Origin of the sequence: Mesorhizobium sp. M0698, assembly GCF_040320455.1 — a bacterium.
GTDB lineage: Bacteria > Pseudomonadota > Alphaproteobacteria > Rhizobiales > Rhizobiaceae > Mesorhizobium.
The window spans coordinates 1-57,671 of sequence record NZ_JAMYPQ010000008.1; the positions used below are offsets into that span (position 1 = coordinate 1).

The 57,671-nt window shown below is 60.0% G+C and carries 46 protein-coding genes and 1 pseudogene (1 of these 47 running past the window's edge); 27 read left to right on the forward strand and 20 right to left on the reverse strand.

Features of this window, described 5'->3' with window-relative positions; genetic code table 11:
• From NKI16_RS17575 to NKI16_RS17585, 3 genes are all read right to left on the reverse strand, one after another.
• Nucleotides 1-1,304, reverse strand: a 1,304-nt coding sequence (locus NKI16_RS17575) for a calcium-binding protein (RefSeq protein ID WP_352843334.1), incomplete at its 3' end; no start/stop codon positions are given.
• Nucleotides 1,305-1,968: 664 nt separating this feature from the next.
• Nucleotides 1,969-3,078: an acyltransferase family protein gene (locus NKI16_RS17580; protein ID WP_023675605.1), complete on the reverse strand. Its 1,110-nt coding sequence runs from the start codon at nt 3,076-3,078 to the stop codon at nt 1,969-1,971.
• A gap of 94 nt (nt 3,079-3,172) precedes the next feature.
• Nucleotides 3,173-3,994, reverse strand: a complete 822-nt coding sequence (locus tag NKI16_RS17585; protein ID WP_084640985.1) for a class I SAM-dependent methyltransferase — start codon at nt 3,992-3,994, stop codon at nt 3,173-3,175.
• Between the two features lie 425 nt (nt 3,995-4,419).
• On the opposite strand from NKI16_RS17585, the gene NKI16_RS17590 reads away from it, so the two are divergent.
• From NKI16_RS17590 to NKI16_RS17625, 8 genes are all read left to right on the forward strand, one after another.
• Nucleotides 4,420-5,130 (forward strand): AAA family ATPase, encoded by a 711-nt coding sequence (locus tag NKI16_RS17590; protein ID WP_023675607.1) that lies wholly within the window; start codon nt 4,420-4,422, stop codon nt 5,128-5,130.
• 89 nt (nt 5,131-5,219) lie between these two features.
• The gene (locus NKI16_RS17595) at nt 5,220-6,503 is read left to right on the forward strand and encodes a hypothetical protein (RefSeq protein WP_023675608.1); all 1,284 of its coding nucleotides are present in this window, start codon (nt 5,220-5,222) and stop codon (nt 6,501-6,503) included.
• Between the two features lie 292 nt (nt 6,504-6,795).
• On the forward strand, nt 6,796-7,029 hold the full coding sequence (locus NKI16_RS17600; protein ID WP_023675609.1) for a Trm112 family protein: 234 nt from the start codon (nt 6,796-6,798) through the stop codon (nt 7,027-7,029).
• A gap of 337 nt (nt 7,030-7,366) precedes the next feature.
• The gene (locus NKI16_RS17605; protein ID WP_023675610.1) at nt 7,367-8,590 is read left to right on the forward strand and encodes a glycosyltransferase family 4 protein; all 1,224 of its coding nucleotides are present in this window, start codon (nt 7,367-7,369) and stop codon (nt 8,588-8,590) included.
• Nucleotides 8,587-9,843: an O-antigen ligase family protein gene (locus NKI16_RS17610; RefSeq protein WP_023675611.1), complete on the forward strand. Its 1,257-nt coding sequence runs from the start codon at nt 8,587-8,589 to the stop codon at nt 9,841-9,843. Before NKI16_RS17605 ends, NKI16_RS17610 begins: the two co-directional genes overlap by 4 nt.
• 4 nt (nt 9,844-9,847) lie before the next feature.
• Nucleotides 9,848-11,845 carry an asparagine synthase (glutamine-hydrolyzing) gene (gene asnB, locus NKI16_RS17615; RefSeq protein ID WP_023675612.1) on the forward strand — a complete coding sequence of 666 codons (1,998 nt, stop codon included), beginning with the start codon at nt 9,848-9,850 and terminating at the stop codon, nt 11,843-11,845.
• Nucleotide 11,846: 1 nt separating this feature from the next.
• Nucleotides 11,847-14,063, forward strand: a complete 2,217-nt coding sequence (locus NKI16_RS17620; RefSeq protein ID WP_023675613.1) for a GumC family protein — start codon at nt 11,847-11,849, stop codon at nt 14,061-14,063.
• Nucleotides 14,060-15,637 carry a lipopolysaccharide biosynthesis protein gene (locus NKI16_RS17625; RefSeq protein WP_023675614.1) on the forward strand — a complete coding sequence of 526 codons (1,578 nt, stop codon included), beginning with the start codon at nt 14,060-14,062 and terminating at the stop codon, nt 15,635-15,637. The genes NKI16_RS17620 and NKI16_RS17625 overlap by 4 nt, the downstream gene beginning before the upstream one ends.
• A gap of 149 nt (nt 15,638-15,786) precedes the next feature.
• Here NKI16_RS17625 and NKI16_RS17630 read toward each other — a convergent pair whose 3' ends face one another.
• A complete protein-coding gene (locus NKI16_RS17630) occupies nt 15,787-16,899 on the reverse strand; it encodes an NAD-dependent epimerase (protein ID WP_051406099.1) in 1,113 nt (370 codons plus the stop codon).
• 245 nt (nt 16,900-17,144) lie between these two features.
• A complete protein-coding gene (locus tag NKI16_RS17635; RefSeq protein WP_023675616.1) occupies nt 17,145-17,855 on the reverse strand; it encodes a helix-turn-helix transcriptional regulator in 711 nt (236 codons plus the stop codon).
• Nucleotides 17,856-18,141: 286 nt separating this feature from the next.
• On the opposite strand from NKI16_RS17635, the gene NKI16_RS17640 reads away from it, so the two are divergent.
• Entirely contained in the window at nt 18,142-19,881 is a 1,740-nt protein-coding gene (locus NKI16_RS17640; RefSeq protein ID WP_023675617.1) for a PAS domain S-box protein, read from the forward strand.
• A 183-nt stretch (nt 19,882-20,064) separates the two neighbouring features.
• Here the strand turns inward: NKI16_RS17640 and NKI16_RS17645 are convergent, their stop codons facing one another.
• Nucleotides 20,065-20,742, reverse strand: coding sequence for a LuxR C-terminal-related transcriptional regulator (locus tag NKI16_RS17645; protein WP_023675618.1), 678 nt, complete (start codon nt 20,740-20,742; stop codon nt 20,065-20,067).
• A gap of 511 nt (nt 20,743-21,253) precedes the next feature.
• Here NKI16_RS17645 and NKI16_RS17650 point away from each other — a divergent pair.
• The 5 genes from NKI16_RS17650 to NKI16_RS17670 all read left to right on the forward strand — a co-directional run bounded on the left by NKI16_RS17650 (nt 21,254) and on the right by NKI16_RS17670 (nt 26,254).
• The gene (locus tag NKI16_RS17650) at nt 21,254-21,976 is read left to right on the forward strand and encodes a nucleotidyltransferase family protein (RefSeq protein ID WP_023675619.1); all 723 of its coding nucleotides are present in this window, start codon (nt 21,254-21,256) and stop codon (nt 21,974-21,976) included.
• A 47-nt stretch (nt 21,977-22,023) separates the two neighbouring features.
• Nucleotides 22,024-23,160, forward strand: a complete 1,137-nt coding sequence (locus tag NKI16_RS17655; protein ID WP_023675620.1) for a DegT/DnrJ/EryC1/StrS family aminotransferase — start codon at nt 22,024-22,026, stop codon at nt 23,158-23,160.
• Nucleotides 23,157-23,831: a sugar transferase gene (locus NKI16_RS17660; RefSeq protein ID WP_023675621.1), complete on the forward strand. Its 675-nt coding sequence runs from the start codon at nt 23,157-23,159 to the stop codon at nt 23,829-23,831. The genes NKI16_RS17655 and NKI16_RS17660 overlap by 4 nt, the downstream gene beginning before the upstream one ends.
• 74 nt (nt 23,832-23,905) lie before the next feature.
• On the forward strand, nt 23,906-24,910 hold the full coding sequence (locus tag NKI16_RS17665) for an SDR family NAD(P)-dependent oxidoreductase (RefSeq protein ID WP_023675622.1): 1,005 nt from the start codon (nt 23,906-23,908) through the stop codon (nt 24,908-24,910).
• A gap of 81 nt (nt 24,911-24,991) precedes the next feature.
• On the forward strand, nt 24,992-26,254 hold the full coding sequence (locus tag NKI16_RS17670; protein ID WP_023675623.1) for a polysaccharide biosynthesis/export family protein: 1,263 nt from the start codon (nt 24,992-24,994) through the stop codon (nt 26,252-26,254).
• A 24-nt stretch (nt 26,255-26,278) separates the two neighbouring features.
• Here NKI16_RS17670 and NKI16_RS17675 read toward each other — a convergent pair whose 3' ends face one another.
• Both NKI16_RS17675 and NKI16_RS17680 read right to left on the reverse strand, forming a co-directional pair.
• Complete coding sequence (locus tag NKI16_RS17675) at nt 26,279-27,577, reverse strand: HlyD family type I secretion periplasmic adaptor subunit (protein ID WP_245274645.1); 1,299 nt, start codon at nt 27,575-27,577, stop codon at nt 26,279-26,281.
• A 239-nt stretch (nt 27,578-27,816) separates the two neighbouring features.
• Complete coding sequence (locus tag NKI16_RS17680) at nt 27,817-29,568, reverse strand: type I secretion system permease/ATPase (protein WP_031211441.1); 1,752 nt, start codon at nt 29,566-29,568, stop codon at nt 27,817-27,819.
• 407 nt (nt 29,569-29,975) lie between these two features.
• Here NKI16_RS17680 and NKI16_RS17685 point away from each other — a divergent pair, with 407 nt between their 5' ends.
• Nucleotides 29,976-30,668 carry a N5-glutamine methyltransferase family protein gene (locus tag NKI16_RS17685; protein ID WP_023675627.1) on the forward strand — a complete coding sequence of 231 codons (693 nt, stop codon included), beginning with the start codon at nt 29,976-29,978 and terminating at the stop codon, nt 30,666-30,668.
• A 99-nt stretch (nt 30,669-30,767) separates the two neighbouring features.
• Here NKI16_RS17685 and NKI16_RS17690 read toward each other — a convergent pair whose 3' ends face one another.
• From NKI16_RS17690 to NKI16_RS17725, 8 genes are all read right to left on the reverse strand, one after another.
• Nucleotides 30,768-31,034 (reverse strand): acyl carrier protein, encoded by a 267-nt coding sequence (locus tag NKI16_RS17690; RefSeq protein WP_023675628.1) that lies wholly within the window; start codon nt 31,032-31,034, stop codon nt 30,768-30,770.
• A 56-nt stretch (nt 31,035-31,090) separates the two neighbouring features.
• A complete protein-coding gene (locus tag NKI16_RS17695; RefSeq protein ID WP_023675629.1) occupies nt 31,091-32,647 on the reverse strand; it encodes a class I adenylate-forming enzyme family protein in 1,557 nt (518 codons plus the stop codon).
• A complete protein-coding gene (gene asnB, locus NKI16_RS17700) occupies nt 32,644-34,665 on the reverse strand; it encodes an asparagine synthase (glutamine-hydrolyzing) (RefSeq protein ID WP_023675630.1) in 2,022 nt (673 codons plus the stop codon). The genes NKI16_RS17695 and asnB (NKI16_RS17700) overlap by 4 nt, the downstream gene beginning before the upstream one ends.
• Before the next feature lie 3 nt (nt 34,666-34,668).
• A complete protein-coding gene (gene nadE, locus NKI16_RS17705; protein ID WP_023675631.1) occupies nt 34,669-35,652 on the reverse strand; it encodes an NAD(+) synthase in 984 nt (327 codons plus the stop codon).
• Nucleotides 35,649-38,387: a non-ribosomal peptide synthetase gene (locus NKI16_RS17710; protein WP_023675632.1), complete on the reverse strand. Its 2,739-nt coding sequence runs from the start codon at nt 38,385-38,387 to the stop codon at nt 35,649-35,651. The genes nadE and NKI16_RS17710 overlap by 4 nt, the downstream gene beginning before the upstream one ends.
• A 253-nt stretch (nt 38,388-38,640) precedes the next feature.
• Nucleotides 38,641-38,889: a hypothetical protein gene (locus NKI16_RS17715; RefSeq protein WP_156937305.1), complete on the reverse strand. Its 249-nt coding sequence runs from the start codon at nt 38,887-38,889 to the stop codon at nt 38,641-38,643.
• A gap of 486 nt (nt 38,890-39,375) precedes the next feature.
• Nucleotides 39,376-40,275 (reverse strand): proline iminopeptidase-family hydrolase, encoded by a 900-nt coding sequence (locus NKI16_RS17720; RefSeq protein ID WP_023675634.1) that lies wholly within the window; start codon nt 40,273-40,275, stop codon nt 39,376-39,378.
• A gap of 173 nt (nt 40,276-40,448) precedes the next feature.
• Nucleotides 40,449-41,174: a LuxR family transcriptional regulator gene (locus NKI16_RS17725; RefSeq protein WP_245274646.1), complete on the reverse strand. Its 726-nt coding sequence runs from the start codon at nt 41,172-41,174 to the stop codon at nt 40,449-40,451.
• 299 nt (nt 41,175-41,473) lie between these two features.
• Between NKI16_RS17725 and NKI16_RS17730 the strand changes: the two genes are divergently transcribed.
• The 6 genes and pseudogenes from NKI16_RS17730 to NKI16_RS17755 form a co-directional block, all read left to right on the forward strand.
• A complete protein-coding gene (locus tag NKI16_RS17730; RefSeq protein ID WP_023675636.1) occupies nt 41,474-43,147 on the forward strand; it encodes an ABC transporter substrate-binding protein in 1,674 nt (557 codons plus the stop codon).
• A gap of 107 nt (nt 43,148-43,254) precedes the next feature.
• On the forward strand, nt 43,255-44,283 hold the full coding sequence (locus tag NKI16_RS17735; protein WP_031211444.1) for an ABC transporter permease: 1,029 nt from the start codon (nt 43,255-43,257) through the stop codon (nt 44,281-44,283).
• Nucleotides 44,283-45,257, forward strand: a complete 975-nt coding sequence (locus tag NKI16_RS17740) for an ABC transporter permease (RefSeq protein ID WP_023675638.1) — start codon at nt 44,283-44,285, stop codon at nt 45,255-45,257. The genes NKI16_RS17735 and NKI16_RS17740 overlap by 1 nt, the downstream gene beginning before the upstream one ends.
• Nucleotides 45,247-46,272, forward strand: coding sequence for an ABC transporter ATP-binding protein (locus NKI16_RS17745; RefSeq protein WP_352623094.1), 1,026 nt, complete (start codon nt 45,247-45,249; stop codon nt 46,270-46,272). The genes NKI16_RS17740 and NKI16_RS17745 overlap by 11 nt, the downstream gene beginning before the upstream one ends.
• On the forward strand, nt 46,269-47,261 hold the full coding sequence (locus NKI16_RS17750) for an ABC transporter ATP-binding protein (protein ID WP_031211448.1): 993 nt from the start codon (nt 46,269-46,271) through the stop codon (nt 47,259-47,261). Before NKI16_RS17745 ends, NKI16_RS17750 begins: the two co-directional genes overlap by 4 nt.
• A 110-nt stretch (nt 47,262-47,371) precedes the next feature.
• Nucleotides 47,372-47,665 (forward strand): annotated as a pseudogene (locus NKI16_RS17755) (branched-chain amino acid ABC transporter permease); the annotation flags it as partial.
• Between the two features lie 19 nt (nt 47,666-47,684).
• Here NKI16_RS17755 and NKI16_RS17760 read toward each other — a convergent pair.
• The 4 genes from NKI16_RS17760 to NKI16_RS17775 are packed head-to-tail and all read right to left on the reverse strand — an operon-like array spanning nt 47,685 to nt 51,714.
• Nucleotides 47,685-48,860 (reverse strand): ABC transporter ATP-binding protein, encoded by a 1,176-nt coding sequence (locus NKI16_RS17760; RefSeq protein WP_352923555.1) that lies wholly within the window; start codon nt 48,858-48,860, stop codon nt 47,685-47,687.
• Nucleotides 48,853-49,995, reverse strand: coding sequence for an extracellular solute-binding protein (locus tag NKI16_RS17765; protein ID WP_023675643.1), 1,143 nt, complete (start codon nt 49,993-49,995; stop codon nt 48,853-48,855). Before NKI16_RS17765 ends, NKI16_RS17760 begins: the two co-directional genes overlap by 8 nt.
• Before the next feature lie 22 nt (nt 49,996-50,017).
• Nucleotides 50,018-50,839, reverse strand: a complete 822-nt coding sequence (locus NKI16_RS17770; protein ID WP_023675644.1) for an ABC transporter permease — start codon at nt 50,837-50,839, stop codon at nt 50,018-50,020.
• The gene (locus tag NKI16_RS17775) at nt 50,836-51,714 is read right to left on the reverse strand and encodes an ABC transporter permease (protein ID WP_023675645.1); all 879 of its coding nucleotides are present in this window, start codon (nt 51,712-51,714) and stop codon (nt 50,836-50,838) included. Before NKI16_RS17775 ends, NKI16_RS17770 begins: the two co-directional genes overlap by 4 nt.
• Nucleotides 51,715-51,963: 249 nt before the next feature.
• On the opposite strand from NKI16_RS17775, the gene NKI16_RS17780 reads away from it, so the two are divergent.
• From NKI16_RS17780 to NKI16_RS17805, 6 genes are all read left to right on the forward strand, one after another.
• Nucleotides 51,964-52,890, forward strand: coding sequence for an ArsR/SmtB family transcription factor (locus NKI16_RS17780; RefSeq protein ID WP_352455343.1), 927 nt, complete (start codon nt 51,964-51,966; stop codon nt 52,888-52,890).
• A gap of 184 nt (nt 52,891-53,074) precedes the next feature.
• On the forward strand, nt 53,075-54,586 hold the full coding sequence (arfA, locus tag NKI16_RS17785) for an arabinosylfuranosidase ArfA (RefSeq protein ID WP_352923558.1): 1,512 nt from the start codon (nt 53,075-53,077) through the stop codon (nt 54,584-54,586).
• Nucleotides 54,587-54,635: 49 nt separating this feature from the next.
• Nucleotides 54,636-55,727: an ABC transporter ATP-binding protein gene (locus NKI16_RS17790; protein WP_023677147.1), complete on the forward strand. Its 1,092-nt coding sequence runs from the start codon at nt 54,636-54,638 to the stop codon at nt 55,725-55,727.
• Nucleotides 55,728-55,746: 19 nt separating this feature from the next.
• Nucleotides 55,747-56,664, forward strand: coding sequence for a carbohydrate ABC transporter permease (locus NKI16_RS17795; protein ID WP_051406145.1), 918 nt, complete (start codon nt 55,747-55,749; stop codon nt 56,662-56,664).
• Nucleotides 56,661-57,509, forward strand: a complete 849-nt coding sequence (locus tag NKI16_RS17800) for a carbohydrate ABC transporter permease (RefSeq protein ID WP_031211878.1) — start codon at nt 56,661-56,663, stop codon at nt 57,507-57,509. Before NKI16_RS17795 ends, NKI16_RS17800 begins: the two co-directional genes overlap by 4 nt.
• 94 nt (nt 57,510-57,603) lie before the next feature.
• Nucleotides 57,604-57,671 carry the start of an ABC transporter substrate-binding protein gene (locus tag NKI16_RS17805; protein WP_352923561.1) on the forward strand. 1,252 nt of this gene lie beyond the right edge of the window, so 68 of the gene's 1,320 nt are visible here — the first part of the coding sequence; its start codon is at nt 57,604-57,606; its stop codon lies off the right edge, out of view.

Consider the following 57,671-nt stretch of genomic DNA (forward strand, 5'->3'; position numbering starts at 1 on the left):
GCGCCGGAGGCGGCGGTAGTAGTCGAACTGCCGTCGCTGGCGAGGAGGGGCGACAGCGCGGTCTTGCCATGACTGCCATCGCTGGTGGTAGCGCCGGAGGCGGCGGTAGTAGTCGAACTGCCGTCGCTGGCGAGGAGGGGCGACAGCGCGGTCTTGCCATGACTGCCATCGCTGGCGGTAGCGCCGGAGGCGGCGGTAGTAATCGAACCGCCGTTGCCGGCGAGGAGATGCGAAAGCGTGGTCTTGCCATGATTGCTATCGCCGGTGGTGGCTTCGGAAGGGGCGGTGGCAGTCGAGGTGCTGCCGCCGGTGATGGTCTCGGCCGGGGCTGTGGCGGTCGAGGTGCCGCCGCTGGAGGTGGCTTCGGAAGGGGCGGTGGCGGTCGAGGTGCCGCCGCTGGAGGTGGCTTCGGAAGGGGCGGTGGCGGTCGAGGTGCTGCCGCCGGTGGTGGCTTCGGAAGGAGCGGTGACAGTCGCGGTGCTATCGCCGGTGGTGGCCTCGGAAGGGACCGTCGCCGTAGAAATGGGATCGGTGGCCGCAGCTTCGGAAGGAGCAGTCCCGGCGGTGCTGAGATTGTGTTGCCGGAAAACGGCCTGCAGTTCCGGGGAGCTCTCAAGCGCGGTGTCGCCTCGCTGTGAACCCCAGGCGTACGCGTACTCGAAGGCGGGTGACGGAACCAGCTTGGCCCAGTGGTCCATCATGGTTTCCATCTGGGCGGCGGTGGGCACGACATATTTGCCACCCATGTCGGTGTTATAGTCGCCACCGCCAAACGTCTGGTAGCCTGGAATGATCTTGCTCGTCGGGATGCCCGATGCCTGAGCGGCGGCAACGAATTTATCGATCATGTTATAGTCGACCGCGCCATCCGTGCGGACAGGATAGACATCCACGCCGTAGTAATCGATACCGGTATTGGCGGGATTGTACGTGTTCGAAAAATCCGGATTCGCGGACGTCCCCAAGCTCATCATCGTGATGTAGGTCTTGGCGTCCGGCACATTGGCGTGAATCCAGTCGGATTCTGCCTTCAGATTCGCGGCGGAGGCGTAGGTGCCCCATTGGCCGGTGGGATCCGGCTCGTCGACAAGGAAGAATCCGAACAGCTTCGGATTGCCGATGAAAGGCGTGATCTTGTCGATAAAGGACGACGTCGCTCCGTCGGTTTCGTTGAGGTAGACCAAGCCCTTCATACCGTCCGGCAGCGCATTGAGTTGGTCAACAGATGAAACGTCGGCCAGATTGAATCCGGCTTGCGAAATTTCCGTGCCCGATCCACCTGACGTGTAATGCAGAGTTGTCATCCAATATTCCTTTTTCTGTTTCGACCGTGCCTACTTACAGACGGCGTATATTAGCGCCAAATCACATACCGACACCCTCTGACAGAAATATTGAGGTTTGAAGTAGGATTGAGCGTTGGAGGGGCGCTCCCTTCGAACTCGTTTCCGCAACGGTATCGACGACCAGCCAAGGATGGTTCTATTCGGGATAAGACTCGGCTAACTTGATCCGACCGTGTGGAGCTTGGCTCGAATGGCGCGGTCGAGAAGCCGTCCGACGCAGGACGGCCGGGAAATCTGAAAACCAGACCAAAAACAAAACCCGCCTAGCGGCGGGTCGTCAGTGCGAATCTGCACCGTACCCAAATTACTAGCATAGCTGCCGGCACAAAGCAAGAACAAAATGTGACACAATCGACGAAGCTGCCGATCTAGACGGCGCTTCTCCGAAATGCGAATGCGCCTCGCAGCCGGCATTGCCGCAACAGCGGTGCCGTGCAACATCGGCGGCTTGGAAGGAACCCCGGTGCTGTCTCGCCTGATCGCCGGCCTGCTGCTCGCCTGCGGATTGACCCACAGATCATGTATTCGCTTGCGCAGGCGTCGTGGGGCTACCCAGTTGCCTTTTCCGCGAGGCGACGGTTGGACTCAAACATCTTCTGCGGCATCCACCGAAAGCTCCTGATCATGACGTTCGCGCGGAAGAGGTTGGCCGGATTGGCCGCGAGGCTGGTGCAAGGCGATATATCCCAGACACCAGGGCGCGGACGAGCGGCTTGCGTACCGGCGTCTCGATGAAGCGCCAGACGATAAAAGAGGCAAGGAGGACCCCGGCCAACACGACGAAGAATGCGGCGTTCTTGCCGACATGAGGCGCCAGCGCGTTAAGCGAAATGTAGCCGATATACTGGTGCAAAAGATACAGCGGATAAGTCAACCCTCCGAGCATCATGATAGCCTTGGATGGAGCAATCACGGAGCGGAGCAATATCGCGCCAGCGAAGACTCCGTAGACCACTATATTGGCAGCGAGGAGGGCCGGATACGAAATGGCTGCGCCAAAGTGCTCCTGCATCCAGTTATGAGAGAACATTGCGGTCTGGCAAGACACCAGGAACGCGACGGCAAGAAACAGGAACGCAGCCGGTGAACGGCCCCTTGCAACGATGTCTTCCGCGAGGATGCCGGCGGCAAACAAAGGCGCATAGTTTGTAATGAAGAGAATGCGTATCACCGGGTTCCCAAAGAAGAACTCGTTGGTTGCCGAAATTGCGAGCCAGATGGCCGCGATGGGTATTTTCCAGCGCTGAAAGGCGCCGGCAAAGATCAGCACTGCAACCCAGCCGTAAAACAGGATCTCGAGCATGATCGACCAGTAGACGCCATCCATGGACGGCCTGCCGAAGAGGCGGGCGAACATGGAAAGATTGGCTACATAGGTTGGAACATCGGTCGGAAAACGCTGATCTTTGGCGACGACGAGAACAACAAACGTCGCGGTCATGCAGACGAGGAATCCGGGATAAAGCCGGGCGAAGCGGGCGACCGCGAATTCCTGCCAGGTTCGACCTTCGGCCGACCACGCGATGACGAAACCGCTGATCAGGAAAAACAGATTGACGCCGAGATAGCCGTAGATGGCGTAAGGTGCTGCGGCAGGATATTCCACGTCGAGATTGCCCGCGATCGCGCCGCCAAAAAGATAGTGAAAGAGCACGACCGCGAGGGCTGCAGCTAGGCGCAGCAGGTCGAGTGATGGCATGCGCGCCGGAATGGCCTTGCCTGCCGGTTCCACAGCTACCTCCCGCAGCCGTTTCAGCTTTTGACAACCATCAGCGGCCTGATCCGCAATACCAGTGCTAACGCGAAGACTGCAAACCGGCGGCAGGTCAAGCCTTTACCTTCTCAAGTACGAACAGCTGCTCGCAGGACAGGAACCGCAGGACGCTAAAAGAGCGTACCAGCTTGAGCCCCGCCGCCGCGAAATCCTGTCGTGCAACGGTGAGATTGACGGGATGAGGCGCCGACATCCTTCCGGTGATCAACTTCCGCAGCCTTAGCCGTATTCTCTGGAGGCGGGTGCCAAGGCCGTAGGATACGATCAGGCGACGGCTGGCAACGCGCGCGAGCTCAATGATAATGTCGCGCCTGAGATGTGGCGGGATAAGGTGAATGAGGCGAAGGCAGACCACCGTATCAAAGCTTTCGTCGGCGAACGGCAGCTGCGTCACGTCACATCGGATGAATCCCCGAAATCCGGATTGACCTTCATATGCTGATTTAGCCAAGGCCATCATTTCCATTGAAATGTCTGCAGCCAGCACCCGACAATTATGCTGGCCCAGCACGCCGGCCAGCTTCCCGGTTCCGCATGGGATATCGAGCACCTGAGATGGAGGCGGGCTGCACCTCTCCAGCGCCTTGGCGATGCAGCGTTGCTCCCGTCGCGCAATGACGTATGACGCAACGGTGGACAGCTTCAACCGGCCTGCATAGCCGTTCAGGTACCAGCTCGCAAAACTCGGATCTTGATATCTCTGTTTTGTCGGGAGCTCATAGGCCGCGACTGCCGCGACCTTGGCGTTGTAATTGGCAGGTATAGCCGTATTTGCCGCTGCCGTCTGATGTGGCTCGAGGTTCTCGCTCATATGCCTGCTTTCATACGATTTCTCCTGCAGATGAGATCGAAGATTTTTGTCCGACACGTTCATTGGATAGCCGACCAAGCTGCCCTATTGGCGATAGAGGGGATAAACGGCCAGTTGGCTGCGTCCATCACAGAGAAGGTTTCCAGAAGGCTGGGTGTCTCGCATCCCTCGAACGGATGAGACATGCCGAACTCATGACTGCCGCGCCCGCGCGGAAGTGTGCTGGGGAATAGGGCTACTGCACACCCCTTTCGGAGACGGAACGGTAAACGGACGGTAGGCAATCCGGAAGGATAGTCACCGAAACGCACTCCTTCCGTTCACGATTTTGGCGTCCGTCGATATCCTAACGTGACCACACCGTCATTCATACGGATGGCGCGGATTCCTGGCTCGTCGGCTAGACATCCCAGGAAGAGATGGGCGTTCGCTTCAGCAAATGGACATGACGTCACTGCCAGTAGGCTTCCCTCAGTCTGGATTGAAAGATGATCTTGGAGCTATTTGGGCCGTCCGGTGCTGGTAAGACGACGTTAGCGTCCGAGCTGGTGCACGTTTTGCGAGCTCAGGGCTACTGTGTTGTTTTGCAGACCGGTGACCGCCGACATCCGGTTAGGAGGGCCGCCTTCAAACTGGTCTCCGGCTTGCATTCAAAGTGGATCGGACAGCGTTCTCTCGGTGCAGAAGTGCTTAAGATTCTTCCACCCAAGAATGAGCTGTGGGCGGCTCGCCTGAACTGGCATCTTGAAGCTCTTCTTCAAGCTTGGCGCGCGGCAATAGCGTCCAATGACACGATCTCAATTTTTGACCAGGGTATGGTGCAATTCGTATGTTCACTGGTTTTGTTCAGCGGCGTAACGGATCGTGAAAGGGTGTCGCGCGCGCTCGAGCTTCTACCCAAACCGGATCTGCTTGTCCGATTGCAGGCGCCAAGGGAAATTCTAGAGGTCCGTCTGAAGGAACGCCGGCGTAACCTCGGTATCATTCAGAAGTTCCTCGAAGTCGATCTGCAGAGCAGTCTTGATCATATTGACCACGTTAATCTCATTGGGGAACAACTTGGATCGTTTCCCGTGCCAACAACTTGCGTCGAAAGTTTAGATTCGAACGGGCTCACAGCCGCCACAGAAATGATAGCGCGTGGAGTAATCGACAAGTTCGGCGCGGCGCGGGCGAAATTTAAAAGAGTTGAAGCTTAGAGAGATGCGGTTTTGAAGCGTCGATAAGAAGATATCCAATAATATGGAAAATCGAATTATTGAAAAGGAACCGCGCGAGTTGACATGACATGCGCTTTTCTCGCTACCAGACTGCCTTGGCGTTGACGTTAGCTGCTGTCAGCGCGATATCCATAGTTATCCACGGGGCGGTGAGTGGAGAAGACGTCGCATCAACAAAGTTCGTCGCGCCGGTAGCCATGGACCTGCCGGATTACCTGCACGCCGCGAAGGATGCGGCATTTGGCACAACTTTCACCCGAATAACCAAACCCGGAATCCTCGGCGCCGGCATCGCATGCGGGAGCAAATATTGCAGCCACCGCTATTCGAGCGCCCAGGCCTGGAATGCGGATCAGAGCCTTCTTGTCATCAGCAACGGCTGCGGCGGCTTATGCTTCCTGGATGGGCGCACCTACGCCCCGCTTTTTCGCCGTGATCGATCGACCGAATGCGAATGGCATCCTCACGATCCCGACCTGATGATCTGCGTCGGTGGTCGGAAAATCTCGACCTGGGCGCCACGCACCAATCATGAGGAGGTCCTGTTTGTTTCGACTGACAGTAGCAATCTCCAGTTCGGGCCATACAAAGGTAATCCAAGCCGAGATGGCAGCCGTATTGCCGTACGCGCGGTTCGCCGGGACGGCAAAGCGGTCGTCTTTGCCTACGATCTCAAACAGCGGCGGAAATTTCCGGAAATCAATCTCGCACAGCTTGTCGGGGCCAACGGCGCCTGCTCAATCTCGCCGCTGGGCGTCAACATCTTATGCATTCAGAACCTGAAAGACGACACTGAACAGACGTTCATCTTTTCTGTTGACGGCGTTCTGCGCCAGAAATGGACTGAGCATCATCGGCCTGGCCATGGCGACATGACCGTCGATGCCGACGGCAGCGAAATCTATGTGGGGATCAGTAAGTCCGATCCAGACATATTCCAGGTGATCAAGCGAAGGCTGTCAGATGGGAAAGTCACCTCGCTCATGAGATATGGTGAAGCACAGCATGCATCGCTCAGGTCGCTGGACAGGCCCGGTTGGGTGTTCCTTACCTATTCGGGCAATCCGGACGAAGTATCGAAATATCCGGCTTGGGCGCCGTATGCGCGGGAAGTCATCGCGTTGCGCATCGACGGCAGCGGAGAGGTCCGGCGCATTGTGCAGACGAAGAACGTTCCATTCGACTACTGGAGTGAGACCCACGCCTCGCCGTCCCCGGACGGTTCACAGGTGATCTGGTCAAGCAATTGGGGAGTACCCGGCGGCCCGGTTTACGATTTCGTCGCCCGTATTGACTGGCCGGAAGGATCAGACACTGGCTCGAGAGCATTAGCCGCGAGCGGTCTTCAATAACAAAACCTTCCGGTCGCCTATGGCGATATGGCCGATCGTGCTTGCTCCATTCACGCTTTTAACGCCTCACGTTCAACTTCGCCGCCATACGGCTCCGTTCGATGTCGATTCATTCAAACGGACGACGACAGTGGCCAAGCCTGCACCTAGCGTGATTGTGCAGTTTGCAAGGCTTATGACACTTGCCGGAATCCTACGAATTACAGCGATGACGTCGGGTGACGGCTTGTATCGCCAAGGGCGCTCGCGCCGGAGCTCACTGTTGATGTCACGGCCGAGAAAGGAATAGCAGATGGATACGGATAAGCGAGCCGAAGAGAATGCCTCTTTCAACCCTGAGTTGTTAGAATGGTTGGTATGCCCAATGACCAAGGGCTCACTTGCCTGGGATTCGGATCGCGATGAACTCGTTTCGAAGAGCGCAGGACTTGCCTATCCGGTTCGCGACGGCATTCCAATCCTGCTAGCCTCGGAGGCACGGACGATCACCTCCCGCGTGGTCAAACTTCGCGCATCCAGACGATGATGGGAGCCGCGCTAAAGTAGGCGGCTTTCCGACGACAGCCAGCAATGACAGGAAAGTGTGCCGCGGAGCGCGAGCCGTTTGTCTGCGGACCACTCTGCGCTCGGCACCCGGGCAGTGCCGACCTCTTTGATGCAACGCGCGGCGACCTGAACCGGCTGGGTACGGCGGCCCGCTGCCGGGACAGGGTTTGCGTCATTTAAACAGACGAGGACAGTGGCAAGACCTGCCCCTACCGTGACCTGGGCGAGATGGGTAGCGAAACCAACACCATGAAAGCAAATTCAAGGGCCGGCCACTTCGCGCGATCGGGCTACAGCGAACGGTCAGGAGACGCAGGATGAATCCGCATCTGGTGTGTGTCGGAGGCGAGGATCATGCCCTGCGAATTCCGTTCTTGATGTCGCTGCGAGAGAAGGGATTCCGTGTTACTGCGGTGTCGAGCGGCGGTGAAGCCGCATTCCTGCGGCATGGCATTCCGCATCGCAGCTACGGTTTCGACCGATTTTCCAGCAGCAGCGGAGAATGGGCCGCCATCAGAACCATTCGAAAGCTGATGGCGGAACTCCGGCCGGACATTATCCAAAGCTTCGACACCAAGCCCAACCTGGTGACGCCACTTGCGGTGCGCGGAAGCGTTCCAGTCGTGCGCACTATCAACGGTCTGGGCTGGACGTTCTCGTCCCTGGAACCGCGCGCCCTTGCCCTGCGCCCAATCTTTTGCGGACTGCAATGGCTTTCGTCGTTATGGACGGCGGCTACGGTGTTCCAGAATCGGGACGATCAGGCATTCTTTGAACGCTACCGACTGATCGGACGCGGCAGCGGACGAGTGATCCGCAGTTCTGGAATCGACGTCGATGCGTTCGCCATGGCAAGGCATCTTGCCCCGTCGGCGATGAAAATGCGCGAAGAGCTTGGGCTCCAATCCGCCGAGATCGTAATTTTTGTCGGCCGGCTAACGCGCCAGAAAGGCATCCCGACACTCCTCAAGGCAGTCCCTCGCATCCTGTCGGAAAGGCCCAATGCCCGTTTCGTGCTTGTCGGCCCATTGGAATCCGAGGGCCCATTTGCAGTGGACAAGGCTGAGATCGATCGACATGTGCCGCATGTCATCGCCTTGGGTCCACGACGCGACGTTCCTGCCCTTCTTGGCATGGCCGATCTGTTCGCCTTTCCAACACAATACCGAGAAGGGATTCCGCGCGTCCTGCTGGAGGCAGGGCTCGCGGGATTGCCTATCGTCGCCTCGATGATGCCTGGTTGCAATGAGGTGGTCGAGGACGGATGGAACGGCCATCTCGTCCCCCCGCACGATGCGAACGGCCTTGCCTCTCGAATTATAGAGGTCCTGTCCGACCGCCGGAAAGGACGGACCATGGGCGCTCGCTCTGTCGAGCTCGTCCGGACGCAGTTCTCGCTGCCCTGGGTGGTCGAGCAATATTGCGATCTCTACGACAATGTCCTTAGTGCCAAATCCCAGGGCGGCTTCGCTCGACCGGCATCGCCGGTGTTGCTTGAAGAGCCTGCTGCAAACCGCGGATCGGGTGGAGCGCGCCGATGATCCGGGACGCGATCCTGGCCTGCGGCGTGGCCATGTCGTATGCGGCGCAGCTCTCAGTTCCGGGCTTGCCCTTCGGCTATGGCGAATTGTTTCTCGCGCTTTGGATCATGCTGTCGATCGGGCGGGTGCTCGCCGGCGGTCACTTGGTAGTCAGGCCCGCCCTGATCCGTGTTGCGGGCTTCTGGCTGATCATCACGCTCGCTCTGGGTATTGGCACCATCGTTGGCTACCTGACCACGGTACTGTATCTGTCGGTGGTGATGCACGATGGGGTAGCCTACCTGCTGCTGATCTGCGTCACCTGCCTGGCCGCCGCGGAGCCCGACGCGGATCGCCGTCTGCGCAGTGCTGCCTGGTGGGTGGTCGCGATTGCGAATGCATGCTTTATTGTTCAGCTGGCACTTGGATGGGGTTGGATCCACCAATCCGGCGTCGATCCCTGGTACTGGGATCGCTTCCGAGGCTGGTCCGAGAACCCCAACCAGCTCGCGCTCTATTGCGCACTCCTTGGTCCGCTCGCCTTGCATCTTGCGACGACTACAAGCAAGCCGTGGGCGAGGTTGGCCGGGCTCAGCAGCCTTATCCTGATCATCTATGTCGGAAGGCTGACGAAGAGTGATACCTATCTTTACACGACGGTCCTGGTCGGCCTGATATTTCTTGGGCTGCGGGTTCGGACATGGCTCGCAGCCGGTGACGGCAAGGTCAGCCTGTCCCGGCAAGTTACCCTCCTGCTGATGATTGGCTTCCTTCCGTTGGCCATGTCGATGACGCCTTACATCGTCACGGAGGTGGGCAGCGTCGAACAGTTCGCCTTGAGTCTTACCAAGGACAAGGGCGGCGAAGCGACCGCCGAAACCGCTGCACTTCGAATCCATCTCTGGGGAGATGCATTGGGCAAGGGCCTAACGTCAGGATCCCTGGGCCTTGGTCCTGGCCCGCATCTGGAGCGCCCGCCCATTTCCTACAGCCAATTTCTGCCCCGGCCTTTCGAGGCTCACAACACGATTCTCGATCTGTACACTCAAGGTGGTTTGGTTGCGGTCCTGGCCCTGGCCTGGATTGTCGGCGCGGCGGCTTTATGCGCATGGCGTGCGAAGCTCGATGCCCTGTTCGTGCTGGTGGTGTCGATCGTCATCTTCGGAATGCCACATCTGATCATCCGCCATCCAATCGTGTGGTTTGCGCTTACCATTTGCCTTGTTGCCGGAACGCCGCGAACGATTTCGGCAACCTCTAGCGACCTGAGGTGATGGCATGTGTGGGATTACCGGAATTCTCCTTGCACCCGATGCCGCCAACATCAAACCGCTCAGGGCAATTGGCCAGATGACGACGGCCCTTCGTCATCGTGGGCCTGATGGCGAAGGCTTCTGGATCAATCGCGAAGCCGGCATTGCCTTCGGCCACCGACGTTTGGCTATAGTCGACCTATCGGAAGCAGGACGCCAGCCGATGCATTCGGCAAGTGGCCGATATGCCATTACCTTCAACGGCGAGATCTACAATTTCCGCGATCTGCGCCGCGAGCTTGAAGACGCTGGCCATCGGTTCCGTGGCGCCAGCGATACCGAAGTGATGCTGTGCGCAATCGAGAGCTGGGGTCTCGACACCGCACTCACGCGCTTCGCTGGCATGTTCGCATTTGGATTGTGGGATCTAAAGACCAGGACCCTCCATCTCGCCCGCGACCGAATGGGCAAGAAGCCGCTCTATGTTGCTGCAACGCGCGATGCGCTCGTTTTTGCCTCCGAGTTGAAGGCAATCCATCGTTTTCCAGGTTTCTGTCAGGAGCTCGATCTCGACGCGGCCGCGACAATGCTTTCGAAAGGATGGGTACCGGGAAACTGTTGCATCTGGCGAGGCGTGTTCAAGCTACCTCCGGGCTCGGTCCTGTCTGTGACGGCGGCGGATTTTGCCGAGGCGCGCAGCGCCGCATCCCTTTCGCAACGCGCCCGACACTGGTGGTCGCTGTCTGAAATCGCCGCGAACGGTCGACAGAATCCAATCGCCGGTACCGACGAAGAACTGACCGATGGACTCGACGATCTGCTTCGACTTGCCGTCCGGGAACGCATGATAGCCGATGTGCCGCTGGGTGCCTTTCTGTCTGGTGGCCTCGACAGCTCCACGGTTGTGGCGCTGATGCAGGCCCAATCGCCAAAACCGGTGCGCACATTCACGATCGCTTTCGGAGAAGGCGGGTTTGATGAGGCTCCCCACGCGGCGGAGGTCGCGCGGCACCTGGGCACCGATCATACTGAACTCCACCTTTCAGCAGCCGCTGCGCGTGAAGTCATTCCGGAACTGCCGCGGATCTGGGATGAGCCGTTCGCCGATGAATCGCAGATACCGACTTTGCTCGTGGCGCGGCTCGCTCGCCAGCACGTTACGGTGGCGCTATCAGGCGACGGTGGCGATGAATGCTTCGCCGGTTACGCTCGTCATTTCATGGCTGCGCGGTTGAAACGACAGCATGCGCTGCCGTCGCCGCTGCGTCACGCGCTTGCTGCAGGGGTCGGATTGCTGGCCCGTGCAGCGCGTCACGATTTCGTCGGCAAGCTGCCGCTTTCGGCGAGTGGACGGCACGCGCTGCGGAGCGACCGGCTGCATCGCCTCGCTCGGCTGCTCGCTGCGCCAGATGAGGACGAATTGCATCGACGGCTGACCGGAGCATCGACCGGGAGCCTCGCACTCCACACGCCGCCCACATCAATTCAAGGGTCCCCCCGGCTTGATGGCCTGCTGTCCCGTCTCTTGTACGACGACATGGCCGGTTACCTGCCCGACGATATATTGGTGAAGTTGGACCGCGCCAGCATGGCCAATAGCCTCGAAGGCCGGTGCCCGCTTCTCGACCATCGGGTTGTCGAATTCGCCTGGCGGCTGCCGGCACATGCGAAGGTCCGCAATGGCAAAGGCAAGTGGCTTCTTCGTCAGCTGCTTAGCCGCTATGTTCCGCAACGGCTGATCGACCGGCCGAAGCAGGGTTTCGATGTTCCCATAGCAGTCTGGCTGAGCGGCCCGTTGCGCATCTGGGCCAGCGATCTAGTCGCCGATATACGCCTCTCCGGAGATGGGATCTTCGACTTTGCGAAGGTCGAAACCTGCTGGCGCGACCATCTTGACGGAAGACAGGATCATTCTCGCGATTTGTGGCCCGCGTTGATGTTCCAGGCCTGGCGCAACGAGGCCGGGCGGTCCGCCGGGCCGGCAACGGGCATGTCCACAGCGCTCGAACTGACAGGAGTATGAGATGGAAGGTTCCATAGTCAGCCGAATTCACCTTCCGCGCGCCACTGAAATGCACGTGCCGACGCGCGAGATCAATCCGCGCATGAGGCCATTCCTGCGCGAACAGGTCGACGCGCAGACCCCCTTCCATCAACTCCTCATTACCATCGCGAGGAGAAAATGGTTCCTGCTTGCAATGGTGATTTTGGGCGGAGTGTTGGCTGGGCTTGCGGGTTTTGTGCGTCCTGTCCTGTTCGAGGCGACCGCACAGGTGATTGTCGATGCTCCTGGCAGGAACGCGGCTCCCGGAGGTGCGGATTCTGCTCAGGAGATGCTGGATGCGAGCATTGATGACCACTTAACCATGCTCTCTTCGCAGGGGCATCTGCGTCGCCTGGTGGCAGCCCTACGCGAGACAAAGATCGGCAACATTGCTGAGCAAGGTGATGTCGGAAATTCCCGCGCCGCCCCGGTAGGCGGCAACCTGCAGAACATACGCACCTTCGCAGCTGGTCTGCTAGAAAGGATTTGGCCGCAGGGCAGGCCGGAGGCGGCCGATGCAGCCGAACTCAAGGCATTGCGGAAGGGCATGAGGGTTGGACAGGAACTGAGATCAAGGGTGATCACCGTCGGCTTCACCGACGACGATCCGGCGCGAGCCGCCCTGGTGGCCAATACGTTCGTCCAAGTATACATCGACGATCTCGCACAGAAGCGCAGGGCGTCAGACAGGCTGGAACTCGCCTCGATCGTCGCCAGCCTGCCGGTCGTACAAAGCGACTTGGCGAAAGCGACCGACCGCCTGGAAAAGTATCGACTGAGCCATGGCGCGGTCGATCAGGGTGCGGCGGATAACGCTGCCAAGGAGACAGCCGAACTTAGTCAGCAGATATCCTTGTCGAAAGCGGATCTCTCAGCGACGGAATCTCGCCTTCAGCACATCGAGGCTTTGCGAGAGGAAGGAGCATCGGTGGCGGCGCTCGCCGAAGCGATCGGGTCTCCGGTATTGGCCGACATGGCGGCCCGCCAAGCCAACGACAATGCGGATGTGGGCCTTAGCACTGCGATCAACGGCGAGATCGAACAAGGCACTGCTCGCATTGCGGCGGAGGGGAACATCTACCGTGCCCAGATCGCTGCTCTGGAGGGCCGTAAGAATGTGCTCGATGCGGTGGTGGCCGACACAGCCGGCCGGCTTTCCGGCTTGCGTGCGCTCGAGCCGCAGGTCAGCATCCTGACGCAGCGATACAACCAGCTTCTCACCCAACAACAGGATCTGGTGCAGCGCATCGCAACTCCCTTGCCCGGGGTCTCGATCCTTTCAGCGGCATGGCCGCCAACGAATCCAAAAACCCTGCCGCCCATCTTTCTTATTCCGCCCGGCATGATCGTGTTTGGCCTCATTGGCGGGGTCTTCGTCTTGGTCCGCAGCCGTCTCAATCAGACCTTGCGCGGCGGGGCCGAAGCTGAAGCCGCGCTCGGGGTCCCGTGCCTGGGGCTGATACCGGAAGCGCCCACATTACACGCGAAACGACTACAGCAGCTGGTTCTCGGCCAGCAAAACTGCAGCTACAGCCGAGCCGTCACTTCTCTCCTTGTCACCGTGGCTCTCAACAAAGCGAGAGGCCGTGCGTCGCACGTCATCCTCGTCACGTCCAGCGTCCGGCATGATGGCAAGACCGAGCTCGCATGGAGCCTCGCCTTGGCAGCTACCCGACTTGGGGGACGAGTGCTTTTTCTCGATCTTGACGGCACGGGCGCCCGCCTCACGAACGAGTTTCTGAACGAATTCGGTGCGTTCAAGCCGCATAAATCCTTTGGAGACTATATGAGCGACCGTTGTCCGCTGCACGACGCGGTCACGGGAATGCCTGAAATTGGAATTGACTTCATGGCACTCGCACCATCAGAGGATCTGCTGCCGCAACTGTCCATGATCGACGGGTCCCTGGTCACAGATGAGCTGCGCTCGATGTACAGCATCGTCATCATAAATGGACCGCTGGGACTTGGAGGACCTGAGGCCAGGCTACTGACGGGCTGGGCTGACGCAGTTCTTTTTGCTGTTCGCTGGGCCAGGACGCGTCGCAGCATCGCGCGTGGTGTTCTGCAGTTGCTGACGGAGGACGAGACGGCTCAGGTCCCCGTAGGCAGCGTTCTCACGCAGGTCAATCTTAGGAAACACGCCGGCTACCGGTTTGGGGACAGCGCGGATCTCTTGCTCGAGAGAACATCATGAATGTCACATGCGGGATTCCGCGTAACGACCGCCACGGCATTCGACCTGTCGAGCGGAAGATAATATCGACGATCTCGCAGTCCGGAGCAGGGTCCGCGGCCAAAGGCGATCAAGGCGATGAAATGCGCGACGCCGGCGCAAAAGACATCGACGATTTCAGCGATCCGAAGCTCGCCCGCTTCCCTGCGGCCTCCGTTGCTCCAACGAATATGGTTTTGCCGCACAAGGAGGACACGGGCCGGGGTCTCGGCTATGCCAGCATCTTCGCTCTTTTGGTCTATATCGGGGGTGCGGGCTTGACCAGCTTGGCGCAGTTATTGATTGCGCGCATCGTTGGCTCCACCAGCTATGGCATCTACTCCTATGTTCTGGCCTGGACCTCGGTGCTTGCCTATCTTGCAACGCTTGGTTTCCACGTATCCTTGTTGCGTTTCGTCTCCGCCTACAGTGCCAAAGGGCGGCTTGACCTGGTACACGGCGTAATCAGGTTTGCTCTGCAGAGGTCGCTGGCGGCGGCGACACTATTCGGCATCGTTGGCGCCGCCTTGATCTTTTTCTTTTCAGATCCTTCTCACAAGGAGCTTCAAATCAGCCAGCTGCTAGGCATGGCAGCAGTGCCTTTGGTCACGGCCTACGCTTTGGGCGCAACACTTGTTCGTGCTTTCGGCGGCGGTGTCTCGGCCCTCCTGCCGGAACGCATAGTGCGCGACGGCCTCTTGTTGACGTTACTGGGAATGGCGGGCTTATCCGGATCATGGACCCCCAACGCACCCTTGGTGATGCAGGCGGTGCTGGCAAGTTCAGCCATCACGGTCGGCCTGGTGTTCGTCATGGCGACAAAATTTCAGCCGCCTGGCTTGCGGCAGGTTCAGCCAGGCGACGAGTCGCGGGAATGGTGGTCCGCGGTTCCGCCAATGATGCTCATGGCTGGGCTCGATGTTTTCATCAGCCGGGCCGGAGTCATGGTGCTGGGCTGGACGCATCACATTCGCGAAGCAGGCATTTTCGCATTGGGATTGAACGTCGCCTTGCTTGTGAGCCTTTCCCTGGTTGCCGTCTCTACGATGTTTGCGCCGACAGCGGCCGCCCTTCATGCCCGAGGCGATCGGCTGGCTCTGCAGCAGCTGTTTTCACGGGCCGCCCTACTTTCCTCTGGTGGGGCTTTAACGATGGCCATCCCGATGCTTGCGATTATTGAACCTCTGTTGAGCTGGTTCGGCGGGGATTTCAGTACCGCGGCACCCGTCGCGCGGATACTCATTCTCGGATATGTCTTTGTCGCGCTGTGCGGACCCCAGATGCTCCTCTTGATGATGACCGGAAACGAATGGGCGGCAGCCGCAACCATGATCGTCGGCGCTGCGGCCAGTATCATAGGCTGTGCCACAGGAATTGCGCTCTACGGCGCGCCGGGCGCCGCAGTGGGCCTCGCGCTTGCGTTGGCGATTTGGAATGTGGCGATGTCGATCTACATCAGCAAACGGCTGAAAATTATCCCTGGGCTGATCTTTGCGCTAACATCGTTCAGAACGCACGCAGTCGAAGGCCAGCGGCGACATTGGTTCCTGCGCTGATTTGAGACCGTCGCGCCCCGATACGCGACGGCATCAGCGTTCAGGAATTTCGAGTCCAGGGTTGTGTCGGATAGAGGCTGGCGAGTGCGGCTTTGTGGCCGACGCGTTACGCGCCGAGTGGCAGATCATCGCCCGACAGGGCCCGCGGCCTACACGGTGGCCTCATTCACCAACGTCTGTTGCCGTATGCTGGCCGCGGCATCCGTTCCATGAAAGTCCCGGTACCATTCGACAAAGCGTCGCACTCCGTCCTCTAGCGGTGTTGCCGGGGCGAAGCCGACGGCCTGGCGAAGATCGCTGACGTCGGCGCGCGTCTCCAGAACGTCGCCAGGCGGCAACGGCACATCCACGCGAACTGCCCGCCTGCCAAGAGCGGTCTCGATGATCGAAATCAGCCGGTTGATCTCCTCGGGCCGGTCGTTGCCGATATTGTAGACGCGATACGGCGCGGAACTTGTGGCAGGGTCGGCGGTGCAAGGGTCCCAATTCGGATCCGGCTGCGGCGGTGTAGCAAGTGCTCGAACCACGCCCTCAGCGATATCGTCGATATAGGTGAAATCTCGCCACACGCGGCCGGCATTGGCTACTTCAATTGGTTTGCTCTCGACGATCGCGCGCGTGAACAAGTAGACGGCCATGTCGGGCCTGCCCCAAGGGCCATAAACGGTGAAGAAGCGCAGTCCGGTCACGGGCAGGCCGAACAAATGGCTGTATGAATGCGCCATGAATTCATTCGAACGCTTGGTGGCGGCGTAGAAGCTGACGGGATGATCGGCGCCGTGATTTTCGGAAAACGGTATGGTTCGATTCAAGCCGTAGACGGAGCTCGAAGAGGCGTAGACGAGATGACCGACGCCATGATGCCGGCAGCCCTCAAGGACGTTGAGAAACGCCACTATATTCGATTGCACATAGGCGTGCGGGTCAACAAGTGAATGACGCACGCCGGCCTGAGCCGCGAGATGGACGAGGTGTGAGGGGCGAACGTTTGAAAACAGCAACTGAACGCGCGCGGCATCCGCCAGATCCATTCGTACCGGCGTGAACTTCGCCTCGCTACAGAGGCGTGCAAACCGCGCTTCCTTGAGCCGCAGATCGTAATAGGGCGTGAAATTGTCGACGCCCACGACTTTGACACCAAGACGCAAAAGCCGTGAGGCCACGTGAAAACCAATGAAGCCTGCGGCGCCGGTGACGACGATCGGTCCTGTCCGTGCAAGTTTCTTCACCGCGCGGTCCGAACGGGATCGAGCGATTTCCATCTTCTCCGCTGCGGCAAGGACAGAATCGCTGCATAGATCGTTGTCCACTTGTCGCCTTTCGAAATCCGTTCGACAGTACCGAATAGCCGGTCCGGGATTGCGGCTTCCGATATTTACGCTGGCGCATCGAACCTAGTGGAGTGCGCAATGCGGTGCACGACCTGCCAAGTCATGACACGCCAACTTGCGTAGTTTGAATCCCGGGCGGATGCCGACGTCCGGCGATTGGATCTAAGTGGCCGGCCTTACGGCAGGACCGAAATACGCCCAAGAAGGGCCACCAGTTCCGCCTGGCGTTTTGTTTCGGTCTTGGCGAACAGCGAGGCAAGCTGGGAACGGATCGTGGTGCGGCTGAGACGCCAGCTGCGAGCGATCTCCAAAGGTGCGTCGCCCTGGGCCAAGCGCAAGGCGAGGTGCGTTTCTGCGCTCGTCAAGCCAAACATTCTTTGCAGCGTCCGAGGATTTGGCCCCGACCTGTTGTCGCGATCCAGCAGCGCCACAATGCTCGTTCCGTCGGGAGCGATAACGCCGTTCTCGTTCAGTATCACCGGTCGGTCGCCCCTGCTGCGGATCACCACCCAAGACAACGAGCCCGGCAGGAATTGGCCCGGAACATTCGCGATCAGCCGCCTTAGGGCGGCCGTAAGTCCGCTCGCCGTGTCGGCCGCTTCGCCCTGGCGCTCAAGCGTGGTTTGGGCGGCTGCGTTCCACTCGACTACTTTTCTTTCGCGATTCAGCACGAGATAGCCACAGCCAATGCGATCAAGCACGCCGGTTATGGATTCCAGACTGCGGCCTTTTGGTTCGGCGAACCTTGCGTCCAATGGATCCGATGCGCGATCGGGAAGGTGACCAGAAGAGGGCCGCGTATTCCGCGCTTCAAAATCATACTTGGTCCTCGTAACAATGTACCGATTGCTCGAAGAAGCATCGACCTGTCTATCGATCAGATTCATTTTCTACCCCTAACCCAAAGTTTCACACGCCCGAAATAAGTATTCGGGATTCATGTAGTCTTCTATGTGTAGCTGGATTCTAGTCTTCTATGCGCTGACGGATAATACGTTCATCACCACCTTGAAAACTTAATATGATCCGACAGTTCTAAGGCAGCTCTTAGGCCCCGCTGCGTCCGATAAAATGCGCGCTATGATAGCGGTATGGCAATCCGGCAGTGGTACTAAGCTGTACGTTTTTTGCTCTAGTCTCGACGGGCTAGTCAGAAGGTTGTAGTCTGTGTCCATGAGCTCGCAGTCGCGCAGGTCGAATTCGAACCCGTCGGGCAGATTGCTAACTCATATTGCCTCTGCATCGGTGTTAGCTGCCACACTGATATTTGAAATAAAATCGTCAGCCTATATTGGGCAAGGCGCCAGTTTTCTGGAATTTATTCCGGCTATTATTATTATCGCCTATCTCGAAGACCGCGTACCGGCGCTCGCTGCGACCATTCTGATGGTGGCTGTCGGGCTGTGGGCACGAGGACACGATCAGATTTCAAGTGGAGATTGGGCACGCGCAATCCTGCTTCTGGTTTCGGGTGGCGTGATTGCCATGACCTTCCATCGTCTGCGGCAGGACTTGCGTGAGTTGCTGGAAGTCGCGGAGGCCAGGCTCGCTGCCGTCGAGGCGACCGAAAGCCGCTATCGTTGGGCCTTCGAACGTGCTGCCATGGGATTCGCGAACACCAACAAGAAAGGTGAGTTGCTGCAGTCCAACAGACGCCTTTGTGAGATGACCGGGTACAAGGAGGAGGAGCTTGCCCAACTGCAGCTCGATACGCTCGCCCATCCGAACGACCGGGATACCTTGGCGCAATTGCTGGCGAGGCTGGGCAATGACATTTCTTCGTTCGTTTCGGAGGTGCGTCTGTCACGAAAGGACGGTACGGCATTCTGGGCCAGGCTAACGCTTTCTTCGTCCGTGCCCGAGGGTGGCCTCTCGGAGAGCATCTTCGTGGTGGTCGACGATATTTCGGAACGACGCGCTGTTCACGAAGCGCTTCGGGCCCAGAAGGAATGGCTGGACCTCGCTCTGTCTGCTGGACGCTTGGCCACGTGGCGCATAGACCTTAAAGGCGGGATAGTCACGGGCTCGGACACGTTCTGGGACATTCTCGGCCTGGCCCAGGCCAATAGCCGCAGTTTGGAGGAGCTGTCAGCTGTCGTTCATCCGGCGGACTGGCCAAAGCTGGCGGCATCGAGAAAGGCCGCACCATCGGTCACGAATTACGATGTTGAGATACGCGTCCGCCGACCGGACGGACATATCCGCTGGGTTGCGCTGCGCGGAAGGGAGGAAAGACATGATGATGGTGGACAGCGGCTTGGAGTGGCTGCCGACCTGAGCGAGAGACGACAAACCACGCTGCTGCGCGCCGCGGCAAAGAAGCGGGAGCGCATCATGCTCGAACAGCGTCACAGATTCGGCAACGTTTTCGCGGTGATCACGGCGCTCGTGAAAATGGTCGATGTTCCCGGAAACAACGTCGCCAAATACAAGGAAATGCTGATCGACCGGATACGCGCGCTCGAGGCAACCCATCTGCTTCTTTCACGCAACGGCAGCGTATCGGGGGCGATAAACGATCTCGTTGCGCAAGAATTGCACCCATATATTGGAACACGTGCGATATCGGTCAGCGGTCCTTCCGTGGCGATGTCGGGAGGCGCCGCCGAGAGTTTTGCAATGATCGTTCACGAGCTTGCCACCAATTCCATGAAATATGGAGCGCTTGCCGATCCAAAAGGCCGGATCGACGTAAGCTGGACGTTCGCACCTGAAGAAACAGGCAGCGATATCGTGTTCGAGTGGGTGGAATCGGGGCGGCGTAGGACCTCAAGCGTAGTCCGTCATGGCTTCGGTTCCATGATAATCGGAGTGGATGGAGCGCCGCTTGTCGGTCACTCTCCCAGGCTGGAAATATCGGACCAAGGGTTGCGGTATTCGCTGCGGCTGTCACGCAAGGAAATCGGATTGTAGTGCAGTGCTCCAATCGGAAAGCAGATATCTAAAGGCGGGTCGCGCTGAGCGGCCTTTGAGATGCGCAGGGTTCCTTCCAAGAATGTCGTCGGCCCAAAGCTGCGCCGCGGCTTTGGGATATGCAGTAAAATGCATGAGGAGTCTTGGGACGCCGTTTGCACGTCCAAAAGGACGCGCGGCGCTCTAGCTGGCATGTCTCGAAAGCCAAGTCTTCAGCATAACGGCAGCCTCGGTCCGATTGCGTACCCCCAATTCACGCAGAACGGCAGCAGCGTGGATTTTCGTGGTCGCCTCTGCGATTTCCAGATCGCGCGCAATTTCCTTGTTTGAATAGCCTTCCGCCATCAGCTTGAGGACTTCCTTTTGCCTCGAAGTCAGCCTGCCAAGGTTGACGCCAGCGGTACGCCTCTGTGGGCCTTTGTCGTCGGAATGGGTATGCGCGTGGGTTGTTTGCGTCGCTCCCGGGCGTGACAGAAGTGCAGGAACATAGATGCGGCCGGAGAGGATTTCATTGACGGCCAAAACAACCTCTTCGTCCGTCTGCGATTTTACGATGTAGCCGTGAAGCCCGATCGACAGAGCCGTGAGTATTTCCGAGCGTGAATCGTTTCCGGAAACGATCGCAAATCGCGTGTCCGGATAGGCAGACAGGATCCCGCCGAGCACTTCTTGATTGAACAGGCCCGGCATATTCAGATCCAGGATCGCAAGATCCACGAACGACTGCTCTGCCAGCAAACTGAGCACCGCGTCGAAACAGGACGCTTCAAAGATCTCCACACCTGGAATGCCTGCGGTCAGTGCCAATCGCAAGCCGCGACGATACAAGCCGTGATCGTCGGCGATGACGATTCGATACATTGAACTACCCCAACGCCTATCTGAATGGATTGAACGGTAATGGCCTGAAAGTCGTGGCCATCATCTCGTCGATTCATCCAGCCGACGCTGCGGCACCCCCAACACCGCAAACGCCAGATTTCTAATATAATCTTAAATGACGGGAAACGCTCCTCTTTTTTTGCCCCTTGTGAGCGAAACCCGCCGAACGTCGTCGAACATACGTTCTGACCTTTTGGACAGCTGACAGACCGGCCGGTCGTTCAGCAGTGCTATAGGTCTAAAGATATAGAACAGCAAAACGGCTGAATTGTTACCATTCGAATGCACGACGACATCCACCCTGACGGCCACATACCATCCAGATGCAATGTCCGGATCAGGGGACAGTGGAGAAATCTCACCGGTCTTCTACGGGAAATCTCACCGGTTCTTCTGAGGGGACAAGAACGCGTTTCCCGGGTGCTGACCAGGGCAGGATAGCCGGCCCGTGACGATAGCGTTCAGGCCGAATGAACAAGGGAGGACCAGGATGAAAGCGGTTATTCAATGTGGAGGAATGGGAACACGCCTCCGCCCCTTCACTTCGGTCTTGCCGAAGCCGCTCATGCCGATCGGGGCACGGCCGGTTCTCGAGATGCTTCTGAAATGGTTGCGACGCAACGGCATTCAGGAAGTTTATATTACAACCGGGTATCTCGGCCACTTGATCCGCACCGTGTGTGGAGATGGCTCGCAGTGGAACCTGAAAATTCGATATACGCAGGAGATGGAGCCGCTTGGCACCATCGGGCCACTGTCTTTGATCAGGGATGAACTGACGGAGCCATTCATCGTTCTCAATGGCGATGTCCTCACGGATCTAAGCCTCAGTCGATTTGTAGCAGCGCACCGTAAGCACACCGATCCAGTGACGATCGCAACAGCCTGTCGCCTGATCAAGATGGATTTCGGCGTCATCGACGAAGTCGACAATACCGTGCAGGTCTTTCGCGAGAAGCCGACGCTTTCGCATCTGGTCAGCATGGGAATTTACTGCATGAACCCGGATGTTCTGCAGTTTATCCCATCCGGCATACCCTTTGGGTTCGACGACCTGATGCTGCAGATGATGCAGAACGGCACAACCGTGCACGTGTACAAACATGAGGGTCTCTGGCTCGATATCGGGCGCGTCGACGATTTTCAGAACGCACAGACCATTTCCTGGGAAGACCAGTCGGCCTCGATCGAGGTCACTGCGACGGCTGCATGATGAAGTCACGAGCCCGGTTCCCACAGTTATCAGTCTAGGAGGTTGTGATGCTCTTGGTCAGTGCCCCGATCTTGGGTGTGCCGGAGAAGACTGCTTTGACCAAGGTCATCGACAGCGGCTGGCTGACCATGGGGGAGCAGGTACGAGCCTTCGAACAAGCTTTTGCCGACGTTCATGATGCGGAGGATTGCGTCGCGGTCAGTTCTTGCACCGCAGCGCTTCATCTCATTTTGCACGCACTTGGCATCGGACCGGGCGACGAGGTGCTGGTGCCATCCTTGACGTTCGTGGCGACCGCAAATGCGGTCCTCTATGTCGGTGCGACGCCGGTTTTCGTCGACATCGAGTCAGCCGACGTGCCGCTGATGTCGATCGTAGAAGCCGAAGCGAAATGCACGGCCCGCACCAAGGCAATCATTCTCGTTCATTTCGCCGGCTACCTCGCCGATCGGGAACAATGGCAGAGGCTCGCCCGTGCCCGGGGGCTGCACATCGTCGAGGACGCGGCGCATGCGCCGGGCTTGAAGGAGGTGGGGACATTTGGTGCCGCAGCCGCCTTCAGCTTCTACGGCAACAAGAACATGACCACGGCGGAAGGCGGGGCTGTGATCGCCAGGGATGCCGGTCTGCTCGAGACAATCCGCCAGGCGCGTGGACATGGGATGACCACCGGGACGCGTCAAAGGCTGAACAGCCGCACCCCTCAGTATGATGTCACCATGCTCGGATTCAACTATCGCATGGATGAATTGCGGGCTGCGATCGGACTGGTCCAGCTGCAAAATCTGCAGGAGTGGAATGAGATCAGGCGTATCCTGGTCATGCTGTATCGCCGTCTCATAGCGAAGCATTGCCCGGCCGTGACCATCCCGTTCCACGAGCCGCGGACGTCGGCCTACCACATCATGCCTATCCTTTTGCCACGTTACGCCGACAGGCAAGACGTCATCGACGCACTGCGCGGGCAAGGGATACAAACCACTATCCACTACCCGCCGGTGCACCAGATGACGCTCTATCGTGAGCTCATTCCCGGTACTCACTTACCGCGCACTGAAGATTTCGCGCAGCGCGAACTGACTGTACCGCTGCATCCGCAGATCACCGCGCCATTGGTCGAATCGGTAGTCGTCGCTCTTGCCGCGGCGGTCAATAATTGCGCTCAGACAGGAACAGCCGCATGAATGCCCTGGACCTAGCCATTCACCGGTCTAACGTCTCGAGCGCCGCCCATGGGTCTGCGAGACGAGCAATCGATCTCGTCATTGCGGCAGCCGCGGCGATCGTCTTCGCCCCGCTGATGCTGCTGATTGCCGTGGCGCTGCTGCTGGAAGGCGGTCGGCCCATCTTCTTCACACAGACCCGCGTCGGGGCCGGTGCTCGCCCATTCCGCATGTACAAGTTCCGCAAGTTCAGCGTGCAATGCGACCCCGGTGGCTTGGCTCTGACCATGGCCGATGACAGCCGCATGACGCCGATAGGACGGTTCCTCGCCGTCACCAAGTTCGACGAACTGCCACAGCTTTGGAACGTCTTCAGAGGCGAGATGGCAATCATCGGGCCACGCCCGGAGAGCCTTGCCTTCGCCGATTGTTTTCGCGGGGGCTTCGAAGACGTTTTACAATACAAGCCAGGCTTGCTGGGTCCAGCCCAGGTTCTCTTCCGGCATGAAGCCCGTTTCTATCCGCGATCGGTGGACCCGCTACTGTTCTATCGCCAGGTTCTGTTTCCTGCCAAAGCCAGGCTCGACCTTTCCTATTATCCGCAGCGCACGATCGGCTCCGATGTTGTGTGGATGGTGCGCGGCTTGCTGGCGGTGCTTGGCGTGGTTTCGCCGCCGCCGATTGGACCTTGAGAGCAGGTGGGACATCCGCGCTCTCGTGGATTTGCAACGTCAGTGCCTCACGTCATAGGGGGAACGCTTGGGTCATGGCATACAAGGGCAGGAAAGTTCTGGTTACGGGTGCCGACGGGTTCATCGGTTCTCATCTCACCGAAGCACTCGTCCGCAGCGGCGCCGACGTCACCGCGCTGGCACTCTACAATTCCTTCGACAGCCACGGCTGGCTGGACGATTTGCCCGACACCATACGACGCCAGTTGAATCTCGTCCGCGGCGATGTTCGCGACAGCGCGTTCCTTAACCGGATCGTGCGTGGCCAGGCGGTCGTGTTTCATCTCGCCGCACTGATAGCTATCCCGTATTCGTATGCCGCTGCCCAGTCCTATGTGGAGACCAACATCCTGGGCACGGTCAACGTTCTCGAAGCGGCGCGCCAATGGGAGACGGAGCGTGTAGTGCACACTTCGACAAGCGAGGTCTACGGCACCGCGCTGACAATGCCTATCAGCGAATCCCACCCGTTGCAGGGACAGTCACCATATTCGGCATCCAAGATCGGCGCGGACATGATGGCGGAGTCCTACGCCAGATCGTTCGACATCCCCGTGGTCATCATGCGGCCCTTCAATACGTACGGCCCGCGCCAGAGTGAGCGGGCCATCGTACCGACCATTATACGCCAGGCTCTCGACAAAAAATGCCCGGCGATCATGGTGGGAGACACAAGCCCGATCCGCGATCTTACTTTCGTGGAAGACACCGCGGCGGCGTTTTTGACCGCAGGTTCCGCCGAGCTCGAATTTGGCCATGCCTACAATGCCGGAAGCCAGCGCGCTGTGACGATCTCGGACATATTGGATCTGGTGATCGAGTTGAGTGGCTGCAAGAAACCAATCCACCGGGACGAGCGCCGCCTGCGGCCGCAGAATTCCGAGGTGCGTGCCTTGCTGGCCGATTCTTCGCTCCTCGAAAGCAAGACTGGATGGCGTGCCCAGACCAGCCTGCGCGAAGGCTTGGAGCGGACCATCGGATGGTGGCAAGGGCGCCTCAGCGAAGGCCGGGTGCGACACGAAATGGGTTACATGACATGAGCTTTCGCCCGGGAGGATTGGCTCCGCTGTTGATTGCGGCCGCGGTATCGCCGGATTCGAGCCAGAAGGAGATTGTCGCCCATGGTCCTCGCTGATCGAATCCTTATTGTCGTGCTCGGCATGCTGGCTGCCATGGATACGGCTGCTGCAGCGGAACCGCGGGTCGCCTATCGACTTTCTGCCGGCGACACCGTCGAGATTGGAATTGCCTCCATCCCGGAGCGAACGCAACGTGCGGTGGTCCAGATGGACGGCACGATCGCGCTTCCCGAAGTCGGTATGGTTTCGGTGGGCGGCTTAACTCCGGCTGAACTGCAAACGCGCATGCAGACGATCTTGCCGACCAAGATATTCCACCAGCGTCTGCCTGATGGGCGGGAGCAAATGATCGTCATCAAGCCGACAGACGTGACCGCCGTGGTTGCGGAGTACAGGCCGATCTATGTGACCGGCGACGTGCTCACTCCCGGACAGCAGGCCTACCGCCCGCTGATGACCGTGCGGCAGGCGATTGCCGTGTCAGGCGGTTTCAGCCTTTTGCGGTCCCGGGCAAACCAGGTTGGCCCAGATCCGGTGGATCTGCGGCGCGATTACGAGTCGCTTTGGGGGGAATATACGAGAGATTATTTTCATAGCGCCCGCATCCGCGCCGAACTTCAGGACAAACCGACTTTCGACATGCAGCCACCACAAGGATCTCCCTTGCCGGCAAGTTTTGCGTCGGCGATCGCGCAGGCTGAAGCGGAAGGGCTGAAGCTCTCGTTGGACAACTTCCAGCAAGAGCAGGGCTTTCTGGATAAAAGCGGCAAGGATGCCGCCGCACAAACCGAGACCTTGCTCAAACGCGAGCAGGCCGAAGCGGATGGGGTGAAGGCGGACGAAGACGATCTGGCGCGCGTAAGGAAAGCGTTTGAGTCCGGAAATCTCACCAACAACCGGCTCGCCGACGTTCGGCGCGCTTTGGTTCTCTCTTCCAGCCGGGCACTCGAAACGTCGGTTGAGCTTATGAGAGCACGACGTCAGCAGGACGATTTTGCCAGACAGCACGAACGCAATGACAACCAAAGAAGGATGGGTCTGCTGATCGAGTTGAAGGATACCAACGTGCGCCTTGCCGACGTCAGCGCAAGGCTTCGCGCCGCCAGCCAAAAGTTGCAGCCCACGGGAGCTGCCGCACTGCCGTTGCCGGTTGCCGGCGAGAAGGTCCAGGCCGAGGTCACGATCATTCGCAAGGTCGGCGAAGAATGGCGAAAACAGCTTGCCCAAGAAGACACCGAGGTCATGCCGGGAGACACGATCGAGGTCAGATTCAGCAGCGCTCTCGAAAATGCGGCGACCCGATAGATCGGGCCGCGTTTCGCAACCGCTTTACTGCCTGAAGGCCCTGGAAAACTGGTCGGTAAGGGGCTTCATCAAGTAGGACCAGACACTGCGCTCGTCGGTTCTTATGTGGACTTCGGCGGGCATGCCCGGTTTGAGTATTTTCTCTCCTGTCAGGCACGTCGCTTCATTCTCGACGTCGATGCGCGCCGAAAAAAAGGAAAGCTGGCGTTGCTGATCCTTGATCAGATCCGCTGAGACGCGCTTGACCGAGCCTTCGCAAGCAGGTGTGGTGCCGGCGTCGAACGCTGGAAAGCGGATCGACACCTGCTGTCCGGGATGAATCTCATCGATACGCGACGGAGGAATGGAAGCGTCGACGACAAGGTTGTCGGAATCGGGCACAATCATCATGAGCACCTCTCCTGCGCCAATCACGCCTCCTACGGTATGGACCGAGGATTCTTGTACTGTGCCCGATTGCGGGGCACGAATGTCTGTCCTGCTGAGTTCGTCTTCGGCCACCACCTGGCGCTCGCTGAGCTCGGTCTGCTTGGCTTCCGTTTCGCGAAGTTCGTTGGTCACGTCGCTCCGCATTTGTTCGTCGAGCTGAAGCACCTGCAGGTCCGTTTCACTGATGTGAGCTTGTACCTCTGCTATCGCTGCGACAAGGCGTCCCGATTCGCCGCGAGCCCGGGTCTTATCCAGGCTGACATTGCTCAACCTCTCCTTGGACACCAACTTCTTTGCGTAGAGAGATTCGACATCCGCAAGGTTCTTGGTCAGCAGATCCAGAGACTCGTCCGTTGCAGACTGCTGCGATTTGAGGCCATCGATCTGACGTTCCAGCTGCTTCGCGCGGCTTTGTAATTGTGCCTTCTGGCCAGCCAGCGCCGCAGCACGGCTTTCAAACAAGGCACGCTCGCCACTGACAAGTGCCACCACTTGCGGGTCGCCCATTTGAGCGCGAAGGTCGGGCGGGATCTGCATTTCCGGCAGACCCTGGCGCTCGGCCTCCAGTCGGGCCAGACGAATGGTGGCGCGATTGAGGTCCTCGGTGATTATCTGCAGGTTTGCTCGGGTCAATGTGTTGTCCAGCCTGACCAACACATCGCCGGCCTTCACATGATCGCCGTCCTGCGCGAAGATTCCGCCGATGGTGCCGCCGGTTTGATGCTGGACTTTTTTAATGTTGCTTTCGACCACCACGGTTGCGGGCGCAATCACCGCGCCGGCAATCTTGGTCAATCCCAACCAGAGCCCTCCGCCAAAGATCAACAGCAAGCTGGTTGCCAGGCCCAAGAGCAGATTGGCCCGGATGCCATCCGGCTCTGGCTTCGTCTCCAACGAACGGCCTTCGCCACCGGCTGCGACGTATGACACGGCAACAGCAGAGCGATACCTCGCATATGCCCGGCTGCACGCTTGTGCGGCGGAACGACAATGTGCTGCTAGGCTCCGGACCAGAGTACCCCGGGGTAGATTGGCTTGAATCCCATCCGGCTGCGGCTTCTGCCCGGTCGGCGGGCCTTCGCCGCCAACCGCAGCATATGACGACATGGTCACGTTAGACACTAAGCAATACCTCACGCATGCCCGCTTGCACCGTGCTGCAGCGGAACGACAATGTTTGGCTTGTCCGGGCGCGGGAAGGGCCGGACCACATTTGCCAGAACGTCTTCGCGCGAGCCGAACGAATGGAGCATCCCGTTCGACAGGACGAGTACCTGATCGATGTTGACGAGAGCGGAGGGGCGATGCGCAACGACGATCACGATACCGCCGCGCTGACGCACTGCCAGGATTGCGCCGGCCAAAGCAGCATCACCGTCTGCATCCAGATTGGAATTTGGTTCGTCAAGAACGACGAGGAATGGATCGCCGTAAAGTGCCCTGGCAAGCCCGACGAGCTGCCTCTGCCCAGCCGAAAGGGCCGCGCCGCCTTCTCCGATGCGTGTTTGAAAACCCTGCGGAAGACGCATGATCATCTTGTCCACGCCCGCAGCCTTGGCAGCTGCCAGCACGCCTTTTGCGTCGCTTTTGCCGCCGAACCTCGAAATGTTGTCAGCGATCGTCCCGTCGAACAGCTCAACGTCCTGCGGAAGGTAGCCAATATGAATGCCGAGCAGTTCTGAATTCCACTGATCGAGCGAGGCGCCGTCCAATCTTACCGTGCCACGAAGCGGCTTCCATGCCCCGACCAAAGCGCGCACGAGCGTGGTCTTGCCGGAGCCGCTCGGGCCGACGACCGCCAACCCTGCGCCTCTCGCCAAGCGGAAGCTTACATTGAAGATGGTGGGCTTCTGCAGGCTTGGTGGCGCGACGGTCAATTCCTCGACCGCAAGCTCAGCCTTCGGGCCGGGCAGTTCCATTGGCTCTTGCTGGCTATCAAAAGCATCCAGGGCTGCCGCCAGCTCGGTATAGCTTTTGCGGGTTGCCAGAAACCCTCTCCAGTTTGCGATCGCCACATCGACCGGCGCCAGCGAGCGGCCCAGCAATATGGACGATGCAATGATCACGCCAGGCGAGGCCTCGCCGCCGATCACAAGGTAGGCACCAAGCCCTAGCACACATGATTGCAGGGCCATTCGGAGCGTCTTCGACAGTGAGCTTGCTGCGCCGACGACGTCGGAGAGCCGTTCCTGGTTCTTCAGATAAAGATGACTGACCTCGTTCCAGCGCCGGCTAAGCGGGGCGGAAAGGCCCATCGCCTGAACAACCTCTGCGTTGCGGCGGCCGGAGTCGGCCAGAAGCCGCTGCGCTACGAGTGTCTCAGATGCACGAGCCGCAGGTTTGCGGCCGATGATCTCGGCAACCACCGTCAAAAACACAACGGCACATGCGCCGAGCGTTGCCAGCACGCCAAGCGCGGGGTGCAGCAGATAGATGACCACCATATAAAATGGTATCCAGGGAGCGTCGAATAAGACTGTCGGCCCGAGCCCGGAAAGAAAGCCACGTAGCTGGTCCAGATCACGAAGCGGGTGTACCCGGTTCGCATCCGGCCCGGCGACGAGGGGCAGGGAAAGCGAGGCTGCGAACGCTTTTTGCTGCAGATTTCTATGCAGGCGGCTGCCGATGCGGACCAACAGGCGAAGCCTCACGAAATCGAGGAGCCCATAGGCCGCGTAAAGTCCCAGCATCCCGACTGTAAATCCGACAAGAGTCGGCACGCTCTGCGAAGGCAGCACGCGGTCATAGACCTGGAGCATGTAGACGGAGCCGGTCAAGGCGAGGATATTTATCAATGCCGAGAAAATGCCTACGCCGACGAGGCCGTGCACACAGCCGAACATTGCGGAGCGGAGATCGAGCGAGCGCCCTTTGGTCGACTTCATGATGTGCGCTCGTTGACGCGAAATTGCCGCGCAATCTCGTCGATTCTTTCGATGAGGGACAAACTTTAACCTTCCGGGAAGCAGCAGCCCCGCCCCGCTGCTGGAAACATTACGAATTGCTTACATACGTGCCTTCTTTGATTAAAATGTAGCAAAATCGTGACGCCAGGCTGAGAATTCGGCAACCGGCTCGCTAGGCTGGGGATAACCGGGTCGAGTAAGGAGATATTCCTAATCATGACACGGCGCAGAAGCTTATGGTCATCTTTGTAGCATCAAGGCTTCAAAGCGTCTGGGGAGGGATCGGTTTTGATTTTGTCGATCGAGAGTTAAACGGTTTTGAGATACACTTCATCGGTACGCAATTGTCGGCCACCAACGCCGGCTAAATCGGGGAGGCGAGTGTCGTGAGCGAAGAGATCAATGTTGCCGATGCCTACGGCAGGGGGCGCAGCACCTTCATGGGATTGCAGTTGCTGGTCTCGCCCGGTGCGCTTGTTCCTCGGCCGGAAACGGAACTGCTCGGCAAGGCCGCTCTCGATGTCCTGAGCCAACTGAACCTGCCGGTGCCTCGCGTTGTCGACATGTGCTGTGGGGCGGGCAATCTGGCGTGCGCCATCGCGCACCACGCTCCCACCGCGCGCGTGTGGGCAAGCGATCTTACCGACGGATGCGTGGAGGTCGCGCGCCGCAACGTCACCCATCTTGAAATCGAGGACCGGGTAACGGTGCTTCAGGGCGACTTGTTCAGCGCCTTCTCAGGCTTGGAGCTCGATGGCACGATCGACGTGATCGTTTGCAACCCGCCCTACATTTCGGAAAAACGGCTCGAGGGCGACCGTTCGCATCTGGTCGAGCTCGAGCCGCGTGAAGCATTCGCAGCCGGCCCCTACGGCCTGAGCATCCACATGCGGGTGCTCAAGGAGGCGCCGCGCTATTTGCGGCGCGGAGGCATCCTGCTTTTCGAGGTGGGGCTTGGCCAGGACCGGCAGGTCATGAGTTTGCTCGAGCGTTCCAAGGCCTATTCGAGTATCCGGGCAGTCACCAACCAGGCCGGTGAGGGCAGGGTGGTTGTGGGACATACGAGGGCGCAGGCGTAAGCATCGCAGCCGCGGCAGGTAGACGCGCTGTCGCGGCTAGAAACGGCCGGGAAGTTGAAACAGAGTTGCGCGAGATTTCGGCGATCAGTTTCTCTTGCGTCAGTTTCTCTTGCGCATGACGTATTGCGCAATTCCCTCGATGGAATCGAGATTCTCCGGCAGCAGCTCGCTGTCTTCGACCGTGATGCCGAAGGTCTCCTCGATGAAGCCGATAACCTCGAGCACACCCGTCGAGTCCACGATGCCCTGGTCGAGTAGCGAGGTGTCGCTCTCCAGGCTCTCGGGATCGGCTATATAGAAATTCGAAGCCAGGAAAGCGCGAATTTGTTCGCTGCAGGTATCGGTTCTATCCTTGGTAGATAACATTGATTTCGCCTCCGGTACAAAAGATGAATGCTGATCAACTTCGCCCTGGTACCGACTCATGACAGGGCCGTTTTTTTGAGCTTACCCGTGTCGGTCATCGGCAGACTGGGTACGATGACGATGGACTTCGGAACCATGAAGTTTTCCAGCCGTCTCTGGCACTCTTTCTGCAACTGCTTTTCACCGATCATGCTTCCGTGCTCCATCACGACAAATGCCTTCACTGCTTGCCCGAGCAGCTCGTCCGGAACGCCGATGACCGCGGCTTCCCGTACGCCCGCAATGTTCATCAACACGTTTTCCACCTCCTTCGGCGCTATCTTCTCTCCGCGCGATTTTATGATCTCGTCGCCGCGACCGACGAAGTAGAGATAGCCCTCGGCGTCCATCCGGCAGTAGTCGCCGGTGTATAGGACCTGCTCACCCGGCAGCGGGCCAGGCTTGAGCTTCCTGGCTGTCGCCTCCGGCTTGCCCCAATAGCCCTTCATCACCGTCGCTCCGCGGATGACGAGCTGACCAACGATGCCGGGGCCGACCCGCCTGTCATGCTCGTCGACAATCCACATTTCCGTATTGGGGATGGCGATCCCGACGCTCGACGGCTTTCGCTCCAGATCCTCCGGCGGCAGGTAGGTGCAGCGCTTGCATTCGGTAAGGCCGTACATCGAATAGATGCGGGCGCCAGAAAACAGCTCCTGCAGCAGGAGAATGTGCTTGAGCGGCAGGGCGGCCGCAGTGTTCGTGACGTAGCGAATACTCGAAAAATCCTGATCCCTGAGAGACCTGAGCTCCCCGAGTGCGGCGAAGATGGTCGGTACGCCGGGAAAACCCGTCACCCTTTCTTGCTTGATCAGCCCAAGGATCTGCGCCGGGAAGGCGAACGAGCGCTCAAGCACCAGCCGGGCGCCCGCGCCGAATGCCATGATCATCTGGTAAAGACCGTAGTCGAAGGCGAGCGGCAGGACATTGAGGATCACCTCGTCTTCGGCAAGCGCCAGGTATGAGGAAATCGAGGCGCACGCGGCGATCATGTTTCGATGTGTCAGCATCACCCCCTTGGGCTCGCCCGTCGAGCCGGATGTATAAATGATCGCAGCGAGATCGATGTCGATGCAGCGGCGCGAGGGCGGCGTGCTGCGGGCTGCCGCGACCGCGGCGTCCCAGCGCACAGCATGCGGCAATTCTTGCAGGTCGCTGTGTTCGATCGGCCCGGAGACGATCATGCGGCGCAACGATGGGCAATTCCGCGCCGGCTCCCTGAAAATCGAGTGCAGGTGTTTGTCGGTGATCAGTGCCGTCGGGCGGCAATCGTTGAGCAGATAATCAAGCTTGTCGCTTTTGGTGAGCGGATTGACGATGCACACCACGGCGTTGGCCTTGAGCACCGCCCAGAACGCAATGACGGCCTCGACAGTGTTGTCGGCGAAGACCACCACGCGATCGCCACGCGCAATTCCGGCATCGGTCAAATGGTGCGCTATGGCGTTCGAACGCATATCGAGATCGCCATAAGTGACACGTTGATTGCCGCACACCAGGGCCACCTTCTCGCCGAGCCGGCTGGCAGAGTGGGTGAGATAGTCATGCAGGAGCGGTACGGCGCCATGCATCATGCGAGCACCTCTTCGCGGTGTTCGCGGTCGATATCGATGCTGAGCTTGAGCGTGCGAGCCCCACTTGGAAGGCTCGCGATAAATTGCCGATGAAGAAGCTGCGTCGACAGCACCCCGACAAGCGCCATATTGTCGGAGTTGGACAGGTCGCCGTCGCCGGCGCTGGCCTGGCACTTGTTCAGGAGCCGGGTAACCGACTTGGGATCGAAGACGTTCGCTTCGCGCAGCGCCGCCTCCGAAAGTGCTTCGCGAATGTAGGCCGGAGCGCCATCTGCGACAAAGCAGAGCGCGTTGGGGGCCCGGTAAGGCTGCTTCTTGCGGGTGACGATTTCCGACGGCACGATCGGTTGCGCTACGCGCTTCAGCACATGCTTTTCATCGAGCACGCGCAGCTTGTAGGCGGCAGGAAGCGAATTCGCGAGTCTCACGAGTTCATGATCGAGGAACGGGAAGCGCCCCTCGACGGAATGAGCCATCAGCATTCTGTCCCCTTGTGAGGAAAGCAGGTATCCCGACATCAGCGTCTGAATCTCTATATACTGGTCCTGCGCAAGAGAGCCCCATCGCGAAAACTCCGGCGGCAGGCGGGCAAGCAGCTCGGACACGGCGTTGCGGCGCTCCGTTTGGGCGCGCATGTCTGCCGAAAACAGCCGCTTGATGGCGCTTGTGGTACGCCAGCGCGTGCCATGCGCAAAACCAGGCGCGTCACAGGCGTGGATGTCGCGCCCGAAGAACTGGCGTGCCATCGCCTGCTGCTGCACCGGCGAGCGGCTGAGATAGGGATAGAGGCGCTCCAGCAGCCGCGAGCGTCGCGTCGAGGCGGGCTGGCGTCCCCAGAAGCGGCGGACCTTGCCCTCGCGGAACAAATCGTAGCCGGCGAACATTTCGTCGGCCCCTTCGCCGGTCAGCACGACCTTGATGCCGTGCTGGCGCACCAGTCTCGAGAGCAGGAACAGCGGCGCCGGCGCGGTCCTGAGGATTGGCCGCTCGGTGTGGTAGATCACCTCAGGGAAGATGCCAGCGATATCGCTGCGCGAAACAACCACCTCATGATGGTCACTGCCGGCCACGCCGGCAACCAGGCGCTGGAAATGCGTCTCATCATACTCGGCGTCGGCAAAACGCAGCGAGAAAGTCTGGAAGCGCTCGCCCGCGAAGCGTCTCCCCAGCGTGGCGACCAGCGAGCTGTCGAGCCCGCCGGACAAATAGCAGCCGACCGGCACGTCGGCGCGTACTATCCTGAGCGCCGTCGCGGCTTCCAGGGCGCTGCGCACTTCCTCCACCGCGTCATCAAGCGAGCCGGTGAATTCATCATCGCCGGGTCCGTCAACCTCTGGATAGTCAGGCTTCCAAAAAGCCCGCTCCCGGACGACGCCGCTGTCATAAATGCGGACATGCCCCGGCGTGAGTTCGCTTACTCCTCCAAACACGCCTTGTGGCGGCGCGACAGTCCAGAGTGTGAAAGTCTGATCGATGCCGGCTGGATCGAAGGCGCGGGGTATATCCGCATCGGCCGCGAAAATGGCCTTCACCTCGCTGGCGAAGTAAAGCCGTCCGCCATGCTCGCAAAAGTGCAGCGGGCAGATGCCGAACCGATCCCGCGACAAGACGAGACGACCTGCCACGGAGTCCCAGATGGCGACTGCCCACTGCCCATTCATTCGCTCGAAGGCGGCCTCGCCCCAGGCATGATAGGCATGGACGATGACCTCGGTGTCGCTGCGTGTGCGAAAGCGATAACCGAGCGCGACCAGGTCTTGTCGCAGCTCGACGTAATTGAAGATTTCGCCGTTGAAGACGATCCACATTGTGTCGCCCGCGCCGGCGAGTGGCTGCTGGCCGCTTGCGAGATCGATGACGGACAGGCGGGCATGCGCCAATCCCGCACGTCTGTCCCGGTAAAGGCCGCGTTCGTCCGGGCCGCGATGCGCCAGCGCGCCCGCCATGCGTATCAGCGCATCGCGGGAAGGGGGCGCCGCTGCGGCGCTCAGCGACACAATTCCGGCGATGCCGCACATCGCCTAGCCCTCGCCCATTGAAGAGGACACCAACGGCCGCGCGTGAAGATAACGTGCGGCGCGCCGCTTGCTGTCGATATCCTTGAAAACCTTCTGGACCTGCATCACGGTGAGGCCGGTTGCCTCGGCGACGTCTTCGTCGGCGATCCCATGGTTCAAGCCGTAGAGGCACAGATCCATCAGATAATAAGGAAGCGCGAAGTAGAACTCCTCCTGACTCTGCGCCATCGAGAAGGTGTCTGTGGTGGGCGGTCTGCGCCGGACCTCTTCCTCCACCCCAAGATATTCGGCCAACTGGTAGACCTGGGTCTTGTAGAGGTGGACGATTGGCATCAGGTCGGCAATTCCGTCGCCCTGCTTGACGAAGAAGCCCTGGTCGTACTCCAGGCGGTTCGGCGTGCCCGCTACCGCGTAGTTGAGGCGGTCGGCATGGTAGTATTCGGTCATCTTGCGCAGGCGCTGCTTGTAGTTGGTTGCAGCGACGATCTGCAGATAGGCTGCCGACGGCAGGCGCACCGTGTCGGTCCTGCCCTCGGGGTCCTGAACCGTGAGGCGCGTGATGTTGAGACCGTTGCTCTCGAGAACCGAGGCGAGCACCAGCTTGCATTTCCAGCCGTCCCCATATTCGGGAACGACGGTCTGGATTGCTTCGGTCTGCCGTCTATAGGCGCCGATCGCTTCCAGGGCCGGCGTTATATCCTCCAGGATCGTTTCGATACCAAGGTGTGCGGCGACAATGCGGCCGAGCCTCAGTGAGTCGCCGGAGGAATGGCGCTCCGGCATGAATATCCCGAGGACCTTGCCTTTCCCAAAGGCGCGAACACACAACGCCGCAACGACGGAGCTGTCGATGCCGCCTGAGAGGCCGACAACCACCCCTCGACGTCGCAGCGTGCCGAGGACCTGCTGGCGCAAGATCTGGACGATGCGATCGACTTCCGCGCCAGCGTCGAGCACCAGGGCGTCTTTGCCGAATGTTGAGATCAGGTCGATGGCTTGTACTCCAGTTTGCGAGACTCGATTGGCGAATAGGTTTTCGCCACCGCTTTCTCGATAAGGGGACGATTGGTGGTAAGGTGAGGCTCTACAACCAGATCGATGTGGCTGCCGACGATCGGAATCACGTCCAGATGGGCGAAGACGCTATCCCAGCCGATTGCCAGAGGCATTCCGGGTCGAGCACAGCGGAACAGGGTGCCTGTGATCGGCAGAGCCGGCTTTGGCTCGGCCACCCACTGGAAGAAGGCTTGCGCGCGCAAAACCTCTTGCAGTTCCAGTTTGGTTCTAAAGCTCGTCGCGTTGAACTGTCCTTGAGCGAAGCGGTCGAGAAACTGGACCAGTTGTGCCTCGCGCTTCATTGCCACGGCGACTTTCGCGAGGGCGCGGCATGCCATCCGGTAAGCGGACACGCGGTTGGTTCGGATTCGATTGAATGTGCGCGTAAACGTCTCCCAGCGGGCGCTTCGCTCCCCGACGAGGCTGGTGTCGAGGATGCCGAGGAACTTTACGGTTCGCCCCGCTGCCAGCAGCCGCGCCGCAACTTCGAAGGCAACAGCGCCGCCGAGCGAATGGCCGAGAAGTCGTACATGGCCCGAGGGTTGGGCGCGGCGGATCTGGTCGACGGCGGCGTCGGCCATATCGGCGAGGCTGTCTTGTCCGCGCAGTATCATAGCCAGGGCCGGATACCTGATCGGGGCAACGCGGGTCACCTTGCCCATCGCTGCTGCAAAGGCTGCAAGGCTCGGGCCATAGCCGACGGACCCCGGGAACAGAAAAAGAATGGGAGGGTCGTGCTTCTGGGCGCGCGCGCTTTGATCGCCTGCCTGGGCGGACACGACCGCCTTGACCATTTGCTCCAGGCTCATCCCGACGGTGAAGGCCTCAAGGCCGAGTTCCTGCCCGATGGCGCTTTCGATTTCCATGACGCAGTGCAGCAGCTTCAGCGAATCTCCTCCGGCGTCATCCCAGCGTCCTGCCGCCACGCGCGTATTGAGAATGCTGGTCCATGCCCGCTGGACAACCTGCTGCGCGGTCAGCTTGCCTCGCGGCTCGAGCGGACGCGCGGTCGCCGCTGTCTCTCTGGCTGAAAGATCCATCTCTGCAAGTGTCGTGATGTCGACTTTGCCGCTCGGCAGACGCGGAATCTCGGCGATCGTGTGCAACCGCAAGGGACGCAGCGGCGGCGGCAGATTGGTCCTGACAAGCTGGCGAAGCTCGTCCGAAAAGGTCGCTTCGGCCGAGCGCCGAGGAACAGCAAAGGCGACAAGCTCATTCGCGGCCGTCACGATTGCCACGGCATCCGCGACAGAGGGTGCACAACGCAGCACCCGTTCGAGTTCGGCTGGCTCGACGCGTCGACCGTTGATTTTTACCTGGCGCCCCTTGCGACCGACGATGTGCAGTAGGCCTTGATCATCAAGTCGAACGAGGTCACCTGTCGCGAAAATCCGAAGGCCTGGATCGTGCGGGTCTGATGTTGCCGGCACAACCGCCCCGTCCTCCCAATGGCCAAGCAAGACATACGGGCTCCTGATCAGAAGCTCTCCGCTGCGGCCCGGTTGAACGCGGCGGCCCGCTTCGTCGACAATTGCGAAGGTGATTCCAGGCAGCAGCCAGCCAACTGGAACCGAATCTCCATGCTCTGGCCAGTCTCGCGGCAGGAACCATTGCGAGCCGGTGGTCTCGGTTGACGAGTAACCGATCTGGATAAGGCACGTATCGGAGACGGCCTTGCGCAGCAGGGCGATGTCGGTCCAGGGCACCTTCTCGCCACCGATCCGGGCGACTCTGAGTGAATGGAACGCTTCTGCAGGTCCGTCTGCCATAAGCGCGCGAAGCAGTGCCGGCACCAGATAGGTGATTGTCACGTCTTCGGATCGCACCAGGCGTTGAACGGCGCGCAGGCCGACCGCTTCGACTTCGACCAGATGCAAGGTGGCGCCGGTGAGAAGAGCAGCAAGAATCTCCCGGCACCCGGCGATTGTGGCGGGTCCGGTCAATGGCAGGAAAACATCATCCGAGTTGATGTGGCACGCATCGACATATTGCTGGACCCGGCACAGCAAGCTGCGCTGGCTGTTAACGATGCCTTTGGGCCGGCCCGTACTCCCTGACGTATAAAGCACGATGGCGGGCGCATCGACCGAGACGGAATAAGAACGAGGCACTTGCCCAGCCTGCGAGGCCGCACTGGTCGACACATCGATCCAACTGACCAGGTGGGGCAATCCATCGGGTCGGACATTGCCCTCGCCCAGGACAGCTGAGAGCCGCGCCCCGGCCACGATTTCAAGGATACGCGAGCTAGGATCTCGCGCGTTGAGTGGCACCGAAGGCCGCCCAGCCGTCATGCTTGCCAGCATGGCAATGGGATACCAGGCCGAGTTGGCCTGAAGAATCCCTATCGCCTGTCCGTCTGGGACGGTCGCCGCGATCTGGTGGGACAGCGTCTCGACTGACCGGAGGAGCTGGGAATAGGTCAGACGATTGGCGCCGTCGCTGATTGCAAGCTTGTCGGGGTACTGGCGGACGACATTTCTCAGGTGATCGAAGGCCGCAATGTTGGTAAAATCGACGCCCAATCTTTGAAATGGGCGCAGTACGGGACCACCCTGATCCAGTGCGTATTGTGGGACACTGGACCAATTATCGGAGGTCGTTGTCTGACAATCCACCGCTAGATCCTGATCCGCGACTTCTGATCCCAAATATGCCGAAGACATGAGTTGCCTACGCTAAGATTAGGGTCACTTATCGCCCCCCGCCCCAATCTTTTCATCGATCATTCTGATGATGCCCTGATCTTCCCTCAAGGGCGCTTGGTTAGTCACTTCGCCTGTTTCGCAAGCCGCCGGCCGAGCCAATCATGCCGGGCTCGCTGGCTGTTGTGGTGCGCATGACACGGACACATGCCAAGGCGGGCTCGAAGACCAAGGTGGGGTCGAAGATGGAATTGCCGCTATTCAGGCATATTGCCTATTCGGTGGTTCTTCCGGACGACACCGGCGATGCTTCGGTGTCGGAATAGCTGCCGGGGACGAAACAATAGGCATAGATCTGTCCCCGATTTTCGTCGGTCACGCGGATCCAATCCTTTTCCCACGTTCGGAAGGTAATACGCCCGCCCGTCATCATAGCTGCGGCTCTGAACGGACTCGGCGCGTTGACAACGCGCACCGAGATAACATCGTCGCCGTCCATACGCTCGACGAGATACGTCTGCATGAAAGCCTCCCCATGCCCCGCTAGATCACCCGCACTTTAACGCCGGCTAATGAATTCGGTTGCAACTGCTTGGCGAAACTTTGGGTCCGATACTTTCCGTACCCACCGGCAACTTGGTCCTCCGTATCCGTCAGGTTTTTCAGCGACGGGATGCCAGTTCAGGGGAGGGCAGGCTGATTGCGGCCATGCCGGCGACATGCCAATCTGCGCCGCAACGTTAGGCCCCTGCCTCCGCGGGCAATGGAAAAGGCGCTCGAATGGGCTCCTTTATGCTGTCCGTGATCTGGCATTCTGCCCGTGATTTGGCCTCATCGGACGACCCTGCAGGCCTTTGCGGGACATCCACATAGCGTGGCGTCGCCATCACCGAGGCATAGCAATGTGCGTCGGCAGAGAAATGGGACGGTTCGAGGTTTTCTGAACCTGCCTCACGACGACTGCGTCGTGTCGACGATCCGTTGGAACAGAAGACCTGGCGCTGGAACGTCAATCGTATTTGGCCAGGAAGCGCCCGACGGCGCTGAGGCAGTCGTACTTTTCCTCCACATGCGGCATGTGGCTGGAATTCGGGAAGACCAGGCCTTCAACGTACGGGATAAGATCCAGAAAGGGCTGGACGCAGGCCTCGGTCGCTTCGTCGTAGAAGCCGCGGAAAACCAGGGTCGGCGCCTCGATCCGATGCAGGCGGTCGACGATGGTCCAATTCCGCATCGTGCCGATGACGTGGAACTCATTGGGACCGTTCATGGTGTGATAGACGGTCGGATCTTCCTCGATTGCCGCAAATGTCCGGGCGACCTCTGGCGGCATCGGAACGACGCGACAGACATGACGGTCGTAGAAAGCCTTCGTCGCCGCAACATATTCGGGGTGATCGGTGGTTCCCGCCGCTTCGTGCCGGTCGAGCGCACTTTGCACATCGGCTGGCAACTCGGTGCGCAATTGCCGGGCTCCTTCCACCCACAGCGCCATCGAGGCCAGCGAATTGGCCAGGATCAATGCCTTGAGCCCCTCAGGGCGGCGCACGGCGTGCTCGGCCGAGAGTATGCCGCCCCAGGACTGGCCGAGCAGGGCATAATGGCCGGCAATGCTGAGATGGGCGAGCAACGCATCGAGTTCGCCCAGGAAGAAATCGACGGTCCAGAAGTCGCCGCCCTTGTCCGGCAGATGGGTCGATTTGCCGTTGCCGATCTGATCGTAGTGGATGACGGCTCGCCCGGTTCCGGCAAGCTCCTTGAATGAGTCCACATAGTCGTGGGTGCAGCCCGGTCCACCATGAGCGACGACCAGGGGCAGCTTGCCCGACCCGAGGTCCCCGGTCACACGGTACCAGGTGCGATAGCCCTTGTAGTCGCTAAATCCTTCGGTGATCGCATGTGCCGTCACAGTCCAAGCTCCGCATCATGGCGCGGCAGGAGCCACTTTGGTGCACCCCTCCCAAGCCTTGTTTGCGACCGACGGTACTAAGCGGCCCAGCGCATTTACAGCTAGCACTTTTTATAGGTTCGCCGGTTATGGGTTTGCCCGAGGCAAGGCCGATCCCCCGCAGGTCGCGAGCCTCAATGCTCCGGTTCGAGCAGCCGGTAATGGGCGGCGAGCGCGATGGCATGGAAGCGGTTGCGCGCGCCAAGCTTTCGCGTCGCCGCGTTGAGGTGCAGCGTTGCGGTAGGCACCGCGCGGCCAATCTCACGCGCGACCTGCTTGGCCGTCAGTCCGGCAGCGGCCAGGCGCAGGCACTGACGTTCGCGTGACGTCAGATGGACATGTTGGCAGGTGCGGATTCCGGCGTCGAAACCGGCGTAGGCGGAGTCATGCAGCAGATGACCCAGATCTCCGATCTCGGCGATCAAGGGTCTGGCTTCGAGCTCGAACCCGGCCTCCGGGTCGGCACGGATCGCGGTGAAGGTGGCGAGATCGCCGCCGGCAAGGCGAATGGGTACGGTGACGCCGCAGGTCATCCTGGTGTCAAGCAAATAGCTGACCACAGGATCGTGCTTGGACTGGAGCACGCGCTGCATGACGGTGCTCTGAACGCCGCTGTGCGACCAGAGAAACGGTCTCGATACGGTGAGCGCGGCCTCCTGCACCGGGTCAAGCTGATAATATCCGCCCTTGCACCAGAGATCCTGCATGTCGCGCGGCACGTTGCGCAGAGCCATCAACGAGGGCGTGATAAGCTCGCCCTTGTGACTGACCGGCACGGGCGTATAGTCGTAGATGAATGCGGTGAAACCGATGGGCTCCAGCACCTCCGTTGCCACCGCCATGGCAGCGTCGATGCTCATTCCGGTTTGGAACCGGCTCTCTAGATCGCCTGGAAGGCTTTGCATCGGGCAAGCTTACCCGCTGATGATTGCTTGTCAAATAGCCATGTCGGCCGGCTGCTCAACAAATAGGCGGGGATAAGCCTGTCCGACCCTATCTATCTTAATAGCTATCCCGTCCGGCTTCGCTCGCCGTAGTCTTTTGTGATTGGGCCAAGTAGCGGACACCGTTCGCAAACCCAGACTGTTTCAGCCGCGCAATGGTCGATCGATCGGGTTCAGCGCGGCAAAAGCCGACACGCCTCCATGAGGGAATAAATATGCGACCCCAAAAAGCATTTGCAGCGTTGATACCCTGCCTGGCTCTGCTCGGCGTGATCATGATGTCGCCGGCAAGCAGTGCCTTGGCCACCGAGGGCAAGCCAGGCGGCACACTCCGACTGCTGGCCAATGCCGCGGCAGGCACCGCCGATCCGCACATCAACTACACGCTGCAGTATTTCCAGATCAATTATGTCCTCTACGATGGCCTGGTGACCTACAAGAAGGCCGGGGACAAGACTGGCTTCGAAGTCGTCGCGGACCTGGCGGAAAGCCTCCCGCAGGTCGAGAACGGCGGCAAGACCTACGTCTTCAAGCTGCGCAAGGGCATCAAATTCGCGGATGGCTCGGATGTCACCACGAAGGACGTGGTGGCTTCGTTCCAACGCATTTTCAAGATCAGCGGGCCGACGGCCGGGACCTTCTACAAAGGCATCGTCGGCGCGGATGCGTGCTTGAAGGCCCCCGCTGCATGCACCCTCGAAGGTGGCCTGTCGGTCGACGATGCGGCCGGAAGCATTACCTTCAACCTGGTCCAGCCGGATGCCGAGTTCCTGCAGAAGCTGGCCGTTCCACACGCGTCGATCCTGCCGGCGAGCGCGCCGCTGAAGGACGCCGGCACCGATCCGATCCCGGGTACCGGACCGTACATGATCGCCAGCTACGACCCCAACAAGCTAATGAAGATTGTGCGCAATCCTCACTTCAAGGAATGGAGCAAGGAAGCGCAGCCGGCCGGATATCCGGACGAGATCGACTATGAATTCGGCCTTACCGACGAGGCGGCGGTGACGGCGGTCGAGAATGGCCAGGCGGACTGGATGTTCGACCCACCGCCGTCCGACCGTCTCGCCGAACTCGGCACCAAATATGCCGCGCAGGTCACGGTTCACCCGCTGACGGCAATGTGGTATGCGCCGATGAACACCAATCTGGCGCCGTTCAACGACATCCGCGTTCGCCAAGCCGTGAACTTCGCGATCGACCGCGCCGCGATCGTCAAGCTGTTCGGCGGCAGCAATCTGGCGCAGCCGGCCTGTCAGATCCTGCCGCCGGGCTTCCCGTCATTCGCAGCCTATTGCTCGTTCACCGCCAATCCAGGTGAGAAGTGGTCGGCGCCGGATATGGACAAGGCCAAGCAATTGGTCGCGGAATCGGGAACCGCAGGTCAGGAGGTGACGATCATCACCGAGGACACCACGGTCTCCAAGGCGATCGGCGTCTACCTGCAGGATGTGCTCAACCAGCTTGGCTACAAGACGTCGGTCAAGCCGATCTCGCAGAACATACAGTTCACCTACATCCAGAACACCAATAACAAGGTGCAGATTTCGATCTCGCAATGGTTCCAGGATTACCCGGCGCCATCGAATTTCCTGCAGGTCTTGTTCAGCTGTGCCTCGTTTACGCCGGGCTCCGACGCCTCGGTCAATATTTCGGGGTTCTGCGACAAGTCGATCGACGCATCGATGGACGAGGCAGAGGCAGCCACCATCGCCGATCCGGCCAAGGGCGCGACACTCTGGACCGCCATCGACAAGGCTGTGACGGACAAGGCTCCGGTCGCTGTCCTGTTCACGCCAAAGCGCGTCGATGTGATCTCTTCCAGGCTGAAGAACTTCACCTTCAGCCCGCAATTCTACTGGATTGTCAGCCAGTCCTGGGTGGAATAGCCGACCGGAGCCAATGCGACGGAGTGCCGCTGGCTCTCCGTCGCATTTCCTTTTCCGGCGGATCAGCGCATCTTCCAGGCCGCGATTTTTCCCAGGCAATCCTGTTCATGGTCAATGTCATTGCGGACCAGCCTGCCATCCCGGTTCGCCGGGCCACCGATGGCCCGTGGCGCACCGCTTGGCGCAAGCTGAAAGGCGATCGTTCGGCAATATCTGCCTTCGCCGTGCTCGTCGTCATTGTGATCGCCTCGCTCGCGGCGCCGCTTTATGCGCGATACGTCTCCGGCACCGATCCATTTGCGACCAATCTCAATGGCGAGATCGTCGTCGATGGGGTGACCCAGCCGGTGCTGCAGCCCTCCACCGAAGGCCTTGGCCTCGGCATGACGCCGGTCGGGCCGACCTGGCGCATCGGCCCCTATATGCTCGGTGCCGACAACCAGGGCCGTGACGTCGCGGCGCGGCTGCTTTACGGCGGACGGGATTCGCTGTTGATCTCGGGTGCTGCAGCCGTGCTGTGCCTTGTCCTCGCGACATTCCTGGGGGTCGTTTCCGGCTTCTTCGGCGGCATCGTCGACATCGGCCTGTCGCGCATTCTCGACGTGCTCTGGGCTTTTCCGATTTTCCTGTTGGCGATTTCGTTGTCGATCGTGCTGATTGCGCAGAGTATCCAGATCGGTCCGTTCGAAATCCGCTCCGGCAGCCTGTGGCTACCGGTCTTCATCATCGGCATCGTCTATGTGCCCTATGTGGCGCGGCCGATCCGCGGCCATATCCTGACCTTAATGCATGCCGAATTCGTCACCGCTGCGATCGGCGTTGGCGCATCGCCCTGGCGCATCCTTTTGCGCGACATCATGCCCAATGTGGTGACCCGCATCATCGTTTTCGTGCCGTTGATCCTGGCGCTCAACATGATGACGGAATCCTCGCTGTCGTTCCTGTCGATCGGCGTGCAGCCGCCGGATGCCAGCTGGGGCACGATCATCCAGGACGGCCAGGGCCTGCTCTATTCGCGGCCGGTCGTGGCACTGGCGCCGGGGCTAGCCATTGTGATCACGGTGCTGGCCCTAAACATTCTGGGCGACGGCGTGCGCGACGCGCTCGATCCGAAATCCTCGCCGAGGGGCGTCTAGTGGTTGCCGCGCTCGGCTTCCGGCTTGGCCAGATGGTGCTGGTTATGTTCGGTATCAGCGTCGTCGCTTTCCTGATCTTCTTTGCGACGCCTGGCGCTGATCCATCGGCGCGCATTGCCGGCCGCAATGCTTCGCAAGAGACGCTGATCCAGGTGCGCCACGATTTCGGTCTCGACCGGCCATTGCCGGTGCAATATGGGCTGATGATGAACCGGCTTTTCGTCAGCCGCGATCTCACCTCCTTCGTCAATCGCGGGCAGCGCGTCATTCCGACCGTGATAAGCGCCATTCCCGTGACGCTGTCGCTGGTCGGCGGCGCGGCAGTGCTGTGGGTGCTCGGCGGATTGATCGTCGGTGTGATCGCAGGCGCAACGCGCGGTACATTCATTGATCGCGCGCTGATGATCCTGAGCCTGGTAGGCGTGTCGATCCCGGTCTTCTGGCTGGGCGAGGTCGCCAACCTGCTGACGCAAAGCCGCTGGCACGACAGCTGGCTGTTTTCCTGGGTTCCTCCGCTCGGCTACATCCCCCTGACCGAGAATCCCTGGGGCTGGTTCAAGGCGCTCGTCATTCCGTGGTTCACGCTGGCAACCCTTTATGTCGGCCTCTACGGCCGGGTGCTGCGGGCAAGCCTGATCGAGATGATGCAGGAGGATTTCATCCGCACCGCCCGAGCCAAGGGGATCGGCGAGCGGCGGGTGGTGCTGCATCATGGCCTCAGGACCTCGCTGGTCGCATTTGTTACCATGTTCGGCCTCGACTTCGGTGCCCTGGTCGGTGGCGGTGCGCTGCTGACCGAAGTGGTCTTCGGACTGCAGGGCGTCGGAAAACTGACCTATGAGGCGCTGCAGACGCTCGATCTGCCGATGATCCTTGCCACGGTGATCTACGCCGCCTTCTTCGTGGTGATGGCAAACTTCGTCGTCGACGTGGTCTTCGTCTTCATCGACCCGAGGGCTCGCGATGTCGGCTGATGCTCCTCTTCTGGTGGTCAAGGACCTCGCCGTCTCCTTCCGCAGCGACGAGGGCCTGGTGCGCGCGGTGGGAGGTGTTTCGTTCTCCGTCGAGCAGCGCGAGATCGTCGGTGTGGTCGGCGAATCCGGTTCGGGCAAAAGCCAGACCTTGCTCGCCATTATGGGGTTGATCGACAGCCCCAACGCTATCGTCTCCGGTTCCATCCGTTTCATGGGACAGGAGCTGATCGGGCTCAAGCGGCGTGCGCTCGATGCCATTCGCGGCCGCCAGATCGCGATGATCTTCCAGGATCCGATGTCTGCGCTCACCCCGGTGCATACGATCGGCAACCAGATCGGCGAGCAGGTCCGCGCGCATGAAAAGGTGTCGGCGAAAGCGGTACGGGCGAGGGCCGTGCAATCGCTGGATGCGGTCGGCATCGCAAATCCGGATCGGGTCATCGACAGCTACCCGCACCAGCTTTCCGGCGGTATGCGCCAGCGCGCGGTGATTGCCATGGCGCTCTCGTGCAACCCGGCGCTGCTCGTCGCGGATGAACCGACCACAGCCCTCGATGTTACCGTGCAGGCGCAGATCCTCGAACTGATCGGACGATTGCGCGACCAGTTCGGTTCCGCTGTGATCCTGGTCACGCACGATCTTGGCGTCGTCGCCGAAGTCGCGGACCGGGTACTGGTGATGTATGGCGGACGCTTTGTCGAGGAGGGCGGCAAGAGCAGCGTGTTCCGGGCGCCGCTGCATCCCTACACATGGGGCTTGTTCGGCTCGATCCCGCCGATGGAGGGACCACGTCCAGCCCGGCTCGCTGCCATTCCGGGAATTCCGCCGTCGCTCTCCAACCTACCGAAAGGCTGCGCCTTCAGCCCCCGCTGCGCCTTTCGCCACGACGCCTGTCTGGTTCAACTGCCGATCATGCAAGGCGAGAGCCATCGCGCCGCGTGCCTGTTGCCGGAGCCTACGCGCAGACAATTCGCTGCCCAGAGGCCTGGCGGCGTGGTGGAGATGCAACGATGAATGCCAGGCCACGCGAACGTCCGCTGCTTCGTGCCGGCGACCTGTCGAAGCGCTATAGCGTCGGCCGCTCAATCTTCCCGGCGCAGCGCCGGACCGTGCATGCGGTTGATACGGTGTCGCTCGACATCTGGCCCGGGGAGACCCTCGGCATCGTCGGCGAGTCCGGTTGCGGCAAATCCACGCTTGGCCGGTGTCTGGTGCGTCTGACCGAAATCAGCTCGGGGTCGCTGGAATTCGAGGGCCGCGACATCAGCGACGCCTCCCAGCGCCAGCTTCGTCCGTTGCGGCGGCAGATGCAGATGGTCTTTCAGGATCCCAGCGCTTCGCTCAATCCGCGCCGGCGGGTCGGCGATCTGCTGGCCGATCCGTTCCGCATCCATGAACGCCTCTCGGCATCGGAAATGGCGGACCGCGTGGCCGAGCTCCTGCGCCGGGTCGACTTGTCGCCCCAGCACGCATCGCGCTACCCGCACGAATTCTCCGGCGGCCAGCGCCAGCGTATCGGCATCGCCCGCGCGCTGGCGCTGCGGCCACGGCTGATCGTGGCCGACGAGCCGGTCTCGGCGCTCGACGTGTCGATCCAGGCGCAGATCGTCAATCTGCTCGCCGACCTGCGCGAGGAGTACAACCTGACCTATGTGTTCATCGCCCACGATCTTTCCGTGGTGCGTCAGATCTCGAGCCGTGTGGCGGTGATGTATCTGGGATCGATCGTGGAGAGCGGGCCGACCGACGAGGTCTTTGCGGCGCCCAGACACCATTACACCGCGGCGCTGCGTTCCGCCGTGCCGATACCCAGCATCGACCGGGCGCGGCGCGGCCGGCTGGTGCTCAAGGGTGATCTGCCCAGCCCGATGAACCCACCCTCGGGGTGCCGGTTCCACACCCGTTGCCCAGCTGCCACCCCGATCTGCCGCAGCGAGCGCCCGCTTCTCCAAAGCATTGGCGAGGGCCGCCTGGTCGCGTGCCATCATCCCGCCGACGGTTGACTAGGGGAATTCTCGTTCAACGATATCGGATCAGGACCGTTCAGCCGCAATCGTCGCTTCGGCGAGAATAGAGGCCGATCTGGACGCCGCACGATCCGACGGTATGTTGCGCTTCGGCGCTCAAGGCGATCGTTTTTCAGTTTGCCACGCTCACCGACGTCACCTGGCAGATGTCGGGCGAGGTGATCCTGATGACGCTCCTCGGCGGCATCGGCACCATGGTCGGGCCGATCATCGGCGCCAGTTTGGTCGTCGGCCTGGAAAACACGCTCGCCACCTCGAACTTTCCGGTGACCATCGCCACCGGCCTGACCTTCATGGTCTGCGTGCTGGTTTTCCGGCGCGGTATTGTCGGTGAGGTCTATGCGCGGTTTCTCGGGCCAAAGGGTGACGCGAAAGACTGAACGGCTCAGTTCCGCCTCGCTAGGCGATGCGTAAGCCTTGCGCGTCGAGAAGCACGCAGCCCAGCGGGTCGAAGCAGACATCGACCGCTTCGCCTTCACGCAGCGGCTGGCCGTCGATCAACGTGTTGGCGCGCACCAGCGTGCCGGCGCCGATGTCGATCTCGTAGACCGCATTGCCGCCGAGATAGGAGGTCGAGACGATCCGTCCCGCCAGCCTGTTGGCAGCACCGGCGGTACCGACGGTAAGCTTCTGCGGGCGAACGACAACGGTGACCGCGCTGCCGGTCGCGAGCGCCTTCGGCGCGGCCGCCTTTACGACATGGCCGGTGGCCAGCGCGATCGTCGCCATCTTGCCGTCCATCGCTGTCACGCTGCCGGGCAGCATGTTGGCCTTGCCCAGGAAATTGGCGACGAATGCGGTGGCCGGCTGGTCATAGACCTGCGCGGGGGAGCCGATCTGCTCGATCAGGCCGGCGTTCATCACGACGATGTGGTCGGACATCGACAAGGCTTCTTCCTGGTCGTGCGTCACGAAGATAGCGGTGATGCCCGTCTCCCTCTGGATTTTCTTGATCTCGACGCGCATGTCCTCGCGCATATTGGCGTCGAGCGCCGACAAGGGCTCGTCCAGCAGCAGCACTTCCGGCTCGAAGACGATGGCGCGGGCCAGTGCGATGCGTTGCTGCTGGCCGCCCGAGAGCTGCGACGGCAGCTTTGTCTCACTGCCGGGCAGCCGCACCATATCCAGCGCCTTCTTGACCCGGCGCACGATTTCCGGTTTAGGCACGTTTCGGTATTTCAGGCCGAATGCGACGTTGTCGAAGACGTTCTTGTGCGGAAAGAGCGCGTAGTTCTGGAACACCAGACCAATGTTGCGTTTGTAGATCGGGATGTCGTCGACCCGCTTTCCGCCGATCGAGATCTGGCCACCGGAGATGTCGACCAGGCCCGCGATCGAGCGCAGGATCGTCGTCTTGCCGCACCCGGACGGCCCCAGCAAGGTGACGAAACTACCTTTGCGGATCGCCAGTGAAAAATCGCGCACAGCGGCGAACTTGCCGTAGAAAATATCGATGTCGCGAAACTCGACCGCAGGCTTTCCTATCGGCTGCCGCTCGCGCTGGGCGAGCGGGTCGCCATCAGCCCCGGCCGAAGCCGGCCGGGGCTGCTGGTCGTGGCTGTTGTCGTCATGCACCTTTCGACACCCTGTCCCATTGCTTGGTCCAGGCGTCTTCGTTCTTCGCCCAGTAGAGCGGATCGGCGAAGGTCAGCGATTTCATCGATCCAGTCGGGTCGAAGGCCGGAAGCGCCGCGATCTTGTCGGTCAGCTTCACCTTGGTCGGGTCAAGCGATGGCGGATAGTTCTGGCCCTCGGCGACGGCGATCGACGTGGCCGGATCCAGCATGAAATTGATCAGCTCCTCGCATTCGGCCATCGGCGATCCCTTGAGCACCAGCATGTCCTCCATCCATGCGTATGAGCCGGCAGGGTCGAGATAGCCGATCGGCTGGCCCTGCTGCTGCAGGGCGGCGACACGTCCTGACCAGGCGTCAGTGACGACGATCTCGTTTCGCGACAGGAGGTCCATGAGTTCCGCGCCGGAACTCCAGAACTTCTTGGCCAGGTCGCGGGTCTCGCGAACCTTGGCCCAGACCGCATCCATGTCCTGGATGTTGTTGGGGTCCTGTTTCGTCTGCAGTGCCGCATACCAGACGCGCGTCGTCATATCGGCGTAGCCGCCGATCTTGCCGGCATATTTCGTGTCGGTAAGCAGGTTGGCGCCCTTTTCCTTGGCTTCTTCCGGCGAGATGACCTTGTTGTTGTAGGCGATGCCGGTGGTGCCGTAATCATATGGCACCGCCGACAGCTTCGGCGTGATCTTACGGAACGGCTCGATCATGGCGGTCAGCACATTCGCCATGTTCGGAATGTTCGCCTCGTTGATCTCGGAATTGAAACCGCCATTGACGTATTTGATATAGTAGTTGACGCCGGAAGAATGGACGATCTGGAAGTCGCCTGGTTTCGACGTCTTGATCTTGGTGATGATCTCGTTCTCGTCGCCAAAGGTGCCCTGGACGACCTTGACCTTGGACTTGGCGGTGTAAGGCTGGAACGCGTACTTATCGATCGCCTCCTGCACCACGCCGCCCCATCCGTCGAAGCGCACTTCCGAAACCGCGGCGAGCGCCCGTCCCATCCAGGGCATGGAAAGCCCGGTGGCGGCGGCAGCGGCGGCCGTCAGCGTCAGGAACGATCGCCGGCTGATGTCGCCATTGGCATAGCGTTCGTTGAGCCGTTCCAGTCGTTTGGTGGTTGTCAGTTTCATTTCCATTCTCCCATTTTCATCTTCACTTGCCTGCCTTGAACCAGGTGAGGCTTTGCAGGACGAGCCCGCCAGCCAAGGGAATGCCGACCGTCAAAAGGATCATGACGGTTCCGAGCGCGTTCACCTCGGGGCTGATCGAGATCTTCAGCATCGAAAGGATTTGCGTCGGCATGGTCTCGACGCCCGCCGGCCGCCAGAACAGGCTGGCCGAGGTGTTGTCGAACGAAATGGTGAAAGCGAGCAGAACACTGGCAAGCACTGCGGGAATGAGCAGCGGCAGCGTGATTTCGCGGAATGTCGACACACGCGGCGCCCCGAGCGAAAGCGCCGCCTCCTCATAGGAACGTTTTATGCCGACCATGCGCGCCTGGACGATCAGCACCACGTAGGGGAGCGTGAGCAGAATGTGGCCGAGCACCAGCAGCGTCATGCTGCGCGGCTGGTCGACGGCTTTGATCATGACCAGCAGGCCGACGCCGAGTATCGTTTCGGGGACCAGCGCGGGAAGAATGACAAGCGTGTTGATCGCCTGCTTGCCACGGAACTCGAAGCGCACCAGCGCCAATGCCGCCATGATGCCGAGCAGCGTCGTCACCGTTGCCGTCACCAGGGCAATCCACATCGATGTCCGGAAGGCGTCGAGAACCGGCTCGTTGGTGAGCAGCTTTTCGTACCATCGCAGGCTGAAGCCGGTGAGGGGAAAGCCGCCGAACATCGAGGCGTTGAAGGAAAGCACGACCGTGGCGAGGATCGGCGCAAACATGAAGATGTAGACGCACACCGTGATCGCGCCGGTCAGCCGCCACGCCCATCTGCCTTCGCGATTGGGATGATCCGCTCTCATGCACTGAGGCCCTTCATGATCTGCGATAGGCCCATATAGCGGCTGTAGGCGGCCGCGGCCGCGCCGAGCAGGACGAACAGGACGATGGAAAGCGTGGCGCCCATCGGCCAATTGAGCTGCCCCATGATGGTGTCGTAGATCAAGTTGCCGAACAGCGCATCGCGGCTGCCGCCGAGCAGCTGCGGCGTCACATAGGAGCCGGCCGCCAGCACGAAGCAGAGCAGCAGCCCGGCGCCCAGCCCCGGCATCGATAGCGGCAGGGTCACTTCGCGAAACGCCTGCGCGCTGGTACAGCCCATCGAGCGGGCGGCGGCGATCAGCGTGCGGTCGATGCTTTCCAGGCTGACATAGACGTTCAGGATCATATAGGGCAGCAGAAAATGCAGCAGCCCCATGATGACGGCGCCCTCGGTGTAGAGCATCGGCAACGGCTCGTTGATAACCCCCAGCCTGATGAGCACGACGTTGATCAGCCCCTGTTCGCCGAGAATATGGATCCACGAGAATGTCCGGATGGTGAAGCTGATCCAGAACGGCACGATGAGCAGCAGCAACAGCAGCCATTTGTGCCTGAAGGTCGTGGCCCAGATGAAATAGGCGGGGAAATAGCCAAGGATCGCGCAGATCACAGCGGTGATGGCGCCGACGCGAACGGTCTTCCAAAGAAAACCGTGATAGTAGCTGTCGGTGAGGAATTCCTTCCAGTTGTCGAAGGTCAGCACCGCCGATTCCACCCCCGCGGTGACGAAGGTGAAAAACGTGTAGACCGTCATCATCGCGATCGGCAGCAGCAGAAGCAGGGTAAGCAGTAAAAGCACAGGCGCGACGAGGACCCAGGCCAGTCGCTGATCGTATAATTTCCACCCTTTGGTCACGACCCGTCCAACCACTCTATGTGCAAGCCGCCATCACCGGGCTCGGCTCCGGACTAGATTGGGCGATCGGCGTTCAGGTGTCCACTCTGCATATGGCTCCTGCACAAATTCTGTGCAGGGCCACCGCGCGACCCTCGCCCTGCCGGATTCAACAAATTGCCCGGCGTTCCGCCTGCACATTGATTAAATCAGATATCCCGATATACAGGGTAATTTCGGATATAGATTTTACATGGGCCGGGCAATTTCATGAGTCGCAATTTTCTGGTGATTGAACCTGAGGAAGGCATTGCCGTGCTCAAGGGGCTTGCCTCCTCGGCGCGGATCTCGATGCTGAAACTGCTGCATGAGAAGGGGCCGATGAATGTCAACGAAATCGCCGCCGTGCTGTCGCTTCCGCAGTCGACCGTCTCGACCAACATCCAGGTGCTGGAGGATGCGGGGCTGATCCGCACCGAGAACCTGAAAGCGAAGAAAGGCAGTCAGAAAATCTGTTATCCGACGGCCGAAGAAGTGCTCGTCGTGTTCAAGAGCGAATATCGTGCGGTCAAGAACGACGCGATCGAAGTGTCGATGCCGATCGGGCTTTATACCGGCTTCGAGGTTACCGCGCCCTGCGGCCTTTGTTCGCCGGACGGCATCATCGGTCTGCTCGATGTGCCGAACACTTTCCTCGATCCGGACCGCATGAAAGCCGGTCTGCTATGGTTCACGCGCGGTTTTGTCGAATACCAGTTCCCCAACAATGCCAAGCTCGCCAATGCCGAGATCACCGGACTCGAAGTTGCGATAGAGCTGTCTTCGGAAGTGCCGGGCACCAGCGCCGATTGGCCCTCGGACATCACGCTGACGATCAATGGCGTCGATGTCGGCACCTGGACGTCGCCGGGGGATTTCGGCGACAAGCGCGGCGTCTTCACGCCCTCCTGGTGGAAGCTCAAGGGCTCGCAATACGGTAAGCTGAAGAACTGGCGAATTGCCAATGACGGCACCTATGTCGACGGCCTCAGGATTTCCGAAACCGGCCTCGCCGCACTCGATCTGAAGAGCCATCATTCAATCCGCGTCCGTATCGGCGTCAAGGACGACGCCAAGCGCCCTGGCGGGATCAATATTTTCGGCAAGGGCTTTGGAAATTACGATCAGGACATCCTGCTCAGGATCAAAACTGGTTGATATCATGAAACCGGGTTCTGAAGATAACGCAGCAATTTCAACTATCTGGCTTTCTGCTGTGCCAAAGCGTTGGTCTAATTGTCCTACATTTGGGTATTTTGGCTTGACGAAGGGCTGCTAATTCCTCTTTGATATCGGGCAAGATGATTTAAATCATCGTTTGTGATATCGATGGGAGGAATGCATGAAGGCAGCCGTTACGGCTCATCCGCATTATGTCGTCTCGGAAATCGATCCGAGGCTCTACGGATCCTTCATCGAGCATCTGGGGCGGGCAGTTTACACCGGCATCTATGAGCCCGGCCATCCGACAGCGGATGCCAACGGCATGCGTCAGGACGTCATCGATCTCGTCAGGGAACTCAATGTTCCGATCGTCCGCTATCCCGGCGGCAATTTCGTCTCGGCCTACAATTGGGAAGACGGCATTGGTCCCAAGGAACAGCGCCCAGTGCGCCTCGACCTCGCCTGGCACACATCGGAAAGCAACGAAGTCGGCCTGCATGAATTTGCCGATTGGTGCACCTGCGCCAACACCGAGATGATGCTTGCCGTCAATCTCGGCTCGCGCGGCCTCGACGAAGCCCGCAATCTGCTGGAGTACGCCAACCATCCCGGCGGCAGCAAATGGAGCGACAGGCGCATCGCCAACGGCCGCAAGGAGCCCTTCGACGTCAAGCTCTGGTGCCTCGGCAATGAAATGGATGGCCCCTGGCAGATCGGTCACAAGACCGCGGACGAGTATGGCCGGCTGGCGCATGAGACGGCCAAGGCCATGCGCGCCTTCTCCAAGTCACTCGAGCTGGTGGTCTGCGGCTCTTCGAATGCCAAGATGCCGACCTACCCTGAATGGGAAGCGACGGTTCTCGACCATACCTACAACGAGGTCGACTACATCTCACTGCACATGTATTTCGACAACGACGCCAACGACGCTCCGAACTATCTCGCCATGAGCGAAAAGCTCGACGACTACATTGTCTCGGTCGCCGGCGTCATCGAGTATATCAAGGCCAAGAAGCGCTCCAACAAGCAGGTCTACATCTCGTTCGACCAATGGAACGTCTGGTACCATTCCAAGGAGCAGGACAGGAAGATACTCGGCGGCAGCAACGGCTGGCCGTTCGCCCCGCCGTTGCTCGAAGACATCTATAATTTCGAGGATGTGCTGCAGGTCGGCCTGATCCTCAACACCTTCATCCGCCGTTCCGATGTCGTCAAGATCGCCTGCCTGGCACAACTGGTCAATGTCATCGCGCCGATCATGACCGTTCCGAATGGCCCGGCATGGCGGCAGACGATTTTTTATCCCTATCTGTTTGCTTCTAACTATGGTCGCGGCAATGCGCTGGATCTCAAGGTGGAAAGCCCGACCTACAAATCCAGCGTTGCGGGCGACGTCGCCTATGTCGATGTTGCCGGCGTGCACGACAGGCAAACCGGCCACGTCACCTTCTTCGCCGTCAACCGCCATTCGAGCGAGACAATCGAAACAGTGGTCGACCTCACCGGCTTCGGCGCGGCGGAGATCGTCGATCACCAGGTGATGGCACACGCCGATCTGAAAGCCGTCAATTCGGCCGAAAACCCTGGCAATGTCGGCCCCAGGAAGGGTGAGGGCGCCTCGCTCGCCGGCGGCAAGCTGAGCCTGTCACTGCCGGCCTATTCCTACCAGGTCATACGCCTGAGGCTCTGAGTTCAGGCGGATCATCGAGAAAGCGCAAACGCTGAGGAGGAGCGTCGACGTGACGGCCGATATCGAGATCAGGAACGTGAGCAAGCAGTTCGGTGCCATGACGGTGCTGGATCATCTGTCGCTCTCCATAAGGGCACGCGAATTCATCGTGTTCCTGGGCCCGTCCGGCTGCGGAAAATCGACGCTTCTTCGAATGATTGCCGGGCTCGAAGCTGTCGACAGCGGCGAGATTGCCATCAACAACGAGCGCATCGATCATCTGCCACCGGGCAAGCGCGGCATTGCCATGGTGTTCCAGTCCTATGCGCTTTATCCGCATATGACGGTGCGCGACAACATGGCCTTCGGCCTTGCGAATATCGGCGTACCAGGCAAGGTCATCGAGGCGCGCATCAATGAAGCCGCCCGCATGCTGGAAATGCCGCATCTGCTCGATCGCAAGCCGGGCCAGCTCTCCGGCGGTCAGCGCCAGCGCGTCGCCATCGGCCGTGCGATCGTCAAGGAGCCGAAGGCCTTTCTGTTCGACGAGCCGCTCTCCAATCTCGATGCCGCGTTGCGCACCCGCACCCGCATCGAGCTTGCCCAGCTTCACCAGCGGCTGCAATCGACGATGATCTTCGTCACCCATGATCAGGTCGAGGCAATGACGCTGGCCGACCGCATCGTCGTCATGAACAATCGCAAGATCGACCAGATAGGTACCCCGATGGAGATCTACGAGCGCCCGGCGACCAAATTCGTCGCGGGTTTCGTCGGCGCGCCGGCGATGAACTTCGTCGATGCGACGCTTGACAGATACGGCAAGAACGCCACGGCCAGGTTTGCGGACGGCGTCTCGGTGCAGACCGAGATCGCCTCCAGCCAACTGACCGATGGCAAGTACACTTTCGGCATCCGTTCTGAAGACGTGCGCATCGTTGCCGCCGGACAGGGCAATGCCGGCGGCGTGGTCGATGTGCTCGAGCGGCTCGGCGAACGCACCCTGATCTACGCGCGGCTGGGCGATGGCCAGCAGATCGTCGGCTCGGATGCCGGCAACAGCCGCGTCGCCGTCGGCGACAGAATCGGGCTCGCCTTTGATGGCCAGAAATCGCATCTGTTCAACGAGACCGGCCGCGCCTGGCATGCGAGGGAGGCCTGAGATGGCTGACCGGCTGGCGATGTCCCCGACCGCGACGCTTGCTGTCGGCGTCAGAGCCCCTACCGCCGACATCTATGCGCCGCAATGGCGAAACGTCATTTTCGTTGCGCCATTCTTGTTCTTCTTCACCACGCTGCTGCTCTTCCCGCTGCTCTGGGGGATGTGGCTGAGTTTCCACAAGGCCGACACGTTTTCGTCCGGAAATTTTGTCGGTCTCGGCAATTACGCCAGGCTGTATCACGACAAGGTCTTCCTGCAATCGATCTGGAACACCTTCTATTTCGTGCTTCTGACGGTGCCGACGCTGGCGCTGATCGGCCTTTTCCTGGCGCTTTGCCTCAACCGCCGCACGCGCACTGCCGCGGTTTTGCGGACGCTGTTCTTTTCCTCGTCGGTGCTATCGGTCACCATCGTCACGCTGATCTGGCGCATCGTCTTCATTCCGAATGTCGGCCTGTTGTCGACGATCTACGGATGGTTCGGCGCAACGGCTCCGGCCTTCATTTCCGATCCCAGCCTGGCGATGGTCGGCATCGCCATTGCCACCATCTGGTGGTGTATCGGCCTGCCGATGATGCTCTTTCTCTCGGCGCTCCAGCAGATTCCACAGGATATTTACGAGGCGGCAGCGCTGGACAATGCCAATCGCTGGCAGACGCTACGCTCGATCACGCTGCCGTCGATCAAGCGGACCTTCATCCTGGTGATCATCATCCAGATCGTGCTGCAATTCCAGCTCTTCGGCCAGGCCTGGCTGATGACGCGCGGCGGTCCGAACAACCTGACCAAGCCGATCGTGCTCTACATCTACGATACCGCATTCCGTCGCTGGGATCTCGGCCTGGGCGCCGCTGCATCGGAAATCCTGTTCATCCTCATCCTGGTCGCGGCCATGGCCCAGTACCTGGTGACACGCAGCAGGGGAGACCAGGCATGAGCGCCACAGCAGCTTCCATCAAGGGCCGGGCATTTGGCGACCATTTGTTATTGGCCCTGGTCATCCTGCTTTCGATCGTCATGATCGCGCCGGTTCTGTGGGTCATCGGCCTGTCACTCAAGGACAATACGGAGCTGATGGCCGATCCGAATTCGGTGTTTCACGCGCCCTATACGCTGAAGAACTACATCAACACCGTCGGCACCTCGTCGGTGTTCATCTGGGTGCGCAACAGCATCATCGTCTCGGGCGGATTGACGCTCGGCACGTTGATCCTGTCGTCGCTCGCCGGCTACGGTTTTGCACGGCTGAATTTCCCCGGCCGAGACGTGCTGTTCGTGATCGTGCTGTTCGGTCTGGCGGTCCCGGAACAGGCCGTGCTTGTCGCCCGTCACCAGATCTTCAGCATGCTGAAGTTCCACAACACCTATCAAGGGCTCATTCTGCCGGGCCTTTCGGCTCCGTTCGGTGTCTTCCTGATGACCCAGTATTTCAAGGCCATCCCGAAGGAGCTGGACGAAGCCGCCATGCTCGATAACGCCAGCCGGCTCAGAATTTTCTGGAAGGTGCTTCTGCCGCTCACGCTGCCTGCGCAGGCGACGCTCGGCATCTTCACCTTTCTCGGCGCCTGGAACGACTACTTCTGGCCGCTGATTTCGGCGACGAAGAAGGACATGTTCACGCTGACGGTCGGCATGGCCTCGACCCAGACCAACTTCGCCCAGTCCGAAGGCATCGGCTTCCTGATGGCGCAGGCGGTGTTCGCCGGTGCACCGATCCTGATCGTCTACCTGTTCTTCCAGAAATACATCGTCACGGCGGTCTCCGGCGCTGCGGTGAGATAACGAAGATTGCCTGACGGCCGGGGGAATGCGCAGCAATTGAAGCACGAAAGCCAATCCAGGGTGGAGCGGCGGAAACTCAGTAGGAGGAACTGATATGAAACTGAAGAAAATACTGTTTGCCGCAGTTTCTGCGGGCGCAATGATGCTCGCAGCTCCAAGCTT

Bases quoted from the DNA above. Each gene is read 5' to 3' on its own strand.
- asnB (WP_023675630.1), bottom strand. From the start codon at position 34,665: ATGTGCGGCATCGCCGGAATTGTGTCGCTGAGCGCCGCAGCGGCGCCC.
- NKI16_RS17630 (WP_051406099.1), bottom strand. From the start codon at position 16,899: ATGGAAATCGCTCGATCCCGTTCGGACCGCGCGGTGAAGAAACTTGCA.
- NKI16_RS17665 (WP_023675622.1), top strand. From the start codon at position 23,906: ATGGCATACAAGGGCAGGAAAGTTCTGGTTACGGGTGCCGACGGGTTC.
- NKI16_RS17695 (WP_023675629.1), bottom strand. From the start codon at position 32,647: ATGATGCATGGCGCCGTACCGCTCCTGCATGACTATCTCACCCACTCT.
- NKI16_RS17610 (WP_023675611.1), top strand. From the start codon at position 8,587: ATGATCCGGGACGCGATCCTGGCCTGCGGCGTGGCCATGTCGTATGCG.
- NKI16_RS17780 (WP_352455343.1), top strand. From the start codon at position 51,964: ATGAGTCGCAATTTTCTGGTGATTGAACCTGAGGAAGGCATTGCCGTG.
- NKI16_RS17595 (WP_023675608.1), top strand. From the start codon at position 5,220: ATGCGCTTTTCTCGCTACCAGACTGCCTTGGCGTTGACGTTAGCTGCT.
- NKI16_RS17600 (WP_023675609.1), top strand. From the start codon at position 6,796: ATGGATACGGATAAGCGAGCCGAAGAGAATGCCTCTTTCAACCCTGAG.
- NKI16_RS17770 (WP_023675644.1), bottom strand. From the start codon at position 50,839: ATGAGAGCGGATCATCCCAATCGCGAAGGCAGATGGGCGTGGCGGCTG.
- NKI16_RS17605 (WP_023675610.1), top strand. From the start codon at position 7,367: ATGAATCCGCATCTGGTGTGTGTCGGAGGCGAGGATCATGCCCTGCGA.
- NKI16_RS17710 (WP_023675632.1), bottom strand. From the start codon at position 38,387: ATGTCTTCGGCATATTTGGGATCAGAAGTCGCGGATCAGGATCTAGCG.
- NKI16_RS17640 (WP_023675617.1), top strand. From the start codon at position 18,142: ATGAGCTCGCAGTCGCGCAGGTCGAATTCGAACCCGTCGGGCAGATTG.
- NKI16_RS17765 (WP_023675643.1), bottom strand. From the start codon at position 49,995: ATGAAACTGACAACCACCAAACGACTGGAACGGCTCAACGAACGCTAT.
- NKI16_RS17690 (WP_023675628.1), bottom strand. From the start codon at position 31,034: ATGTTATCTACCAAGGATAGAACCGATACCTGCAGCGAACAAATTCGC.
- NKI16_RS17735 (WP_031211444.1), top strand. From the start codon at position 43,255: ATGGTCAATGTCATTGCGGACCAGCCTGCCATCCCGGTTCGCCGGGCC.
- NKI16_RS17650 (WP_023675619.1), top strand. From the start codon at position 21,254: ATGAAAGCGGTTATTCAATGTGGAGGAATGGGAACACGCCTCCGCCCC.
- NKI16_RS17645 (WP_023675618.1), bottom strand. From the start codon at position 20,742: ATGTATCGAATCGTCATCGCCGACGATCACGGCTTGTATCGTCGCGGC.
- NKI16_RS17715 (WP_156937305.1), bottom strand. From the start codon at position 38,889: ATGCAGACGTATCTCGTCGAGCGTATGGACGGCGACGATGTTATCTCG.
- NKI16_RS17795 (WP_051406145.1), top strand. From the start codon at position 55,747: ATGTCCCCGACCGCGACGCTTGCTGTCGGCGTCAGAGCCCCTACCGCC.
- NKI16_RS17625 (WP_023675614.1), top strand. From the start codon at position 14,060: ATGAATGTCACATGCGGGATTCCGCGTAACGACCGCCACGGCATTCGA.
- NKI16_RS17660 (WP_023675621.1), top strand. From the start codon at position 23,157: ATGAATGCCCTGGACCTAGCCATTCACCGGTCTAACGTCTCGAGCGCC.
- NKI16_RS17680 (WP_031211441.1), bottom strand. From the start codon at position 29,568: ATGAAGTCGACCAAAGGGCGCTCGCTCGATCTCCGCTCCGCAATGTTC.
- NKI16_RS17750 (WP_031211448.1), top strand. From the start codon at position 46,269: ATGAATGCCAGGCCACGCGAACGTCCGCTGCTTCGTGCCGGCGACCTG.
- NKI16_RS17800 (WP_031211878.1), top strand. From the start codon at position 56,661: ATGAGCGCCACAGCAGCTTCCATCAAGGGCCGGGCATTTGGCGACCAT.
- NKI16_RS17670 (WP_023675623.1), top strand. From the start codon at position 24,992: ATGGTCCTCGCTGATCGAATCCTTATTGTCGTGCTCGGCATGCTGGCT.
- NKI16_RS17745 (WP_352623094.1), top strand. From the start codon at position 45,247: ATGTCGGCTGATGCTCCTCTTCTGGTGGTCAAGGACCTCGCCGTCTCC.
- arfA (WP_352923558.1), top strand. From the start codon at position 53,075: ATGAAGGCAGCCGTTACGGCTCATCCGCATTATGTCGTCTCGGAAATC.
- NKI16_RS17585 (WP_084640985.1), bottom strand. From the start codon at position 3,994: ATGAACGTGTCGGACAAAAATCTTCGATCTCATCTGCAGGAGAAATCG.
- NKI16_RS17730 (WP_023675636.1), top strand. From the start codon at position 41,474: ATGCGACCCCAAAAAGCATTTGCAGCGTTGATACCCTGCCTGGCTCTG.
- asnB (WP_023675612.1), top strand. From the start codon at position 9,848: ATGTGTGGGATTACCGGAATTCTCCTTGCACCCGATGCCGCCAACATC.
- NKI16_RS17620 (WP_023675613.1), top strand. From the start codon at position 11,847: ATGGAAGGTTCCATAGTCAGCCGAATTCACCTTCCGCGCGCCACTGAA.
- NKI16_RS17590 (WP_023675607.1), top strand. From the start codon at position 4,420: ATGATCTTGGAGCTATTTGGGCCGTCCGGTGCTGGTAAGACGACGTTA.
- NKI16_RS17655 (WP_023675620.1), top strand. From the start codon at position 22,024: ATGCTCTTGGTCAGTGCCCCGATCTTGGGTGTGCCGGAGAAGACTGCT.
- NKI16_RS17635 (WP_023675616.1), bottom strand. From the start codon at position 17,855: ATGAATCTGATCGATAGACAGGTCGATGCTTCTTCGAGCAATCGGTAC.
- NKI16_RS17725 (WP_245274646.1), bottom strand. From the start codon at position 41,174: ATGAGCATCGACGCTGCCATGGCGGTGGCAACGGAGGTGCTGGAGCCC.